The sequence below is a fragment of the Micromonospora sp. RTBAU3-60 genome, from assembly GCF_054963695.1.
Window position 1 is genome coordinate 57672 of record NZ_JBUEGB010000022.1, and the last position, 53273, is coordinate 110944.

At 70.4% G+C, this 53273-nt stretch carries 43 protein-coding genes and 1 pseudogene (1 of these 44 only partly in view); 31 read left to right on the forward strand and 13 right to left on the reverse strand.

The window, feature by feature from the left end; genetic code table 11:
• Positions 1 to 3247, reverse strand: partial view of an amino acid adenylation domain-containing protein gene (locus ACY34I_RS21825; RefSeq protein ID WP_462756930.1) — the beginning only. 8723 nt of this gene lie to the left of the window's left edge; only the first 3247 of its 11970 coding nucleotides appear in the window; its start codon is at positions 3245 to 3247; its stop codon lies beyond the left edge, outside the window.
• A gap of 591 nt (positions 3248 to 3838) precedes the next feature.
• On the opposite strand from ACY34I_RS21825, the gene ACY34I_RS21830 reads away from it, so the two are divergent.
• Together ACY34I_RS21830 and ltrA are read left to right on the forward strand one after the other, a co-directional pair.
• Positions 3839 to 4318, forward strand: a complete 480-nt coding sequence (locus ACY34I_RS21830) for a GNAT family N-acetyltransferase (RefSeq protein ID WP_462756931.1) — start codon at positions 3839 to 3841, stop codon at positions 4316 to 4318.
• A 600-nt stretch (positions 4319 to 4918) separates the two neighbouring features.
• On the forward strand, positions 4919 to 6103 hold the full coding sequence (gene ltrA / locus ACY34I_RS21835; protein WP_462756932.1) for a group II intron reverse transcriptase/maturase: 1185 nt from the start codon (positions 4919 to 4921) through the stop codon (positions 6101 to 6103).
• 102 nt (positions 6104 to 6205) lie between these two features.
• Here ltrA and ACY34I_RS21840 read toward each other — a convergent pair whose 3' ends face one another.
• Positions 6206 to 7666 (reverse strand): NF041680 family putative transposase, encoded by a 1461-nt coding sequence (locus ACY34I_RS21840; RefSeq protein WP_462756967.1) that lies wholly within the window; start codon positions 7664 to 7666, stop codon positions 6206 to 6208.
• 207 nt (positions 7667 to 7873) lie between these two features.
• Between ACY34I_RS21840 and ACY34I_RS21845 the strand changes: the two genes are divergently transcribed.
• A complete protein-coding gene (locus ACY34I_RS21845) occupies positions 7874 to 8044 on the forward strand; it encodes a hypothetical protein (RefSeq protein ID WP_462756933.1) in 171 nt (56 codons plus the stop codon).
• Positions 8045 to 8311: 267 nt separating this feature from the next.
• On the opposite strand, the pseudogene ACY34I_RS21850 reads toward ACY34I_RS21845, so the two are convergent.
• Positions 8312 to 8548 (reverse strand): annotated as a pseudogene (locus tag ACY34I_RS21850) (VOC family protein); the annotation flags it as partial.
• Between the two features lie 164 nt (positions 8549 to 8712).
• Here ACY34I_RS21850 and ACY34I_RS21855 point away from each other — a divergent pair.
• From ACY34I_RS21855 to ACY34I_RS21875, 5 genes are all read left to right on the forward strand, one after another.
• On the forward strand, positions 8713 to 10674 hold the full coding sequence (locus ACY34I_RS21855) for a zinc ribbon domain-containing protein (RefSeq protein WP_462756934.1): 1962 nt from the start codon (positions 8713 to 8715) through the stop codon (positions 10672 to 10674).
• Between the two features lie 222 nt (positions 10675 to 10896).
• Positions 10897 to 11685, forward strand: a complete 789-nt coding sequence (locus tag ACY34I_RS21860; protein WP_462756968.1) for an aminotransferase class IV — start codon at positions 10897 to 10899, stop codon at positions 11683 to 11685.
• Between the two features lie 114 nt (positions 11686 to 11799).
• Positions 11800 to 13080 carry a HEAT repeat domain-containing protein gene (locus ACY34I_RS21865; protein WP_462756935.1) on the forward strand — a complete coding sequence of 427 codons (1281 nt, stop codon included), beginning with the start codon at positions 11800 to 11802 and terminating at the stop codon, positions 13078 to 13080.
• A 52-nt stretch (positions 13081 to 13132) separates the two neighbouring features.
• Entirely contained in the window at positions 13133 to 14497 is a 1365-nt protein-coding gene (locus ACY34I_RS21870; RefSeq protein ID WP_462756936.1) for a hypothetical protein, read from the forward strand.
• Between the two features lie 68 nt (positions 14498 to 14565).
• Positions 14566 to 15207: an SIMPL domain-containing protein gene (locus ACY34I_RS21875; protein WP_462756937.1), complete on the forward strand. Its 642-nt coding sequence runs from the start codon at positions 14566 to 14568 to the stop codon at positions 15205 to 15207.
• Positions 15208 to 15409: 202 nt separating this feature from the next.
• Here ACY34I_RS21875 and ACY34I_RS21880 read toward each other — a convergent pair whose 3' ends face one another.
• From ACY34I_RS21880 to wrbA, 3 genes are all read right to left on the reverse strand, one after another.
• Positions 15410 to 16255: a hypothetical protein gene (locus ACY34I_RS21880; RefSeq protein WP_462756938.1), complete on the reverse strand. Its 846-nt coding sequence runs from the start codon at positions 16253 to 16255 to the stop codon at positions 15410 to 15412.
• On the reverse strand, positions 16252 to 16761 hold the full coding sequence (locus tag ACY34I_RS21885; RefSeq protein WP_462756939.1) for a SigE family RNA polymerase sigma factor: 510 nt from the start codon (positions 16759 to 16761) through the stop codon (positions 16252 to 16254). The genes ACY34I_RS21880 and ACY34I_RS21885 overlap by 4 nt, the downstream gene beginning before the upstream one ends.
• A gap of 254 nt (positions 16762 to 17015) precedes the next feature.
• On the reverse strand, positions 17016 to 17618 hold the full coding sequence (gene wrbA / locus ACY34I_RS21890; protein ID WP_148799024.1) for an NAD(P)H:quinone oxidoreductase: 603 nt from the start codon (positions 17616 to 17618) through the stop codon (positions 17016 to 17018).
• Between the two features lie 401 nt (positions 17619 to 18019).
• On the opposite strand from wrbA, the gene ACY34I_RS21895 reads away from it, so the two are divergent.
• Both ACY34I_RS21895 and ACY34I_RS21900 read left to right on the forward strand, forming a co-directional pair.
• The gene (locus ACY34I_RS21895; protein ID WP_462756940.1) at positions 18020 to 18427 is read left to right on the forward strand and encodes a hypothetical protein; all 408 of its coding nucleotides are present in this window, start codon (positions 18020 to 18022) and stop codon (positions 18425 to 18427) included.
• 190 nt (positions 18428 to 18617) lie between these two features.
• Positions 18618 to 19223 carry a hypothetical protein gene (locus ACY34I_RS21900; RefSeq protein WP_462756941.1) on the forward strand — a complete coding sequence of 202 codons (606 nt, stop codon included), beginning with the start codon at positions 18618 to 18620 and terminating at the stop codon, positions 19221 to 19223.
• Positions 19224 to 19338: 115 nt separating this feature from the next.
• Here ACY34I_RS21900 and ACY34I_RS21905 read toward each other — a convergent pair whose 3' ends face one another.
• The 3 genes from ACY34I_RS21905 to ACY34I_RS21915 are packed head-to-tail and all read right to left on the reverse strand — an operon-like array spanning position 19339 to position 22936.
• On the reverse strand, positions 19339 to 20304 hold the full coding sequence (locus ACY34I_RS21905) for an ROK family protein (protein ID WP_462756942.1): 966 nt from the start codon (positions 20302 to 20304) through the stop codon (positions 19339 to 19341).
• 4 nt (positions 20305 to 20308) lie between these two features.
• Positions 20309 to 21778 (reverse strand): M81 family metallopeptidase, encoded by a 1470-nt coding sequence (locus ACY34I_RS21910; protein ID WP_462756943.1) that lies wholly within the window; start codon positions 21776 to 21778, stop codon positions 20309 to 20311.
• 12 nt (positions 21779 to 21790) lie between these two features.
• The gene (locus tag ACY34I_RS21915; RefSeq protein WP_462756944.1) at positions 21791 to 22936 is read right to left on the reverse strand and encodes an ROK family transcriptional regulator; all 1146 of its coding nucleotides are present in this window, start codon (positions 22934 to 22936) and stop codon (positions 21791 to 21793) included.
• Between the two features lie 283 nt (positions 22937 to 23219).
• Here ACY34I_RS21915 and ACY34I_RS21920 point away from each other — a divergent pair, with 283 nt between their 5' ends.
• From ACY34I_RS21920 to ACY34I_RS21940, 5 genes are all read left to right on the forward strand, one after another.
• Positions 23220 to 25025, forward strand: a complete 1806-nt coding sequence (locus tag ACY34I_RS21920; RefSeq protein WP_148799034.1) for a peptide ABC transporter substrate-binding protein — start codon at positions 23220 to 23222, stop codon at positions 25023 to 25025.
• A gap of 77 nt (positions 25026 to 25102) precedes the next feature.
• Positions 25103 to 26062: an ABC transporter permease gene (locus tag ACY34I_RS21925; RefSeq protein ID WP_462756945.1), complete on the forward strand. Its 960-nt coding sequence runs from the start codon at positions 25103 to 25105 to the stop codon at positions 26060 to 26062.
• Positions 26059 to 26982 carry an ABC transporter permease gene (locus ACY34I_RS21930; RefSeq protein ID WP_462756946.1) on the forward strand — a complete coding sequence of 308 codons (924 nt, stop codon included), beginning with the start codon at positions 26059 to 26061 and terminating at the stop codon, positions 26980 to 26982. Before ACY34I_RS21925 ends, ACY34I_RS21930 begins: the two co-directional genes overlap by 4 nt.
• 13 nt (positions 26983 to 26995) lie before the next feature.
• On the forward strand, positions 26996 to 29119 hold the full coding sequence (locus ACY34I_RS21935; protein ID WP_462756947.1) for an ABC transporter ATP-binding protein: 2124 nt from the start codon (positions 26996 to 26998) through the stop codon (positions 29117 to 29119).
• Positions 29120 to 29192: 73 nt separating this feature from the next.
• On the forward strand, positions 29193 to 29891 hold the full coding sequence (locus tag ACY34I_RS21940) for a copper homeostasis protein CutC (protein ID WP_462756948.1): 699 nt from the start codon (positions 29193 to 29195) through the stop codon (positions 29889 to 29891).
• A 171-nt stretch (positions 29892 to 30062) separates the two neighbouring features.
• Here ACY34I_RS21940 and ACY34I_RS21945 read toward each other — a convergent pair whose 3' ends face one another.
• Complete coding sequence (locus ACY34I_RS21945) at positions 30063 to 31103, reverse strand: NAD(P)-dependent alcohol dehydrogenase (RefSeq protein ID WP_462756949.1); 1041 nt, start codon at positions 31101 to 31103, stop codon at positions 30063 to 30065.
• A gap of 206 nt (positions 31104 to 31309) precedes the next feature.
• Entirely contained in the window at positions 31310 to 32200 is an 891-nt protein-coding gene (locus ACY34I_RS21950) for a helix-turn-helix domain-containing protein (protein WP_462756950.1), read from the reverse strand.
• 251 nt (positions 32201 to 32451) lie between these two features.
• Between ACY34I_RS21950 and ACY34I_RS21955 the strand changes: the two genes are divergently transcribed.
• The 3 genes from ACY34I_RS21955 (at position 32452) to ACY34I_RS21965 (ending at position 34444) form a co-directional block, all read left to right on the forward strand.
• Positions 32452 to 33474 (forward strand): zinc-dependent alcohol dehydrogenase family protein, encoded by a 1023-nt coding sequence (locus tag ACY34I_RS21955; protein WP_462756951.1) that lies wholly within the window; start codon positions 32452 to 32454, stop codon positions 33472 to 33474.
• Between the two features lie 166 nt (positions 33475 to 33640).
• The gene (locus tag ACY34I_RS21960) at positions 33641 to 34051 is read left to right on the forward strand and encodes a (R)-mandelonitrile lyase (protein WP_462756952.1); all 411 of its coding nucleotides are present in this window, start codon (positions 33641 to 33643) and stop codon (positions 34049 to 34051) included.
• 69 nt (positions 34052 to 34120) lie between these two features.
• Entirely contained in the window at positions 34121 to 34444 is a 324-nt protein-coding gene (locus tag ACY34I_RS21965; RefSeq protein WP_148799051.1) for a carboxymuconolactone decarboxylase family protein, read from the forward strand.
• Between the two features lie 135 nt (positions 34445 to 34579).
• On the opposite strand, the gene ACY34I_RS21970 is transcribed toward ACY34I_RS21965, so the two are convergent.
• Complete coding sequence (locus tag ACY34I_RS21970) at positions 34580 to 35794, reverse strand: mandelate racemase/muconate lactonizing enzyme family protein (RefSeq protein ID WP_462756953.1); 1215 nt, start codon at positions 35792 to 35794, stop codon at positions 34580 to 34582.
• Positions 35795 to 35957: 163 nt separating this feature from the next.
• On the opposite strand from ACY34I_RS21970, the gene ACY34I_RS21975 reads away from it, so the two are divergent.
• The 11 genes from ACY34I_RS21975 (at position 35958) to ACY34I_RS22025 (ending at position 50111) form a co-directional block, all read left to right on the forward strand.
• The gene (locus tag ACY34I_RS21975) at positions 35958 to 37073 is read left to right on the forward strand and encodes a GntR family transcriptional regulator (RefSeq protein WP_462756954.1); all 1116 of its coding nucleotides are present in this window, start codon (positions 35958 to 35960) and stop codon (positions 37071 to 37073) included.
• A gap of 82 nt (positions 37074 to 37155) precedes the next feature.
• Positions 37156 to 38475 (forward strand): ABC transporter substrate-binding protein, encoded by a 1320-nt coding sequence (locus tag ACY34I_RS21980; protein ID WP_462756955.1) that lies wholly within the window; start codon positions 37156 to 37158, stop codon positions 38473 to 38475.
• Between the two features lie 37 nt (positions 38476 to 38512).
• Positions 38513 to 39481, forward strand: a complete 969-nt coding sequence (locus ACY34I_RS21985; RefSeq protein ID WP_222870594.1) for a carbohydrate ABC transporter permease — start codon at positions 38513 to 38515, stop codon at positions 39479 to 39481.
• Positions 39474 to 40334 carry a carbohydrate ABC transporter permease gene (locus tag ACY34I_RS21990; RefSeq protein ID WP_462756956.1) on the forward strand — a complete coding sequence of 287 codons (861 nt, stop codon included), beginning with the start codon at positions 39474 to 39476 and terminating at the stop codon, positions 40332 to 40334. The genes ACY34I_RS21985 and ACY34I_RS21990 overlap by 8 nt, the downstream gene beginning before the upstream one ends.
• Before the next feature lie 118 nt (positions 40335 to 40452).
• Positions 40453 to 41481 (forward strand): Gfo/Idh/MocA family protein, encoded by a 1029-nt coding sequence (locus tag ACY34I_RS21995; RefSeq protein WP_462756957.1) that lies wholly within the window; start codon positions 40453 to 40455, stop codon positions 41479 to 41481.
• Complete coding sequence (locus ACY34I_RS22000; protein ID WP_462756958.1) at positions 41478 to 42296, forward strand: sugar phosphate isomerase/epimerase family protein; 819 nt, start codon at positions 41478 to 41480, stop codon at positions 42294 to 42296. Before ACY34I_RS21995 ends, ACY34I_RS22000 begins: the two co-directional genes overlap by 4 nt.
• The gene (locus tag ACY34I_RS22005; RefSeq protein ID WP_462756959.1) at positions 42293 to 43837 is read left to right on the forward strand and encodes a beta-N-acetylhexosaminidase; all 1545 of its coding nucleotides are present in this window, start codon (positions 42293 to 42295) and stop codon (positions 43835 to 43837) included. The genes ACY34I_RS22000 and ACY34I_RS22005 overlap by 4 nt, the downstream gene beginning before the upstream one ends.
• The gene (locus ACY34I_RS22010) at positions 43818 to 44861 is read left to right on the forward strand and encodes an NAD-dependent epimerase/dehydratase family protein (RefSeq protein WP_462756960.1); all 1044 of its coding nucleotides are present in this window, start codon (positions 43818 to 43820) and stop codon (positions 44859 to 44861) included. Before ACY34I_RS22005 ends, ACY34I_RS22010 begins: the two co-directional genes overlap by 20 nt.
• The gene (locus tag ACY34I_RS22015; RefSeq protein WP_462756961.1) at positions 44861 to 45919 is read left to right on the forward strand and encodes a dihydrodipicolinate synthase family protein; all 1059 of its coding nucleotides are present in this window, start codon (positions 44861 to 44863) and stop codon (positions 45917 to 45919) included. Before ACY34I_RS22010 ends, ACY34I_RS22015 begins: the two co-directional genes overlap by 1 nt.
• 11 nt (positions 45920 to 45930) lie before the next feature.
• The gene (locus ACY34I_RS22020) at positions 45931 to 47328 is read left to right on the forward strand and encodes a CBM96 family carbohydrate-binding protein (RefSeq protein ID WP_462756962.1); all 1398 of its coding nucleotides are present in this window, start codon (positions 45931 to 45933) and stop codon (positions 47326 to 47328) included.
• A 23-nt stretch (positions 47329 to 47351) separates the two neighbouring features.
• Positions 47352 to 50111 carry a CBM96 family carbohydrate-binding protein gene (locus ACY34I_RS22025; RefSeq protein ID WP_462756963.1) on the forward strand — a complete coding sequence of 920 codons (2760 nt, stop codon included), beginning with the start codon at positions 47352 to 47354 and terminating at the stop codon, positions 50109 to 50111.
• Between the two features lie 123 nt (positions 50112 to 50234).
• Here ACY34I_RS22025 and ACY34I_RS22030 read toward each other — a convergent pair whose 3' ends face one another.
• Positions 50235 to 51401 carry an AAA family ATPase gene (locus ACY34I_RS22030; RefSeq protein WP_462756964.1) on the reverse strand — a complete coding sequence of 389 codons (1167 nt, stop codon included), beginning with the start codon at positions 51399 to 51401 and terminating at the stop codon, positions 50235 to 50237.
• A gap of 210 nt (positions 51402 to 51611) precedes the next feature.
• Here ACY34I_RS22030 and ACY34I_RS22035 point away from each other — a divergent pair, with 210 nt between their 5' ends.
• Entirely contained in the window at positions 51612 to 51818 is a 207-nt protein-coding gene (locus ACY34I_RS22035) for a hypothetical protein (protein WP_462756965.1), read from the forward strand.
• A 242-nt stretch (positions 51819 to 52060) separates the two neighbouring features.
• Positions 52061 to 53188 carry an SPFH domain-containing protein gene (locus ACY34I_RS22040; protein ID WP_462756966.1) on the forward strand — a complete coding sequence of 376 codons (1128 nt, stop codon included), beginning with the start codon at positions 52061 to 52063 and terminating at the stop codon, positions 53186 to 53188.
• Positions 53189 to 53273: the final 85 nt, after the last annotated feature.

Genomic DNA, 53273 nt, shown 5'->3' on the forward strand with positions numbered 1-53273 from the left:
GCATCGAGTGGCCGCCGAGGTCGAAGAAGTTGTCCCGCACCCCGACCCGCGGCACGCCGAGCACGTCCCGCCACACGTCCACGACCAGCCGCTCGAGGCGGATCCGTGCGGCGTCCCACTGGACCGGGCCAGGGCCGGCGGGCGCAGCCGGTTCGGGCGCGGGCTGACCCTGATCCGGCGCGCAGCGTTGCCGCGGCACGTCTGGGGCCCGACCGGGGGCGGGCAGCGCGGCCGCGTCCACCTTGCCGTTGCCAGTCAGCGGCAGCGCGTCGAGGAAGACGAACGCGCCGGGAACCATGTAGGACGGCAGCTCGGCGGAGAGGGACGCCCGCAGGACGGCGCTGTCGTGGTCGGTGTCCACGGCGCCCGCCACGTACGCGACGAGCTGCGGGTCGTCGGGGTCGTCCCGGCGCAGCTGGACCGTCACGTCGCTCTCCGGCAGGTGCCGCCGTACGGCCGCCTCGATCTCGCCGCACTCGATGCGGTAGCCGCGCAGCTTGACCTGGTTGTCGGTGCGACCGAGGTATTCGAGGTTCCCGTCCGGGCGCAGGCGCACGAGGTCGCCGGTCCGGTACAGCCGCGCGCCGGGGACGGACGAGAACGGGTCCGGAACGAACCGCTCGGCGGTCAACCTCGGCTGGTGCAGGTAGCCGCGCGCCACGCCGGCTCCGCCGACGTACAGCTCGCCCACCACGCCCGCCGGGACCGGGTTCCCCCACCCATCGAGCACGTACAGCTCAGTGTTGGCGATCGGCCGGCCGATGGGGACCGAGCCGTCGGCCCCCGTGGCCGCGTCGACCTCGTACGCGGCACAACCGACCACGGTCTCCGTCGGCCCGTACTCGTTGACCAGCGCGGTGGCGGGGGAGTGGGTCCGCCAAGGCGCCACCTGGTCGGCGCGCAGGTTCTCGCCGCCAATGACGAAGCACCGGGTGCGGTCGGCCAGCTCGGCGGGGCGGAGCTGGTGGTTGACCAGGTCGAGCTGCGCCGGGGTGATCTTCACCAGCCCGAACGGCGTCCGCCGCTGGCGCAGCGCCTCGCCCAGCGCCTCCGGGCCGAGGTGTTCGCCGACCATCAGGACGGTGGCCCCGCTGGTCAGCGGAACCAGCAGGCTCGTCACGGTCAGGTCGAACCCGATCGACGAGTGCAGCGGGACCGTGTCCCCGGGCTGCAGCCGGTAGGCCTGGGCCGCCCAGCGCACGTAGTTGCACACGCCGCGGTGGGTCACCATCACCCCCTTGGGGCGGCCCGTCGACCCGGAGGTGTAGATGACGTACGCCAAATCCTCCGCCGACGGCGACGGCCGTCGGCGCGGCCGTCGCCGCGGCCCGCCGCCCGAGCCTCCGTTGCCACGACCGGGGTCGGCCTGGGCGACCGGCGAGTCCAGACCCGGCATCAGCAGCGCCGTCTCGTCGGGCACCAGGTGCGCCAGCTCGGCGCAGGTGAGCACGACCGAGGCGGCCGTGTCGTCGAGCAGGTAACGCAACCGGGCGGGTGGGTTGGCCGGATCCATGGGTACGTAGGCCGCGCCGGTCTTCAGCACCGCGAGGACCGCCACGGCGAACGGAACGGCGCGCGGCAGGAGCACCCCCACCAGGCCACCGATCCCGACGCCCCGCTGGCGCAGCGTCTCCGCCAGCGCCTCGGCCCGAGTGTGCAGCTCGTGGTAGGTCAGCACGGTGTCGCCGTCAGTCACCGCCACACCGTCGGGGGTACGCCGGGCCTGCTGCTCGATCAGCACGTGGACCAGCTCGTCCGGCACCGCGGGGGTGGCGGTGCCGTTCCACTCCGCGACGAGCTGCCGGTGCTCGTCGGCGGTGAGCATCGCGGCGGAGCCGACCGGCGCGCCCGGGTCGGCCAGCAGCGACCGCAGCAGCGCCTGGAAGTGCCCGGCGAGGCGGACCATCGTGTCCTCGTCGAACAGGTCGGTGCGGTACTCCAGCACGGTCCGCACGCCGTCGGCGTTCTCCCGCACCGCGACGGTGAGGTCGAACTTGGCGGTGCTGCCGGGTACGTCGAGCGAGGTGACGTCGAGGCCGTCGAGGCGCGGCGGCGCCGCCTCCCGGCCGTACACGAACATCACCTGGAACAGCGGGGTGAAGCCGGGCTGGCGGGCCGGGCGCAGCGACTCCAGCAGCGCCTCGAAGGGAAGCTCCTCGTTGCTCAGCGCCTCGAGAGCGGCGGTGCGTACCCGATCGAGCAGCGCCTCGAACGACGGGTTGTCGTCCAGCCGGGCGCGGATGGCGACGGTGTTCAGCAGCAGCCCGACGAGCTGCTGCGCCTCGGCCCGCTGCCGGTTGGCCGTGGGCGTGCCCACCACGATGTCGCGCTGCCCCGTCCACCGCGCCAGCAGCACCTGCAGCGCGGCGAGCAGCACCATGTACGGGGACACGCCCATCCGGTGGCACAGCGCCATCAGCGCCTCGGTGGACACGTCCAGCGGGACCGACAGGGTGGCCCCCGCGCTGGACGGCACGGTGGGCCGCGGCCCCCGGGTGGGCAGCTCCAGGACGGCGGGCGCGTCCGCGAGCTGCGCGCGCCAGTAGTCGCGCTGGGCGGCCGCCTCCGTACCACCGAGCCAGTCGTGCTGCCACGCCGCGTGGTCGCGGTAGTCGACGTCGACCGGGTCGAGGTCCGCCGGCCGGCCCGTGCGGTGTGCCGTGTAGAGCCGTTCCCACTCGTCGTGCAGGATGCCGAGCGACCACTCGTCGACGGCGACGTGGTGCAGGGTCAGCAGGAGCAGGTGCTCCTCCGGCCCGCAGCGCAGCAGGCTGGCACGCAGCAGCGGCCCACGTTCCAGGTCCATCGGGGTGCGCGCCTCGGCCTGGATCCGGGCCTGCAACTCCTGGTCGCGTTGCCACGTGGGCAGCCCGCTCAGGTCGTGCACCCGCAACAGGCCGAGGCGCGGGTCGTGCACCACCTGGACCACGCGCTGCGCCGCACCGTCCGGATCGGACGGCCCAGCCGGGCCGTCCGCCGCCGGCGCGAGAGTGGTACGCAGCGCGGTGTGCCGGGCCACCAGCCCGTCGAGCGCCGCCGACAACGCCGCCACGTCCAGCGGTCCGCGCAGCCGGTAGGCCAGCGGCACCAGGTAGGTGGCCGCGTCGGGGTCGAGGCGGCTCAGATACCACATCTGGCGCTGCGCGTACGAGGCCGCGACCGGGCCAACAGCAGGAAAAGCGCCTGCGGCATCGGCCCGGAACGGCGCGACGGGCGTCGCTCGCCGGGAACTCAGGACGTCGGTCATCGCGTTTGCCTTCTATGCCAGCACCGGCCGGAGGAACGCCGTCAACGCGCCGGCCCGTTCGATCGGTTGCTCGTGGTCCAGTGGGCCGAATCTGTCGCTGGCGGCCGGTCGACCTGGGGTCGGCTCGGCCTGGTGGAGCACGGTCACGGGTACGGCACCGGGATGCGGCGACGCGACCGGCCGGCGGGATGATCCCGCAGGTCGGAGGGTGCCCGTGACAGCCCCCGCGATCAGCCCATTCATACGACAGATGTAGATCCTTGAGAGGAAAAGCCCGTCGACATCATGGCACTGATGATCTTGGTTGGGGGATCCCCGGAATGTGTCGGCTGTCGATGCTTTCGGTGCCGACGTCGTTGCACGTTCGTCTATTTTTCTGTCGCCGGCAAGATCTATGACGCGGAAGGTGTCGCAACGACGATTGACTGAAACAGCCGGGGGCACCGTAGGTGGGGAAGATGAGGGCGCCGGCCGGGACGCAGTACCCGGATCGCGCGGCCAGGTGTGCGAGGCCGCGGCGCTGCACACCCAGGACAGAGCGTGCGCGTAATCCCGTAGCGTGGAGATGAGCCCGCTCGTCAGGATCAACCCATGCTCGCTGATCTGTGGCCCCAATTCAGCCTGACCATCTCCACGCGACGACTTGAGCTCCGCCTGCCCCGCGAGGAGGAACTGGCGACACTCGCTCACCTGGCCGGCAAAGGCGTGCACCACCCAGACCAACGTCCGTTCTTGACGCCGTGGACCGACGGCAGCCCCGAGGATCGGGCGCGGTTCGTGCTGCAGCAACACTGGAGCCAGCTCGCCGGGTGGACCGTCGCAGCGTGGCGACTCGGTCTCGGGGTCTTCCGCAACGGCGAGCCATTGGGCGTGGTCACGCTTCGAGCCCGCGATTTCCTGGTGGTCCGGGAAATCACGACCTCGGCCTGGCTGGGCATCGAACACCAAGGCAAGGGCTACGGAACCGAAGCTCGCGCCGGTCTGCTCACGCTGGCGTTCGACCACCTGGACGCACGCGCCGCGCTCACCGAGGTGTTCCAGGACAACCACGCCTCTCAGCTTTTCGTTTAAGTGCGCCACGAGCGCGGAAGGTGGGGTTGTTGTGTAGGGACCTTGCTGGATGCGGTGCTGTGTAGGAGATGAAGGTCTGGCCCTTCGGCGTCGCCCTGCGGGGGGAGGCGTCAAACCACCTCAAGCTGCGTTGGCTGAAGACCGTCGTGGTGAGCGTTGAGGAAAAGGCGCACGTGATGTGTCAGGTGGGGACCGGGAAGGCGAGCGCGAGCGAACCGTTGATGACGCGTCGAAACAAGTAGATGACATCGAAACCGGGGCGGTTAAAAGGGCCCGGGATGAGCCTGGCGGGCGACCCGTTGTACTGGCCAGGCGGTGTCCGGCGTAGAGGCGGCGCGAGTCCGGTCTGCGGCTTCTGCATGGAACGTGGGAAGGCGGACGCCGATACCGCTGCCTTGGCCGTGCGTGGCCCGGGGGCGAGAGGGAGCGCGTCGAACGGCAGAAACCGTGAGGCGTTGAGTACCGTCGCGGCGTCCGCTGGCGGACCGGCCCGTAGTAGCGGTGAAGCCTCTGTAACGGGGGTGGAGCGAAGGGGCCGGCTCATCTGTCGATCTGTTCACACGAACAACCGGGCGCTGTCTCGGGAGGAAGCGGGTGGGCGTGTCGGAACCGCAGGACAAGCCGTTCAACATTCCGAAACGGCTGGTGTGGGAGGCATACGAGAGAGTCAAGGCCAACAAGGGCGCCGCCGGGGTGGACCGGCAGTCCATCGAGGACTTCGAGACGGATCTGAGGAACAACCTCTACAAGATCTGGAACCGGATGTCGTCGGGGACTTACTTCCCACCTGCGGTGATGGCGGTGGAGATACCCAAGCCGAACGGCGGCGGAACCCGGATTCTCGGGGTGCCGACCGTCGCGGACAGGGTCGCCCAGACGGTGGCGGCGATGACGCTGGAACCCCGGACGGAGTCGATTTTCCATGCGGACTCCTACGGATACCGGCCACGACGCTCCGCGCTGGACGCGGTGGCCAAGTGCCGTCAACGGTGCTGGCGCAAGGACTGGGTGATAGATCTTGATGTCGCCAAGTTCTTCGACAGCGTGCCGTGGGACCTCATGGTCAAAGCGGTCGAGGCCAACATCACCACCGACCAGCGTTGGGTACTGCTGTATGTGAAGCGGTGGCTCGCCGCCCCGATCCAGCAGCCTGACGGCACCCTGGCCGAACGTGATCGAGGAACCCCACAGGGGTCGGCGATCTCGCCCGTCCTGGCCAACCTGTTCATGCACTACGCGTTTGACACCCGGCTGGAACGCGAATTCCCGACCGTGGAGTTCGAACGCTACGCCGACGACGCCGTGGTGCACTGCGTGACCGAGCGGCAGGCGCAGAATGTGCTGGCCGCGCTCGCCGAGAGAATGGAACACGTCGGGCTGCGTCTGCACCCCGACAAGACCAAGATCGTGTACTGCCGGGACTCAAGGCGGCGAGGCTCCTACGAGCACATCTCGTTCACCTTCCTCGGCTACACCTTCCGCCCCCGCAAGGCCGTCTATCCGGACGGGAAGGCGTTCACCTCCTTCCTGCCCGCAGTCAGCCCGCAGGCACTCAAGGCGATGGGCAAACGGCTCCGCTCCTGGCGGATCCACCGACGCAGCGGGGACGACCTCGCTGAGCTTGCCGCATGGATCAACCCCATCGTGGCGGGCTGGATGACGTACTACGGCCGGTTCTACCGGTCGCAGCTACTGCCCCTCCTCCGGCACGTCAACACCTACCTGGCGCGCTGGGCCCGGAAGAAATACAAACGGCTGCGCTCCCTCAAACGGTTCAAAGCCTGATGGACCGGGATCCTCGATCGAGACCCCGGCCTGTTCCGGCACTGGGCCTGGGAGAGCCATTTCCTCTGGAAAGGATGAGAAGAGCCGTGTAACGGGCGACTGTTACGCACGGTTCCGTGGGAGCCCAGGGCTGCGATGCCCTGGGCGACCCGACCCCGTGTGTTGTTTACGTGCTGTGATGCTGAGGTCGCGTTTGGCGGTTTTGCCGACGTCGTGGCGGGGTGCTGGTCTGCGGTTTCGTGATCCGGGTGGGCGTCCGGGGCCTGGCCGCGCGGGTTTCGGAGCACTGGCCGGCAGAGGGGTCTTCGGACGCAGGTTCCGAAATCCCCGACGGACCCGGGCGGGAGTGAGCCGGTCAGGTGCTGCCGGCTTCTCCCATGGCCGACGCAGGTCCGCGACGAGGGGACGTGCGAGGCGTAGCTGAGTGTAGGCGGCGATGATCAGCCAGGTCCACCGGTCGGCCGCCTGCGGGGTGCGGATCTTCGGCCGGGTCCAGCCCAGGGTCTGTTTGAACAGCCGGAACGTGTGTTCAAGGTCGAATCTGCGCAGGAAAGACTGCCACCAGCGGTCCACATCGGCGGCGCTGGCGCCGACGGCGGAGCACCACAGCCACACCGGTTTCGGGTCACGCTCGCCGGGCAGGTGCTCGACCTGCAGCCGGATCAGGGTGCCCTCGATGACGGGTAGGTCACCGTGGTGGTCGATCCAGCAGGTGCGGCGGGTCAACCTGGGGTGCAGTCGGTTCCAACTGGCTGCTTCGGCGGTGCCGTACCGGCTGGTGGCGGTGGTGCTGTGATGCTGCGGGGCCGGCCACGTGTCCGGCGTTTCCAGGCGGAACTCGGGCCCGTGTTTGGGCGGTCGGCCGGTCGCGCCAGGGTGTCGGGGCGGCTTCGGTAGCCGTAGCACCCGGTCGGCGCGAAGCCGGCCGAGCAGCTGCACGGGCAGGTCAGCCAGGACGAACGCCAGCCGGGTGATGTCGTAGCCGGTGTCAGTGACGATCAGAACCGGCGGGTCGCCGGGACGCCATTGCCCCGCCGCGATCAGCCGGTTCACCACCTCACGCAACTGGGCCGCGGTCACCGCCGTAGCGTCGTCAGCCGGGCCGAGCCGTTGCGCGTCCAGGACCTGCGTCCACGACGTGCGCCCGGACTCCAACGCGGCGACGAACGAGTACGGCCAACCCGGGATCATCTGCGCCTGACCCTTGCCACGGCCGTAGGTATGGCAGAACAGCCGGTCAGGGCTGGTGGACGCGTCCGGGCGCAGCCAGTTACTGACATCGACCGCCAGAACGATCCGCCCGTCCGCGGTGCGCGGCAGCGGCAGCCCGCTCAGGACGACCCGTAGCCGGGCGATGTCGACCCGGCCGCTGTTCAACCCGTCGTACAAGGCACCGTGACCTCGCCGATGCTCCGGAGTCAGCGTGAGGTCGGCCAGATTGTGCACCGGCCCGTCCTTACACAGGACCGCGTCAGTGAGCTCGAACAACACGTCCGCCCGACGGATCAGGCACTGATAGACATCCCGACGAAAGCCGGCCAACACCGCTGCCGGATCCGCCACCGGCCCTCTCGACGGGGCGCCGGGTAGCACCAGCCCGCCCAGGTAGTCCAGAATCGTGGCCACGGCCACCGCCTTGATCTTCATGTTCTGCCAGGAACCGGAAGATCATCAGGCGGTGGCCGTCCCCACGTCGAACGCGACACGCCGACATCCACACAGGAGCAAACCCAGCCACCGACGGCTGAGGTTAAACGGAAAGCTCAGGGCGTGTCCCGCAAGCTCGGCTACGAGCACGACGGCATCTCCGTCGACGCCCGCGATGGCGAGGCCGTCGTATCCGACCGCCTACGGCTCACCAGCGAGAAGTGGGCTCAGGAAAAGCGGCCGACGGCGACGGTCGACGGGTTTCCGGCCTGCCGCCCGATGTTCGGCCTCTGAACCGCGTCCGATCGAAGAGCAGCAGGTGCTCCCGGAACAGCGGACCCGACAGCGGGCAGGGCACCTGGGAGTTGCAAGCGCCAGAGGCGCTCTCGCCCTATCGCTGCCCGGCCGCCCACATCGCGGCGACGATGCACAGCAGCAGCAGACAACTGAACCCGCCGCAGAGCAGCCCCACGCCGACGAACAGACCCTCCACGCGCATGATCGTACGTTCGGCGCAGCGCCGATGAAGCCCCGGAAGATCGGCATGGGCCGGCACGGGGCTTAGCCCTGGAGCTCCTGGACAGGACGTGAAAGCAGGCAGAACTCGTTACCTTCAGGATCAGCAAGCACGACCCAGCTCACATCGGAGGGCTGTCCCACGTCGACGCGTCGTGCACCGAGGGTGAGCAACCGGTCAAGCTCCTCCGCGGTGGACACGCCATCGGCACGCAGGTCGAAATGCAAGCGGTTCTTGGTCACCTTGCCCTCTGGCACAGCAACCACGTCGATCATCGGCCCGGAACGGTCGGAGGCTGACCAACTTGATTAGGAATCGTTGGTGATCATAGGTTAACCGTGTGGACCGTGGCGCTTCGTCTTTGGGCTGGTTCGGGGGAGATTCCGGTGGTGTGGGCCGGTCGTGATCGCGGGTTCTCCTGGATCGATGCTGAGGCGATGAGTCGGTGAGCGGGAAGCTGCCGCTGGCTGAGGGCGAGACTTCCCGTACCGCTTGCGCCCGCGCTTTGCTGCGATCAGGGGTGGACGAGGAGAGCGGTGAGGTCCTGTCGCATGCGGTGCTGGCGCAACGTGTCGGCTGGTGTGCCGATCTGGTGGCGGGGATGGTCTCCAGCCTGTTGGCGGAGCGGTGGAACTCTGCGGATGTGGAGGTGTTGGCCTCCGGACACGACGCGGGTGGCCGGAAGCTTCCGTCGAACGCGTGGATGGCGCTGCGGCGTCTGGGTTGGACCGTCACCACGGCCGAGGGTGTGAGGGTCAATGACCGGATCGTGCGCATGGCGCAGGAGCAGGCGGGGCGGGTTCTGCGTTCGGCGTGGTGGCGTGCTGACCTTACCGCCGGGGTGCTGGCGACGTGGCCGGACGATCCGCGTCAGCGCACCGCGCAGGAGTGGGAGCAGGTACGCAAGGCGGTTCCGGGCGGGGAGCATCTGCCGTCCAGCATTATCAAGTCCCGCACCCGGCAGGCTGCCAGGTTCCTTGCCGCCAATGGGCGGCTGCCGGTGGACGTGTTCGAACTGGAAGGCGTCCCAAGGGTCGCGCGGATGCTGCTGCTGGCCGCGTGTGACAGGCAGCAGGCCAGCATCGAACGCAGCGACACCGACCCTGCGAGGGTGTTGCTGCGGTTGCAGTTGCCCACCCGCCCGGACCCGCGATCGTATCGGGATTGGACGTGGGTGGCCTGTCCGATCAGCCTGCCGCCCACGGTCCCCGCCTCGGCGATACTGCACCTGCCCACCCTGCGGGTCACCGGCCGCCAGGTGCGCGCCGATATGGCATACAGCCACCCGGTGCCGAAGGCCCGGCGCACCGGTCACACGGTCGCGGTCGGCGTGGACTGGGGCCTGAACACCCTCCTCAGCGCGGGCGCCCTGCGACTGCACGAGGATGGGCGGATCACCGCGTTGGGGGCCGGTGGTCAGTTCCGAGCCGCCGGGGTCCTGGCCAAGCAGCACCGCCTGCGCCGGCACGGTGAGCGGCTGCACGCCAAGGCCGACCACTACCAGCGCCTCGCCGGCGTCGACGAGCGGCATCACCTCGTCGGCAAACTGGCGGTACTACGCGCTGAGATTCGCCACGTCTCCGATCGCCGCTCCAATCTGAACGCCGCGCTTGCCTGGGCTGCCGCCCGCTGGGCGGTCGACCAGGCCATCGCCGCCCGGGCGACCGTCATCTACGTCGAAGACCTGCGGTCCTTGGAGGCCAAGGGCATGGGCGCTACCCTGAACACGCGCCTGTCTCAGCAGGTGCGCGGGCAGATCGTCGACCGGATGCGGCACCTCGCCGCCGAGCACGGTATCGCGGTGGTCACCACGCCTGCGCGCAACACCTCGAAGCACTGCCCGCAATGCTTGACACCGCTGCGACACTGCAAGGCCCCCGACAAGTCGACCGTGACGGGCTGGAAATGGGCCCTGTGTCCCAACCAGTCCTGCCGTTGGCAGGGCGACCGCGACCAGGGCGCCTGGCGGCGTATCGCCGCCCGCGGCCTGGCCCATCAGGTCAAGACCGTCATCGACAAGGCCAGCGGGCACATGGTCATCCGCGGCGTGGTCGACAAACTCGAAGCGGCAGCGGTCATCACGAAAAGCCACCGGGGGGACCGGTCGAAGACCGGCCCTACCCGGCGCAAGCCATCACGCCCCGCGCCCAGGCGACGCAGGGCACCCTCCCCCACCCGGCCTCACAGCCGGGCGGGTAAGCGTCCGGAGGGACACGCACCAACGGACCGCAGGCTGCCCCGCGCAGCCCACCGGCACCAGGGCGTGAACACGATCAGCACACCCACCCCCGGTCACCGGCCGCGCGGAGCCGCACTGGGCGCAGGATTCCACTTCCACGCCCACGCGACACCACCACGGTGGGAAACGATCCCGGAAACTCAATCCGACTCAGGATCACTAAGCTGATCAGGGACGCTGCGATGGTGATCACCTCAGCATCCTTATCAACAACCTGCCAGCCGAGAACCGAGCACCAGAAGCCGGTGATCAGTTGTGGTCGGATGGCGTCGATGGCGATGACGGCTCGGCATGCCGTCATTTCACCCACCCGCGGCGATGCACCAGCCCCAGCGCGGCGCTCGTGGCCCCGGAACGGCTCGCCGACGTGGGTGCCAGGATGGGGCGGTGATGGACCTCGACGGCGTGCCCGCGACGGCCGACGACCTGGCGGCGCTGGCACTGGTCAACTACGGCCACTTCACCACCGTCCGGCTGGAGCGGGGTGGGGTGCGCGGACTCGGCCTGCACCTCGACCGGCTGGCCCGGGACTGCGACGCGCTGTTCGGCGTGCCCCTGGACATCGACCGGGTACGCGGGCTGGCGCGGCGGCTGGCCGTACGGGTGGATCCGCCGGCGATGTTGCGGATCAGCGTGTTCGACCCGGATCTCTCCGTCGCCCACCCCGCCAGGGATGCGCGGCCCCGCGTGTTGATCAACGTGCGGCCGGCCGAGCCGGCGGCGTCGTCCCCAATGCGCCTGCACGCTGTGTGCCACCGGCGGGACCTGCCCGGAGTCAAGCACGTCGGCCTGTTCGGCGCCGTGCGCGAGCGTCGCCTGGCCCAGCGCGCCGGCTTCGACGACGTACTCTTCGTCGACCCGGACGGCCGGGTCAGCGAGGGGGCCACCTGGAACATCGGCTTCGTCGTAGCCGGTGAGGTGTGGTGGCCCGTGGCGGACTGCCTGCCCGGGGTCACCGCCCGCCTGCTCGACGGGGTGCTCGCGGGGATCGGCATGCCGCTCCGTCGGGAGCCGATCCGGCTCGACAGCCTGCCCGCCGGCGGTGCGGCCTTCGTCACCAGTGCCGGCGTCGGTATCCGGCCGGTGGCCGCGATCGACGGCCACTCGCTCGCCGCCGAGCCGGCGCTGCTCGATCGGCTGCGGGCCGGGTACGAGGCCATCCCGCCCGAAGCCCTCTAACCGTACCGATGCTCGCGGAGCGGCGCGCCGGCCGAGCACATCCGGGGCCCGGCGGCGCGAGAGGCGGTCCCGACGGGACCCCGCTCCGACAGGGGTCGGCGGCAGAATGGCCGCATGGAGCAAGCGATGCGCGACGCCATCCGGAACGGTGACCTCGCCGCCATCCGCCGCTTCCTGTCCGCGTTGCCGAACGAGGCCCAGTGGCAGGACGAAGGCCGGGCGGTGGCCGCCGAGGTGATCCGCTCCGGCGGCCCAGGGCTCGCCCAACTGCTCTACCCGGCTGGCGAGGTCGTGCCCTCGGGGCCCTGGGGCGATGTCGACCCGGTGGTGTGGGCGGCCGAGCACGGGGCCAGCGAGCTGGTGGAACACCTACTGCACCGGTACCCGGCACCGGAAGCCACGCTGCGGACTGCGCTCAACGCGGCCCGGGCCTGGCTCGACGTCGATCCGGAGGCCGAGCTGCGCCGCCGGTCAAGGTTGGCCGACGACGACGACCTCACGGTGGTACGGGACCATGTCACCGTCGGCAAATATCTGCCCCGAGCGCTGCGGATCCGGTTGACCACCGCCGACGGCCGGCGAGCGGAGGTTCTCGCCGAACACCGGGCCGTCGTCACCGTCCTCGAAAAGTCGCTGGATCTCCCGGTCTCGCGCGACGAACTGCTGGCGCGTGCCCTGTGGTCGGTGGACCCGGAGTCGTGCGACTGGTGGGCGTCGCAGCACGCCGTCACGGTGCGATTCCCGGCGGAGGAGACCTTCCGGTGGGCGGTCGGGCGGCTCGCCGATCCGGAGGTGGCCGTGCGGCGATTCACCGCCGAACTGCTGCACTCGTCGACCGTGGACGGGGAGGCCGTCGACGCGCCGTACGCTGCCGAGGCCCTGGCGGTGCTGCGCGACCGTATGACGGCCGAGACCGACACCGAGACGCTGTGCAGCGTGCTCGGCGCGTACGCGGGCTTCAGCGAGATCGGCGAAATCCTCTACGAGTTCCTGCCCTTCGTCGCGGACGATCGTGCTCCGGTGCGCAGCCGCGTAGCCGCGGACGTGCTCAACGGCGTTGGCGGCCCCGCGGACGACCCGCCGCCGCACGTCATGCGGGCGATGCTGAGCCTCGCCCGCGACCCCGATCCGACGGTACGCACGGTGGCGACGGCCGCGCTCATCCACTCCGTGATCGACGCGCCCGCACTGCGGGAGCTGCTCACCACCCAGATGAACGGCGACGACAGGGAGGTGCAGGTTCGTGCGGCGGCCGGCCTGGCGATGCGCGGGGACGTGCACGCCCTGGCGGAGCTGCGCCGGATGAGCGAGGAGGACGGATACGAGTCGCTCGCCTGGTGGGAGTTCGACCACGTGGAGCGCGTGCTCGCACACGGCTGGCCATCCCTCGAATGACCATCGTGCTGCCAGAGCGGATCCTCGTTGAGTCGGCTTGGGCTTCGCGGTCATGACGAAGGCGTCTGCGATGTCGATGTTCGCCGCGCTGCTGGACCGCTCGGTGGCGCGGATCGGGGAGCTGGCGGCTGATGGTCGTTGTTTCGACCGGCAGGCCGTTGTCGAGATCGCGGACGTCTGGGACAACCACACATTCCCGCTGGTCGGCGCGGCGGTCAGTCGTCCGGCGTGGTTGCGTGAGCGGCGGGCGCGGGCTGCGCTCGGATGGATGGCAGAGCCCGGACCGCGCCGGGCGTGGATGGTCGAGCAAGCCGCAGTAGCCGGCCACCGGCTGGAGCCGCTGCTGCCTCCGCCCGTTCACCGTGTCGTGCACTACCGCGACTACCAGGGGGTGGTGCGGCCCGGCATCGCGCCGCTGACCGCGACGGCCGTCGCGAGCGTCGGCGAGGACTACGATCTGGCCCGTGCCCAGGTCCGCGGCGTGCGGGTGGAACGCGCCGGGCCGGAACTCTGCGGCTACGTAGCCCTGGCGGCGCCGCGCCGCTACCACGCGCCAGGCGATCATGAAGCCGTCGTGCAGTTGTTCCTCAGCGACGTCCAGGCAGTGGAGTTCGACAGCCGTGACAGGGCCGGCGCGACCTTGGCTGCCGATGCCGCCGGAGTCGAGGTCCGGGTGGGCGCCAAGGGACACCTTCGTGCGGCCTCGGCCACGGTCTGGTTCGACGATCGGTCGTGGCATCTGTCGCACGCTGGCCGAGCCGCGGACCCGTACACCCCACGCCGCCCGGCCGCGCTGCGCAAGCCTCCACGAACCCAGCTGCCACCGACGTGCGATGGGGCGCTGGACGCCGCCATGGTGCTCCACCAGGCGATGCTGGAGATCCGTTCGGTGCGCTACGCGAAGCTTGTCGGCCGGGTTCCGCTGCGGGAGCTATGCGAGGCCCTCGCCGGCGCCGGCGACGGCGTGCTCACCGCCGCCGGTCAGCCTCCAGCGGCGCGCAACAACGCGTTCCGACGGCTGGCCGAGAAATGGATCACTGGGAGCCCCAGCTTGGCCCATCGGATCGCCGACCGGTTCGCCGACGGCCACTGGGCCCGAGCGGTGCTCCCGACCAGCTCACCCCGGCCCACGGTGACCGACCTACCAGCGCTAGCCCAGCTCACCTTGGCCGCCTACACCGCCGCCCACACCGAGTTCGGCGCAGCGCGCGACGCCTCAGCGGTGGTCAACCTCGCCGTTCCGCAAGCTGACGGCACGTGGGGACTGCGGGCGATCGAGTTCCCGCGACCCGCGCATCTGTCGCTGCGCACAGCCGCACTCACCGCCCCGAATGCGGCCTCGTATACCGCCGGCGTCTCGCTGTCCCTTGGCGGCGACTTCACCGTCACCTGCCGCGAGCGCGACCCCGGCTGTTGAGTGCCTGGCTGGGTCGGCAGGCCGATCGGGGACAATGCTGCGCGGGTCACCTTCGTAAGATCATCGTCATGCAGCTGATCGAGCGGCCGTGGGGCGTCACCGCCTACGGTGCCGCGAGCGTGAAGTCGATGCCGGACACGGTCCGAGCGCGATTCCGGGTCGTGCGGGTGGAACAGACACCGTCGGACGCATTCGCCACCGCAGCTCAGGCAGTGCATTCGGTACGTCAGGCCCTGCGAAACCACGGCGTTGCTGACAGTGCGGTGGAGCGGTCACGGCTGGATCTCAAGAGCTCCTGGAGCGGCTACGGCCCAGATCGCGTCTTCCTCGGCTACGAGTGCCAGGCGTCGTTCGCGATGGAGTCGGACCGCCTGGACATCGTTCAGCAGTTGCTCGATGACGTCGTGGCCGCCGGTGCGAACGAGATCGAGGCGGTTGACTTCGACGTCACGACGAAGGCCGAGATGCGTGCGGAAGCTCGGCGTCAAGCGGTGGCAGCTGCTCGACGGAAGGCCGAGCTGTACGCCGACGCGGCCGGCGTTCGGCTCGGTACTGTCGTGCACATCGACGATGTCGATCCAGAGAACGTGGGGCACGGGCGATTCCGCGGCCACGGTTCGAGCGGTGAAGCCTCCGCGCAGGACCTTGCGCCCGGACACGTGGTGGTGTCGGCTGCGGTGATCCTCGGTTTCTCGATCGCCCACGACTGAAACAGCGTTCGGGGCACCTGTGCGGACCGGCCCAACCTGGAATCAGGCCGGCAACCACGGATGGCTGACCAGGCGAGCGCTCGCCTGACCAGCCATCCGTGATCGTCTCGAACCGCCTCCGTTTGTCACTCAGCGGTGTTCGCTGACCCCGCTGAAGGTCACGCCACGACCGGTGCGTTACCGGCTGACCCTCGATGCCGAGTCACTGCAGGTGGAACCGGTCGTCGACGGCGAGGGCGGCCAGCTGCGGCACGGAGAACGGCAGCGCTGCCAGCCCCGGACGGTCGCCGTCGAGCCTCGCACCTTGGGCGACGTAGGTGACGACGCCGTCCGGGTGCCGGTAGGCCGCCCACTGGTCGAGTCGATCGTCGCTGGCCGGTCGAACCACGACGCCGACCCGTGCCGCGCCGACAGTCACCACCTGGCAGTCGCCCTGCATGCCCCAGAACTCGCGGGCCAGCGCGCACGGTTCGGCCGGTAGCTGATTGCCCGCGGAGTGCACCTCGACAAGTAGGCGCCCGATCCGCTCCTTCTGGGCCACGGCGGCCCAGGACATGTAGCTCCACACGTCGACGCCGTTCACCTTGTCCTCGAATTGCGCCTGGTGGGCCCGCAGCGGCATCTGGTCAGCCGGCTGGTTCGCCGGGTTGTCCGGCGCGACGTAGCCAGCGGGCACGACGGAGACGATCTCGTCGAGGAGCCGGATTCCCTGGTCGTACCTCGAACCCGCCCGCGCGGTCCGGTCTTCCTGCGGACGGCCGTCCGGCCCGGTCGGCCACGGCTCCGCCGTGTCCTTGGCGGAGGGGTGCGGGATGGCCTGCGGCGCAGGACCCGCCGGGCGGAAGCCGCCGGCACCCGGGGTGCCGATGGCCGTGACAGCGGCGATCGCCAGCACCACGGCTGCGGATCCGCCGCAGGCCCACGTGGTACGGCGGCGGATGCGCGCCCGCCGGGCGGCGCCGAGGGCGGCGGCCGTACTCAACGGTGGCGGCGGCGTGACGGCCGTCATCTCGCTGCGCAGCGCCTCGCGCAGTTCTTCTCCGTTCATCGTTCCCCCTGTGCGATCCCACTGTGCGCGGGCTCCAGCAGGCCGCGCAGCGTATCCAGGCCACGGGCCGCTTGGCTCTTGACCGTCCCCGGCGAGCACCCCAGCAAGGCCGCCACCTCGTCGACCGACAAGTCCTCCCAGTAGCGGAGGACCAGAACGGCCCGCTGGCGCGGCGGCACGGCGGCCAGCGCCTGGAGCATCACCAGCCGGCCTTCCGGCGAGTCGGGCGGCGTCGGCCGCTCAGCCTCATCACCGCCCACCCGCTCCCGCCGCCACCAGCCGCGGCGCCGCTCGTCGAGGAAGGACCGGATCAGGATCTGGCGTACGTAGGCGTCGAGCACCTCGTGCCGAGAGACCCGGTTCCAGACCAGGTAGAGCTTCGTGAACGCCGTCTGGACCAGGTCCTCAGCCCGGTGCCAGTCGCCGCAGAGCAGGTACGCGGTGCCACGCATCGCGTCCGATCTCGCCGCGAAATACTCTGCGAACGCCGCGTCGCGATCGCCCATCCGACCCTCCGATCCGCCGATTCGAGATAGTCACGCGGGGTCCCGCTCGGAGGGTTGCCTCTCGAAGCAAATTCCTCGTGGCACACGACTCCGCGGCTCGCGAGACGGACCCGCCCGCTGTTAAACGGCGGTGGATGTCGGTGGTCATGGGTGGACTGGACGGCGATGCGGCGTGCTTCTGCGTGAGATTGCAGGAGGACCCGATCTGCCACGGCAGCCGCAGGTTGTTGTCGCCGTCTGCCGGGCCTCGGTGGCTAGCTGATCTTGCCGGCGAACTTGACGACCCGTTCGGCAAGGTGGTCGAGCGCCGCGTACTGGGCTTCGGTCAGCGGGTCGGTGTTGTTGCCGCCGGTGACGTGGGAGACGCCGTACGGGTTGCCGTCCACGAACTTCAGCGGGTCGGTGTAGCCGGGCGGCACGATGATGCCGCCGAAGTGGTAGATCGTGTTGTACAGGGCCATGAGGGTCGTCTCCTGGCCGCCGTGCGCGGTCTGTGAGGCGGTGAAGCCGGCGTAGGCCTTGTCGGCCAGCAGGCCCTGCGCCCACTGCGGTCCGAGCGTGTCCAGGAACTGTTTGAGCTGGCTGGCGATGTTGCCGTACCGGGTGGGGGAGCCGAAGATCACCGCGTCGGCCCAGACGATGTCGTCCGCTGTCGCCTTCGGCTCGTTCTTGGTGCGGTCGAAGTGCTGGCTCCAGGCCGCGTTCGACGCGATGGCCTCCGGGGGCGCGAGTTCCGGGACTTGGCGCAGGCGCACTTCCGCACCCGCCTTCTGCGCGGCCTCGACCACCCGCTCCGACATGGCGTGGATGGTGCCCGTGGCCGAGTAGTAGATGACGGACAGCTTGACCTGTGCCATCGAGGTCATCCCTTCGTCGTTCCCGGGGAGGACCCACGGGATGTTTGCGTGGTCAACAATCTCGGCACTCTGGTTACCCGGACAATCGCGGTCGAAACGGCCTCGCCCTACCCGGTGCTGCCGTGGCGTTCCGGACGGACTGCGCCGGTTCGATCCCTGGCCGGACTGCTGGCTCATGATCGAGCGCAGCGGGCGGCGCGCCCTCGCCGGCGATGGTGCTGGCCGGCGTCGCGGCGCGGCTGCGCCATGCCGCCGTTGACCGGATTTGGGCACTGTGTACTGTTGATCATCTGTTATGAATCACTGGCGCCAGACACGTGCGTGATCTTCGCGCCGGAGCTTTGGAGGACCGTGTGCGCGTACTAGCGCGACGACTGTCGATCTCGATTCTCTCGGTTTCTGTGGCGGTGGCGACCTTCGGGTCGCCGGCCCGTGCCGCGACGAACCCGTTCACCCCGGCACAAGCCTGCAACAACGACTTCGGCGGTTCCTGGGCCCAGGCCTCCGACGGCCACCGGTCGATCTACTCGGGCAGCACCAAGGTGGGCGACGTCTACCTGATGTACAACAGCGCGACCGGGTACAACTGCGTCGCCACCCTCAAGGCGGTGGCCGTCGGATCGACGACCGGGGTTGCCGCCAGCCTGCGGGTTGAGGGTGGTTCCTGGGTCACCGACTCGGGCAACTACAAGTACTACGCCGCGAAGCAGCGCTCTGCGCGGGACACCTGCGTCATGTACGAGGGTGAGGTCCTGTACGGCACGATGTGGCAGGCCGCCGGCAGGTACACCTGGGGTAACTGCGGCTGACAAGCCGTGAGCTGCGGGTACGCGGCTGCAGCCGCGTACCCGTTCTCCTCTGGGACGTGGGACGAGAGCTGGGCAAGCCCGTGTTGATCACGCCTGAGGGCGCCTCGAACTACTTTCACGCATTCATGGGCTACGACCCGGAGGGCGACGCGTCGTGGCGATGTCCGGTACCGCTGACAGGGAGGCCGCCGTGGGCGATGCCACCGCTTTCACTCTCGCCGACAACTGGCATGGCGGCTTCTACGAGCTCGCCTTGGAACTCGGTGACGCCGGCGACGACGAGCGTCTCAGGCGAGCGCTGGTCGCCGTCTGGCGGACCGCCGGCGTGGTGGGTTGCTACGCCAACCGCCAGTCGGAGCCGTCCGCGCAGGACGTGGTGCCGTGCACGGTGGAGTCCCTGGAGCGCTTCGGGCACCTACGCGGCGTCGTCGAACTGCCGTCCGGCGACCGGCTGGTCTGCGGAGCAGTGGCGGTACGCGAAGAACACGGCGCCGACTGGCTGGACCTCTACCTGCCTCTGGGCGCCCTCGGCCGGGTCGACGGGCGGGTGGGTGGGTATCCGTGTCCGCCCGACGACGACGATTCGCTGGCCTGGCGTCGGCCGGTCGACGACTGGTTGGCGAGCGTCGGCCGCCGGGTGTACGACGAGGTCGACTTCCGCCTCGGTCTCATCGGATTCGAGGTCTCCGGCGACACCTCGGCCGAGAAGCTGGGCCGCGAGCCCACGTCGCCGCGGCGTATCGCCTACCTCGTGCCCGACGGGGAGGGGCTTCGATACCTGCCCGCTGAGCGGTAGCTCGGGCGCGACCGTCTCGCCTCACCCGCGACCGAGGCACGGGCGGCGCGCTGAATGATCTTGCTGCCCGGGCGGATCTTTCGCCGACGGTTGACCCGGGACGGCCGCCCCGCGGTCACGCGACAGGCGGCACGGGTTCGGGTGCGCCCCAGCCGTCCGGAACGGGCAGGCCGGCTTCCCGCCGGGCCAGGACGGCGGCGCCGACCTGTGCGGCCTGGGCGCCGAACGCGGAGCGCAGCACCGGGGGCGGGGTCCGCCAGGCGAGGGCCGCGCGCAGGGCGTCGCGTACCGGGTCGAAGAACAGCGCGCCGGCGTCGGCGAGCCCCCCACCGAGGACGATGCGGGCCGGGTCGAGGGTCAGGGTGAGGGTGGCCAGGGCGGTCCCGAGAGCCTGGGTGGCGTCGTCCCAGACGGTGCGGGCCACCGGATCGGTGGCCACCGCGTCGGCGATGGCCCGGCTGTCCAACCCTGGGGTTCCGCCGAGTCGGCCATAGCGGCGGGCCAGCCCGCCGGCGGAGGCGTACACCTCCAGGCATCCCCGCTGCCCGCAACTGCACGGCTCCCCGCCGGGGTAGACCGGCATGTGGCCGACCTCGCCGGCCGAGCCGGTCGCGCCCGGCACGGGCGCGCCGTGCACCACCACCGCCGCGGCGATGCCGGTGCCCAGCGGTAGCAGCAGGAAGTTGTCCAGTCCACCGGCCGCGCCGGCCACCGCCTCGGCGACGCCGGCCGCCCGGGCGTCGTGCCCGACCGCCACCGGCAGCCCGAGGTCGTCCCCGATGAGGGCGCGTAGCGGCACGTTGCGGAACCTGAGGTTGGCGGCGTACCGCACCACCCCGTTGATCTCGTCGACGAGGCCCGGTGTGACCACGCCGATCGCGGCGGGTGTGGTGCCGAGGGCGAGCGCGTCCTCGCGCAACTGGAGGCACAGGGACCGGACGGCCTTGACCGGGTCGTCGTCCGCTCGCGACGGCGCGGTCAGCGAGTGCCGGAACTGGCCGTCCTCGCCGACCACGACGCCCTTGATGGTTGTTCCGCCGACGTCGACGGCGAGGACGCACTGGCCTTCGGGTTGCGTCACGCGATCACCCGGTCACCACGGTGAGGTCCGCGGTGAAGTCGCGGTCCAGGGGAAACACCGGTCGCAGCACATTCTGGTACGGCAGCCGCGCGAGGTCCTGGTCGACGCCGCCCGGGGTCAGCGCGAGCAGCCAGTCGCCGGCCGCGTCGAACAGTTCGGGTTCGAGATAGCCGATCTTCACCACGACGAGGTCCATCTCGTCGACCGCGATGCCCAGCCGCGCGTAGGAGTCCAGCAGGCGGTACTGCATCCGGCGGGATGTGACGAGGACGCTGAGCCCGCCGACTCGTACGCTGACGCACCGTCCGCCGTCGGGATCGTCGGCGACCGCCTCCAGGATCCCGTCGAGTGCCAGCGGGCCCGGGTCGCGGGGGTCGATCCGTCCGCCGACGGTCACCCGGACCGGTGAGCCGAGCGGCTGGTCGGCGATCTGCGTGACGGCCTGCGGGTCGACGAGCGAGGCGAACACGGCACGGCGGGCGCCGTCGCGGATCTCGGGGCGGGCCAGCATCCGTTCGAGGGCGAAGGTGACGTCGTCGGCGCCGCCGGCGCCGGGGTTGTCGCCCGAATCGCTGATGAAGAACGGTCGCCGGGCCGGGTCGGTGACCGCGGCCAGGGCGGTGTCGAGGCACTCGTCCATGGAGCCGGTTGGGGCGACGAAGGCGAACTCGTCGCGGGCCGCCCAGAAGTGCCCGCCGAGGTCACGGGCAGCCTCGGTGGTGGCGGTGGCGTCGGTGCCGGTGACGACGACCGCGCCCCGGCAGCGGGGCTGGTCGGCCCAGGCGAAGCCGATCCAGATCGCCGCGTCGACGATGCCGTCCCGGGCCTCGACCTCGGGGATCCGCGCGTAGAGGCCCCGGGCCGGCTCCTCGCGGGTGCTGGTCATCTCGCCGGGCAGCAGGATCGGCACGTGGACCAGAGCCTTGTGCGGGCGCTGCTGTCGGCGCAGCGCCTCGATCAGGTTCCGGGCGGCGCGCTCACGGGTCTCCCACACGTCGATGTGCGGGGCGGTGCGATAGCAGGTGAGCAGGTCGCAGGCGTCGAAGAGCACCGGCGAGACGTTGCCGTGCAGGTCCATCGCCGCGGAGATGAACGGCTCCGGCCCGATCACGGACCGGATGGCGGTGACCAGGTCGCCCTCCGCGTCGTCACTTCCGACGACGGTCATCGCGCCGTGGATGTCCAGCAGCATGCCGTCCAGCGGACCGGCCGCAGCGAGCTTCTCCACCATCTCGGTGGCCCAGGCCTCGTACGTTACCCGGTCCACCGCCCCGCCGGGCAGGGCCCGGGCGTGCACGAGCGGGATCCACTCGACGTCAGCGGCCCAGGGCTGGGCGGGGGAGAGCCAGTCGTATCGCGCCAGCAGCGCATCGCCTCGGGTGACCTCGAAGTCGTCGGCGGTGCTGAGGTGGGGCGAGAAGGTGCTGGACTCGATGTGGATGCCGCCGATGGCGACGCGGAGGGGACGGGGCACGGGTGTTGCTCCTCAGGAGGGTCGTACGTCGGCCGTCGTGCGCAGCAGGTGCCCGAGGCCGACCAGGGCCGCGTCCGGGCCCGCTACGCTGGCTTCGATGGTCAGGGACTGGGTCATGGACGGTAGGCAGCGCTCGTAGAGCATTCCCCGGGTCGCGGCCACGTAGACGTCCAGGCTGGACAGCGCGCCGCCGATGACGACGGCGTCGGGGTTGAGGAAGTTGACCAGGCCGGAGAGCGCCACTCCGAGCAGCCGGCCGGCCTGGCGCACCATGGTCACCACGGTCGGGTCGGCGTCGCTGACCGCCGCCACGATGTCCCGGATCGTGGTCGCCGGTGAACCCTGCTCGGCCAGTTGGCGGGCCAGGGCGGCACCGCTGGCAACGGTCTCCAGGCAGCCGCGGCTGCCGCAGGAACAGTGCCGCTCGCCGCTGTCCGCCACGCGTACGTGGGTGACATCGCCGCTGAGGCCGCGGCCGCCGCGGAAGATCTGTCCGCCGCTGACCAGGCAGGCGCCGATGCCGGTGCCGGCCTTGACATAGATCATGTCGTCGGACTCCCGGCCCCGGGTGGCGTACTCGCCGATCGCCGCCGACTTGGCGTCGTTCTCGACGACCACCGGCACCTGGAAGCGTTCGGCGAGGTGGCCCTTCGCGTCGACGCCGCTCCAGCCGGGCATCCGGGCGGGGCCGACCAGCCGCCCGTCGGGGGACGCGACCGGGCCCGGTAGGGCGACGCCGACCCCGAGCAGCTCCTGGCCGGGTGCGGTCGCCGCCTGGAGCCGCGCGAACGTCGCCGCGACGACGTCGAACACCTCTTCGGGCCCGGCGGCGATGTCGATCGCCACTTCCTCGGTGGCGTGCAGCTCTCCGCCGGGCGCGCACAACCCCACCCGGGCGTGCCTGCCGCCCAGCTCTGCGACGGCGAGGACGCCCTTGGTCTCCCGCAGGCGCAGGATCCGGGGGCGCCGGCCTCCGGTGGACCGACCGACCCCCTCCTCCAGGATGACCCCCTCCTCCAGCAGCCGGCGTACCACGCTGGTGACGGTCGACGGGGCGACCTGCAACGCCTCGATGAGGTCGGCGCGCGAGGTGGCCGCACCGCTGGACAGCAGGCTGAGGGTCTGGTCGCGCAGAGTGGCGGAGATCGATGGTTCCAAGATGTCTCTCCTTGTTCGGGCGGTCCTCCGGCGGGGCCTCAGTCTGTCGCAGTTCCCGAGGCAGGGCGCTCCGGAGTCCACGCGAAGAGCATCGGAAGATGCTTCGCCGACTTAGATCGTACCCTGGCCGAAGTCAGCGAATAAAGAGGGTAAGTTTCGTTGACTCCGGACTTCGGCGCGGATACATTCTCCGCGTCGAACGTCGAGGAGCAGCACCAGGCGGCTGAACGAACGCCGGTAGCGCCCGGAGACGCGGGGCAGTGCACATCAATCGAGGAGATTCATGACGAGCAGATTTCCCCGGCGAGCCCTCCGCGGCGCGGTGGCGCTGGCCAGCGCGGTCGCCCTCGGGGCGGGCCTGGTCGCCTGCGGTGGCGGCAGCGGTTCATCGAAGAACGGCGGTAGTCAGGGCAAGGACACCGTGACCGTCGCCTTCCGTACCCCCAACTGGATCCTGCCGATCTCGGCACCCGGCTTCACGCAGGGCGAGAACGCCATCTTCGGCCAGGCGCTGTACCGGTCCCTCTACCAGTACAAGCTGGACGGCACCGCGCAGTACAACATCGACCCGCAGCGCTCGATGGCCGAGCCGCCGGTGGTGAGCGACGGCGGCAAGACGCTGACCATCACGCTGAAGGACAACACCTGGTCCGACGGCAAGCCCGTCACCACCAAGGACATCCAGTTCTGGTACGACCTGGTCACCGCGAACAAGGACAAGTGGGCGTCCTACCGGGCCGGCGGCCTGCCGGACAACATCGCGCAGTGGTCGGTCAAGGACGACAAGACCTTCTCGATCACCACCACGAAGGTCTACAACACCGCCTGGTTCGTGGACAACCAGCTCAACAAGATCACCCCGATGCCGGAGCACGTCTGGGACAAGGACTCCGCCACCGCGGCCGTGAGCAACCTGGCCAGCACGCCGGAGGGCGCGAAGAAGGTCTTCGACTTCCTCACCGCGGCCGCCAAGGACCCCAAGACGTACGACTCCAACGAGCTGTGGAAGGTCAACAGCGGCCCGTGGAAGCTGGACAAGTACGTACCGAACGGTGAGGTGACCCTCGCCGCCCAGCCGAACTACTCCGGCGTGGACAAGCCGAAGCTGAAGAAGATCGTGCTCCGGCCGTTCACCGGCGACGACGCCGAGTTCAACGTGCTGCGCGCCGGCGACATCGACTACGGGTACGTGCCGGCGGCCAACCTGTCCCAGGAGAGCTACCTCAAGTCCAAGAACTACACGGTCTCCCCGTGGTACGGCTGGTCGGTCACCTACCTGCAGCTGAACTTCAACAACCCGAAGACCGGGGTGCTGTTCAAGCAGCCGTACCTGCGGCAGTCGCTGCAGATGCTCATCGACCAGCCGACCATCAGCAAGGTGATCTGGTCCGGCACGGCCGCGCCGACCTGCGGCCCGGTGCCGGCCAAGCCGGGCACCAACGGCACCGACGCCGCCGGCTGCGCGTACTCCTTCGACCCGGCCAAGGCCAAGGAACTGCTGGAGAGCCACGGCTGGAAGGTGACCCCGGACGGGCAGACCACCTGCCAGTCGCCGGGCACCGGCCCGAACCAGTGCGGCGACGGCATCGCCGCCGGCGCGGCGCTGAACTTCACCGTGACCAGCCAGACCGGTTTCGCCGCCACGACCAAGATGTTCGCCGAGATCAAGTCGCAGATGGCCAAGCTCGGTATCCAGCTGACCATCAAGGAGGTGCCCGACTCGGTCGCGGTCACCCCGGCCTGCAAGCCGACGGAAGCCACCTGCTCGTGGGACATGTCCTTCTTCGGCTCGCAGGGCAGCTGGTACTACCCGGCGTTCGCCAGCGGCGAACGGCTCTTCGCCACCGGCGCCCCGGTCAACCTGGGCAGCTACAGCAACCCCGAGGCCGACAAGCTCATCGAGGCCACGCAGTTCTCCGGCGACGAGAGCGCGCTCAAGGCGTACAACGACTTCCTCGCCAAGGACCTGCCGGTGCTCTGGATGCCGAACCCGGTGTTCCAGGTCTCGGCGTACCGGTCCGGCCTGCAGGGCGTCGAGCCGCAGGACCCGATGAACTTCATGTACTTCCAGGACTGGTCCTGGAAGTGACCGATCACTGACCGTCCCGGCCCCGGCGGCGCCCACCGCGCCGCCGGGGCCCCGACCAGGGAGGAGGAACCGCCCAGGTGGTCCGGTACCTCATCACGCGCTTGGGCCAAGCCCTCATCGTCGTCGTGCTCGTCACGGTGATCGCGTTCCTCATCCTGCACCTGCTGCCCGGGGGCGCCGCACGCGCCACCCTCGGCAAGGAGGCGACGCTGGAGCAGTTGGCGGCGTTCAACCACGACATGGGCTACGACCGGCCCTGGATCCAGCAGTACGGCATGTACGTGCAGCGCCTGCTGCACGGCGACCTCGGCTACTCGTACCAGCTCAACCAGTCGGTCGTCGAGGCGATCAGCCAGCGGCTGCCGAAAACCATGGTGCTGTCGCTGCTGTCGACCCTGCTCGCCATCGTGCTGGCGATCCCGCTCGGGGTGATCCAGGCGGTACGCCGCAACCGCTGGCCCGACTACGCCATCACCTCACTGTCGCTGCTGGCGTACGCCACGCCCATCTTCTTCATGGGCCTCATGATGATCATCCTGTTCTCGCAGGTCTGGCCGATCCTGCCGCCGGAAGCGCCGCAAGGGTTCACAGTGGCGGAGGTGCTCGCCGATCCGGCCGGGCTGATCCTGCCCACGGTCACCCTCGCCATCGTCACCATCGCGGTCTACTCGCGGTACGTACGCTCCGCCATGGTCGACAACCTCAACGAGAACTACGTCCGCACCGCCCGCAGCAAAGGCCTCTCCGAGCGGCGGGTCGTGCTGCGGCACACCCTGCGCAACGGACTGTTCCCGGTCATCACGCTGCTCGGCATGTACCTGCCCGCGCTGTTCAGCGGGGCGCTGGTCGTCGAGTCGCTGTTCAACTTCCCCGGCATGGGGCAGCTGTTCTGGCAGGCGGCACTGAAGCGCGACTTCCCGATCCTGCTCGGGGTCACCGTCATCATCTCGATCGCGACGGTCATCGGCGCCCTCGTCGCCGACCTGCTCTACGCCGCCGTCGATCCCCGGGTCCGACTCCGCGGGAGCACGTCATGACCACACTCTCCGAGGCGGTCCGCCCAGGTGCCGCCCCCGACCAGCCGGCCGACGCGGCCGAGGCCCCGGTGCGCGGCCTCTGGCGGCAGGGGCTGATCGTCTTCTGCGAGAACCGGCTCGCCCTGGTCGGCCTGGGCCTGTTCGTCCTGCTGGCCGCGGTCTGCTTCCTCGGCCCGCTCTTCTACCACACCGACCAGGTGCACACGGACCTCACCGCCGTCCACCTGGCCCCGGGTGAGCAGGGGCATCCGCTCGGCACCGACGGGGTCGGCTACGACCAGCTGGGGCGGCTCATGCTCGGCGGTCAGACCTCGATCATCGTCGGGCTCGCCGCCGGGATCCTCGCCACCGCCCTGGGCACGCTCTGGGGCGCCGTCGCCGGGTTCGTCGGCGGATGGATGGACGCGGCGATGATGCGGGTCGTCGACGCGATGATGTCGATCCCGTCGCTGTTCCTGTTCATGCTGCTCGCCGCCATCGTCACCCCGAGCGTGCCGATGCTCATCCTCATCATCGGCGCCTTCGCCTGGCTGGGGCCGGCCCGGCTGGTCCGGGGCGAGGCACTGACCCTGCGTTCCCGCGAGTACGTCCAGGCCATGCGGGGCATGGGCGGCACCGGCGGCCGGGCGGTGCGCCGGCACATCGTGCCGAACGCCATCGGGACCGTGATCGTCAACGCGACCTTCCAGGTCGCCGACGCGATCCTCTACGTCGCGTACCTGTCCTTCCTCGGCCTCGGCGTCCCCCCGCCGGCGGCGAACTGGGGCGGGATGCTCTCCGACGGCCTCGCGGACACCTACAGCGGCCACTGGTGGCTGCTGTACCCGCCCGGAATCGCCATCATCCTCATCGTCCTCGCCTTCAACTTCATCGGCGACGGGCTGAGGGACGCCTTCGAGGTCCGCCTCCGGCGACGCTGAGCAGGAGCAGAAAATGAGCGAATCGACCGTTCGGAAGTCGCCGGCCGGGCAGCCGGCAGCGGTTCAGCCCTTGCTGGAACTGCGCGATCTCGACACCGACATCGCGCTGCGCCGCGGTACGGTGCACGCCCTCGACGGGGTCAGTCTCGAGGTCATGCCGGGGGAGACCCTCGGAGTCGTCGGCGAGTCGGGCAGCGGCAAGACGATGACGGCCCTGTCGATCATGGGTCTGCTGCCGCCCGGCGGCCGGGTCTCCGGCGGGCAGATCCTCTTCGAGGGCCGGGACCTGCGATCGTTGCCGGCCGACGAGGTACGCCGGACCCGTGGTGTCCGGATGGGCATGGTCTTCCAGGACCCGCTCACCTCGCTCAACCCGACCATGCGGATCGGGGTCCAGGTCGCCGAACCGCTGCGGGTGCACGAGCGAGTCGGCAGGGCGGAGGCCCGGGACCGGGCCATCGAGATCCTGCGCCGGGTCGGCATGCCGCGCCCGGAGCGGATCGTCGACAACTACCCGCACGAACTGTCCGGCGGGATGCGGCAACGCGTCGCCATCGCGATGGCGCTGGTCTGCTCCCCACGCCTGCTCATCGCCGACGAGCCGACCACGGCACTCGACGTCACCACGCAACGGCAGATCCTCGAACTCATCGACGACCTGCGGGAAGAGTTCGGGATGGCCGTCATCCTGGTCACCCATGACCTGGGAGTGATCGCCGGCCGCGCCGACCGGGTCGCCGTCATGTACGCCGGACGGGTGGTGGAGACCGCCGCGACCGAGCAGCTGTTCCGCTCGCCCCGGCACCGCTACACGGAGGCGTTGTTGGAAGCGCTCCCCGAGTCGGCGATCCGGGAGTCCGGCGCACACGCCCGGCTCTACAGCATCCCGGGACTGCCGCCGGACCTGTCCCGGCCCCTGACCGGCTGCCGGTTCGCGCCACGCTGCCGGCACGTCACCGACGAGTGCCGGACCACCGACGTGACCCTGTCGGCCGGCGGGCACCAGCACGCCTGTCTGCACCCGGTGCCCGCGGCGCCCGCCGCACCGGTCACCCTGCCGGCCCCGGTACGGCTCGAGCCGGCGCCGGAGCCGGCAGCCACGACGGCCGGAGCGGGCCAGCCGGCGGCGACGCCGGTCCTGTCGGTGCGGGAACTGGTCAAGAACTACGCGGCGCACGGCGGTGGGCTGCTGCGCCGGACCGCCGGACAAGTGAGCGCCGTGGCGGGTGTCTCGTTCGAGGTGGGCCCGGGGGAGACCTTCGGGCTGGTCGGCGAGTCCGGCTGCGGCAAGTCCACCGTGGGACGGCTGGCCGTCGGGCTGGAGCGGCCGACCGCCGGGCAGATCATGCTGGACGGCGTGGACATCGCCAGCCTGACCGGGCGGGAACGCCGCCGGATGCACCGGCAGGTCCAACTGATGTTCCAGGACAGCTACGCCGCGATGAACCCGCGGATGCGCGTCGACGCCATCCTCGCCGAACCGCTGGAGATCCAGAAGGTGGGCGACGGGACGGCCCGGCGGGCGCGGATCGCCACCCTCCTCGACCAGGTGGGACTGTCGCGGCGGGTCCTCGAGCGCTACCCCCACGAGTTCTCCGGCGGCCAGCTGCAGCGCATCGGGCTGGCCCGGTCGCTGGCCCTGCAACCCCGGCTGATCGTCGGGGACGAGCCGGTGAGCGCGTTGGACGTGTCGATCCAGGCGCAGGTCCTCAACCTCATGCGGGATCTGCAGCGTGAGCTTGGCCTGGCGTACGTCTTCATCAGCCACGACCTGTCCGTCGTCGACTACATGGCGGACCGGATCGGCGTCATGTACCTCGGCAAGCTCGTCGAGGTCGGTCCCGCCCGGGACGTGGTCCGGGCCGCTCGGCACCCGTACACGCAGGCGCTCATCGACGCCGTCCCCTCCGTCACGCCGAACGCCACGGCCGCGCGCGACGGCGTCACCATCCGGGGTGAGCTGCCCAGCGCGGTGAACCCGCCCACCGGGTGCCGGTTCCGGACCCGCTGCCCCCTGGCGCAGGAGATCTGCGAGACGGAGCCGCCGCTGGCCGGCGACGCGCACCAGGTGGCCTGCCACTTCCCGCTGCGCCCGGAGTCGAGCGAGCCGTCGGCGCGGGCCGGGGCGGCCGCATGACCGAGCGAAGCGAGGTCATCAACAGACTCAGCCCCACCGGTCAGGCCGACGACGAGCGAAGCGAGGAGGCGGCATGACCACGGTGGAGATCTGCGTGAGTGACGTGCCGACCGCGCTGGTGGCCGAGACGGCCGGGGCCGACCGGGTGGAACTCTGCGCCGATCTCGGGCAGGGCGGCACCACCCCCAGCCTGGGGACCGTCGAGGTCGCCCTGCGGACGTTGCGCAGGGTGGGGGTACGGGTCATGGTCCGTCCCCGGGGCGGCGACTTCCGGGTGAGCGAGGTCGAGGAGCAGGTCATGCTCGCCGACATCGAGGCCATCCGCGGCCTGCCCAATCCGCACGGTCTCGCGGTCGGGGTGGTGGTCGGTGCGGTCACCGCCGACGGTGGCCTCGACCTGACGGTGCTGCGGCGCCTGCTCGAGGCGGCGGGGCCGCTGCCGGTGACCGTGCACAAGGCCTTCGACGAGGTCGGCGACCAGCTGAAGGCGATCGAGGAGATCATCGACCTCGGGGCCGACGCGGTGCTCACCTCGGGCGGGGCGCCCACCGCGCTGGCCGGCGCCGCGCGGATCGCCGCACTGCGGCAGCGGGCCGGCGACCGGTTGCGGGTGATCGCCGGCGGCGGCATCCGATCGCACAACGTCCGGCAGGTGCTCGCGGAGACCGGGGCGCGGGAGGTGCACCTGCGGGCACCGGTGCGGCGCGACGGACGCGAGGCCACGGACGGCGACGAGGTACGCCGGGTCGTCGCCGCCACGCGTGCCCGTTGACGGGTCTGCCCAGCGGAGTGGCCGACCCCGGGCCAGCGGCCCATGGCGGCGCGGCGACCACGAGTTGACCGGCCAGGGGTGCGGTCATCGGTCCTTCGTGCCGGGCGGCGGGTGCCGTGCGCTCCGCCCGGCCGCCGGGGCGGCCGAGCGGAGCCGGTGCGGGGACCTCGGTCAGCCGAGGGTGGCGGTGTCGATGACGAACCGGTAGCGGACGTCGGAGGCGAGCACCCGCTCGTAGGCGTCGTTGATCTTGTCGGCGGAGATGAGTTCGATGTCGGCGCCGATGTGGTGTTCGGCGCAGAAGTCGAGCATCTCCTGAGTCTCGCGGATGCCCCCGATCATCGAGCCGGCGTAGGAGCGTCGAGCGCCGATCAGGGAGAAGACGTTGAGGGTCAGCGGCTCGGCCGGGGCGCCGACGTTGACGAGCGTGCCGTCGACCGCGAGCAGGCCGAGGTAGGCGTCGACGTCGATGTGCGCGCTGACCGTGTTGATGATCAGGTCGAACCGGCCGGCGAGCTGCTCGAAGGTGTCCGGGTCGCTGGTGGCGTGGTAGTGGTCGGCGCCCAGGCGGAGTCCGTCCTCCTGCTTCTTCAGCGACTGGGACAGCACGGTCACCTCGGCGCCCAGGGCGTGGGCGATCTTGACCGCCAGGTGCCCCAGCCCGCCGAGGCCGACGACGGCGACCTTCTTGCCGGGGCCGGCGCCCCAGCGGCGCAGCGGTGAGTAGGTGGTGATGCCCGCACACAGCAGCGGCGCGGCGGCCGCGAGGTCGATCCCCTCCGGCACCGACAGGACGAAGTCGGCATCGACCACGACGTGGGTGGCGTAGCCGCCCTGGGTGACGGTGCCGTCCCGGTCGACGCCTCCGTAGGTGGGCACCATGCCGTTGAGGCAGTACTGCTCGTCGCCGTTGCGGCAGTTCACGCAGTCCCGGCAGGCGTTCACCATGCAGCCGACCCCGACCCGGTCGCCGACCTGGTGCCGGGTGACCTCGGAGCCGACCTCGGTGACGATGCCGACGATCTCGTGGCCGGGCACCAGCGGGTAGGGCTGGGGTCCCCAGTCACCGCGGACGGTGTGGATGTCGGAGTGGCAGATGCCCGCGTACTTGATGTCGATGAGCACGTCGTTGGGGCCGACCTCGCGCCGCTCGATGAGCGTGGGGGCCAGCGGCTCGGACGGGCCGGGTGCTGCGTAGGCGTGAACACGCACGAGGTGTTGCTCCTGTTCTTCGTGGTCGAGCAGGTGGGTGTGTGAGCCGTCGGAACGGCGGTACCGCCATCCAGGGAACCTCGTCGGCGAACGGCCGGGGAGTCTCTGACGAAAGGTGTACTGGCAGAGCACCCCACAGCGAGCCGTGAGAGGTATGGGACAGGGGATCCGACCGAGCTGCCAGGGCAGCTCGGCCGGTGGGTGGATCACTCCGTGAAGGCGTTTTGTGCGTCGGCGTCCGTTTCCTGGGAGGCGGCCCAGGAGGCGAGCAGGCGTAGTGCGTCCTCGGAGGGGGAGTTGGGTTCGGCGGTGTAGATGGTGAGGGTGAGGCCGGGTTCGGCGACCATTTCCAGCGCTTCGTAGGCGAGGGTCAGGTCGCCGACGATGTGGTGGCGGAAGTTCTTGGCGCCGGTGCCGTGGTGTCGGACGTTGTGGGCTCCCCAGCGTTTCCGGAACTCGTCGCTGCAGGTGGAGAGTTCACCCACGAGGTCGTGGAGGTCCTTGTCGTGGGGGTCGCGGCCGGCTTCCGTGCGGAGAATGGCGACGCAGATGTCGGCGGCGACGTCCCATTCCGGGTAGAAGCGGTGCGCTTTCTCGTCGAGGAAGGTGTGCCGTGCGATGTTGGCGGGGCGCTGTGGCTGGGCGTACACCTCGGCGTAGAACGCTCGGGCGAGCCGGTTCGCGGCGAGCAGGTCCATGCGGCCGTTGCGCACGAACGCGAGGCCTTGGGTGACGGCGTCGAGGGCCCATTGCAGGCTGGGGCGCACCGACCATTGCCGCGCGGTGCGCCGGCGAGGCCGCATGAGGGCGCTGCTGCCTTCCGCGGCGCGGGCGAGGTCGAACAGGTGGGCCCGTTCTGCGTCGTCGAGTTGGAGCGCTCGTGCGATGGCGTTCAGCACACTCGGCGACACTCCGGCGAGGGAGCCTCGTTCGAGTTTCGAGTAGTACTCGATGCTCACGCCGGCCAGTAACGCGACTTCGCTGCGGCGCAGGCCCGGTACCCGCCGGTTCGTGCCGGCGGGCAGGCCCGCCTGCTCCGGGCTGATCTTGGCGCGCCGCGAGACGAGGAACTCGCGGACCTCCGTGCGGTTGTCCACGTCTCCGACGGTACGTGTCACGGCTGGCCGATGGGGTGCCCTGTCAGTACACCTTCCAGGAGAAACTCCCTGAACGGGCGCTGTCGCGGTTTGCTGGACGGCGAGGAACGCGCCGCCGCGTCCGGTGCGAATGACTCTCGTCGTCGAAGACGGGAAGCGGGCCCGGATGGCGGCATCATCCCGGCTTGCCCGGGTAGGCCGGAGAGGATAACAGGCCGGATCGCGGCCGGGCTTTCGGAAAGGAAGAACCTATGCGTGGTGTCGTCATGCACGCCCCCGGCGACGTCCGGGTGGAAACGCGGGAGGATCCCCGGATCCTGCTCCCGACCGACGCGATCATTCGCCTGTCCGCGACCTGTGTCTGCGGTTCGGACCTGTGGCCGTACCGGGGCATCGAAGCGGTCAAGGGGCCGTCCCCGATGGGCCACGAGTACGTCGGCGTCGTCCAGGAGGTCGGCAGCGAGGTCAGGAACATCAAGCCGGGCCAGTTCGTCATCGGCTCGTTCTTCGCCTCCGACAACACCTGCGTCATCTGCCAGGCCGGCTACCAGTCCTCGTGCATCCACCGGGAACTCGTCGGTGGGCTCGGCGCCCAGGCCGAGTACCTACGCGTACCCCTGGCCGACGGCACCCTGGTCGCCACGCCCGACACTCCCTCGGACGACCTGATCCCGAGCTTCCTCGCCGCCTCCGACGTGCTCGGCACCGGCTGGTTCGGCGCGGTGGCCGCCGAGGTCGGCCCGGGCAAGACCGTCGCGGTGGTCGGTGACGGGGCGGTCGGGTTGCTCGCCGTGCTGGCGGCCAAGCAGCTCGGCGCGGAACGCATCATCGCGATGAGCCGGCACGAGCCGCGCCAGAAGCTCGCGGCGCAGTACGGCGCGACCCATATCGTCACCGAGCGCGGCGATGACGGCGTGGCGCGGATCAAGGACCTCACCGACGGCCTCGGGGCGCACTCGGTCATCGAGGCGGTCGGCACCCAGGAGTCGATGATGCAGTCCATCCGCGCCACCCGTCCCGGCGGCCACGTCGGCTACGTCGGCGTCGCCCACGGAGTCGAACTGCCCGGCGAGGAGTTGTTCTTCTCCCACGTGCACCTGCACGGCGGCCCCGCACCGGTACGCCGGTTCCTGCCCGAGCTGATCGATCTGATCTGGAGCCGGCAGATCGACCCCGGCAAGGTCTTCGACCTCACCCTCCCCCTTGAGCAGGCCGCCGAGGGGTACCAGGCCATGGATGAGCGTCGCGCCATCAAGGTCCTCCTCAATCCCTGACGACGTGCGCCGCGCGGAGCGGGTGGCCGCCCTGGCGGCGCACACGCGGCTGAACGACCTGGAACCCGGAAGGAACCAGTAATGGGCACGACGGCTGACGGCAGCTTCGGTCACGCCCTGGTTGTCGACGGCGGCCAGACCGCCTGATTCCACACAGGAGGAAATCTTGGAGATTCTGACCAGGCAGCCGTCGGTCAAGGGGCCGGCCGAGTGGTTCACCGGGGACGTCTGGTTCGACCAGATCGTTCCGATGACCGGGCCGTCCATCGGCCGGTGCAACGCCGTGCACTTCGCCCCCGGCGCGCGCACCGCATGGCATCGGCACGCCAACGGGCAGGTGCTGCACGTCACCGAGGGCGTTGGGCTGACCCAGTCGCGCGGCGGCGAGGTCGTCGTCATCCGCCCGGGCGACACCGTCTGGTGTCCGCCCGGCGAGTGGCACTGGCACGGTGCCGCCCCTGAACAATTCATGACCCACCTGGCCATCTGGGACGGCCTCATCCCAGGGCAGGACGGGCCGGAAACGCAGTGGGGCGAGCACGTGACCGACGACGAGTACCGCCGGCAGCCCGCGTGACCACCTGCCGCCGGCCGCGTCGTCCCGCGGCCGGCGGCCCGTCTATCGACCATCAGGAGGAAGACGGACATGTCCGAGACCACTCAGCAGAGCTCCGCCCGGAAGATGCTCGGCACCTTCGCGCCGAAGCTCGTCTCCCTCACCGACGACGTGCTCTTCGCCGACGTCTGGGAACGCGCCGACCTCGCGCCTCGCGACCGCAGCCTGATCACCATCGCGGCCCTGGTCGCCGGGGGCAACACCGAGCAGTTGCCGTTCCACCTCAACCTCGGCAAGCAGAACGGCCTCACGCAGGCCGAGATCGTCGAGGCCATCACCCACCTGGCGTTCTACACCGGGTGGCCCCGGGCCATGTCCGCCATCGCAGTGGCCAAGCAGACCTTCGAGGGCTGACCGTAGCGCCAGCCAGCGGTGTGCCGTCCAGCGTGGTCGACGTCCCCGAAGGTGCGCCGGGTGCCGTCTCCGCCACCCTCCTGTCATCGTGCGCGGGACAAGGAAGCGACGGTGCCCCGGTGACACGTGCCTGGTTCACCTGGCCGACTGTGCCGGGATTCTGACCTCCGGATCGGCGCGGAGCACGTCGACGGCCAGGGCTCGCACCGCGGCTTCGTCCACGTCGACGCCCAGGCCGGGTCCGGTGGGCACCGCGGCGACCCCGTCGCATACCTCGACCGTGTGCCCTCCCGTATAGGTGGACTCGATGAACTGTCGGCCGTTGAGGTCGACCGGCGTGTCGATGCCGAATGCCGAGAACAGATGCAGCGACGCGGCGAAGCCGAGGTCGGAGTCGGTGAGGCCGGAGCCCATCAGCCGCACCCCGCTGTCCTCGGCGAGGGCGCACATCCGCCGGGAGAGCGCGAGGCCACCGCTGCGCTGGACCTTGGCGATCGCGACATCGACCGCATCCAGGCGTACGAAGGTGGCGAGGTCGCTGGGGTGCCGCAGGCTCTCGTCGAGCGCGACCGGCACGGGGGAGTGCTCCCGCAGCCGCCGTAGGCCGGTGATCTGGTTGGCCGGCAACGGCTGCTCGAAGGCGGTGACGTCGAGTTCGGCGAGCCGGCGGGCCACCTGTAGTGCCTGGTCGACCTGGTACGCCTGGTTGGCGTCCACCCAGATCGCCGCGTTCGGCGCCGCTCGGCGTACCGCCTCGACGAACGCGATGTCCTGCTCGATCCCGGCCAGCCCGATCTTGACCTTGAAAGCGGTGTATCCGAGGGCGTGGCCCTCCGTGACGCTGTCGGCGACCGCCTCAGGGGTCTTGGCGGAAATGATCCAGCCCAGTGGGATCCGTTCGGCGCGACGTTGCCCCCAGAGCGCTCCGAGCGGGACGCCGACCGCCCGTCCGATGAGGTCGTGCAGGGCGATGTCGAGGGCCGACTTCGCGATCGGCGCACCGATCGTGAAGCCGCGGTTGATGACCCGGTCGAACGTGGCCGTTATCGCGTCGAGGTTCCACGCCGGGACGCCGAGGACCGCGGGCGCCAGGTAGCGGTCGAGCGTGGTGACGATGCTCTCGGTGGTTTCGTAGGTCCAGGACGGTGTCGGAGTGGCTTCGCCCCAGCCGACGACGCCGCCCGCGGTCACCTTCACCAGCACCCGCCGGCTGGGCTGCCCGACCGTCGCGACGGTCCCCCCGGCGATCTCGAACGAACGGATCGTCGGGAGTTCGACCACAAAGGTCTCCACCCGCTCCACGACGAGACCGTCCAGTGCCCCGGCGTGCTCGGGCCCATGAGTTGGCATGCCGTACCCCACCTCTTCCGTGGCATCTATTTAGGAATGAATTCATTCCTTGCAATCGCTGGTATCCGGAAGCTTACCGCCCGAACGAGCGGCGTAAAGCAGGGAAAATTCTTGTCGGGAGAGGATTGACGCAGGGACATCTACTGCTCAAGAATCGTCAGCCATGACCGGCAACGATGGTTTGGATTCATTCCCTCAAGGGACGAAATTCCGAACCCTGGCAGCCCACCTCCGGCAGCAGATCGCCGAAGGTCGGTGGTCGGTCGACGCGCGCCTGCCCACCGAGCAGGAGCTCGCGCAGACCCACGAGGTAGGGATCAACACGGTCCGCCGCGCCATCAACCTGCTGGTGGACGAGGGGTTGGTCCGCCGTCGCCAGGGCTCCGGCACCTACGTGGTGGCGATACCGGCGCAGGCCGGGCGCAGCGCCCGCTTCGTCGGCGTGCTCGTACCGTCCACCTCGTACTTCTACCCGCGCGTGATCGAGGGGATCGAGCGGGTGATGACCGCTGCCGGCGTCCGGATCGTCCTCTCCAGCTCCGAGTACGACCCGGACCTGGAGGCGCAGCAGATCAACCAACTGCTCGGCGCGGACGTCGACGGCCTGCTGCTCGTGCCCAACCTGCACCTGATCGAGAACCCGCAACGGTACGTCGACCGGCTGCACCGGCTGCCGGTCCCCTACGTGCTGGTCGAACGGCGACCCCCGGAGCCAGCACCGGACGACGCGACACCGTACGTGTGCACTAACCACCTCGGCGGGGGCTACGCGGCGGTACGGCACTTCGTCGAGTTGGGGCACCAGCGGATCGGGCACCTCGGCCGGATCCGGACCGCGACCGCCGACATGGTGGCCGGGGGCTTCGACCGTGCGGTCAGGGACCTCAACCTGCCGCGGATCCCGGCCGCGGTGGTGCGGCGCGAGGAGTGGTCCCCTGACGAACTCGCGGCCTACGCACAGATCTGCCAGGACAACGAGATCACCGCGGTGTTCTGCCTCGGCGACCGGGACGCCGCGGGACTACTGCCACACGCGCGCCGGCTCGGACTGACCGTGCCCGACCGGCTGGCGGTGATCGCCTACGACGACGAGGTCGCGGACCTCGGCGAGGTGCCACTCACGGCCATCTCCCCGCCGAAGACCGAGGTGGGCAAGCTCGCCGCCGAGGTCCTGCTGCGACGCATCGAGCAGGGCGTCTCGGCGCCCGTCCACCAGATCCAACTGCAACCACGCCTGGCGGTCCGGGCCTCGTGCGGCGCCGCCGCCCGCGACCGGTAGTCCGTGACCGGCCGAAGGCCGGGCGGAGACGCCGTTCAGCCGAGACCGCTGCCCGCTGGGCGACCAACAAAGGAGATCCACGATGAGGATGCAACGCTTCTCGCCGGGCCGGCGTCTCGTCGCCCTGGCAGGTGTAGCGGCGCTCGCGGCGACGATGTTCGGTTGTGGCGCGGGCTCCGAGGAGAGCGACGGCCGGGTGACCATCAGGCTGGGCTACTACGCCGAGGCGGGCGGCCCCGCCGACAAGACGATGCGCTCGCTCGCCGACGAGTTCATGAAAGCGAACTCCGGCATCAAGCTGGAACTGGAGTCGGCACCGTACACGGACTTCTTCAAGCGGCTGCGCACCCAGCTCGCGGGCGGTCGGGGGCCCGACGTGTGGCTCTCCGACGGCGTGCTGGTGCAGGAGTACGCCGGCCGCAACAGCCTGCGCGACCTCAGCGACTTCGTGAAGACGATCAACACCGACGACTACTACGGCGTGGACCTCAACCGTGACTCCGACAGCCACGTCTACGGCTTCCCCCAGGGCGCGCAGACCCCGGTGCTCTTCTACAACAAGAAGATGTTCGCGGACGCGGGTGTCGCGGAGCCGACCGGCGACTGGACGTACGACGATCTCACCGCCGCCGCGAAGAAGCTGACCCGGGACACCAACGGTGACGGCAAGCCCGACGTGTGGGGGATGCGCGTCTACTCGCCCGGCTTCACCGAGAGCTGGTGGCCGATGATCAAGGCCTTCGGCGGCGACATCGTCGCCGACGGGGGGCGCAAGGTCGTCATCGACAGCCCGCAGAGCCGCGCGGGGCTGGACTGGATGCTGAACGCGATGTACACCGAGAAGGCCGGCCCGGACGTGGTCACGACCAAGGCGCTGGGCAGCCCGCACACGATGTTCGCCAGCAGCCGCGTGGCCATGCAGTTCGGCATCTACGCCCGTACCATCCCGGCGAACGCGGCGAAGATCGACTTGGGCGTGGCGCCGATGCCGAAGGGTCCGGCGGGTCGGGGCAACGTGGCGATCGCGAACTCCTGGGTGGTCAACAAGGCCGCGAACCAGCGGAAGGCCGAGGCCGCCTGGAAGTGGATCACGTACTTCGCCTCCGAGAAGCCGCAGACCACCTGGGCCGGGATCGGCGAGGCGATCCCGATCAACAAGAAGGTGGCCGCGTCCGACGTGTTCCTGAAGCCGGGTACCCCGCCGGCCAACCGGCAGGCGTTCCTCGACGCTCTCGCCGAAGCCGACGACCTCGGGCTCAACCCGGTGTGGACCGAGTACACCACGGCCGTGGCGAACCAGATCGACCGAGCGCTGGCCAAGGAGAAGCCCGTCGGTGACGCGCTGACCGACGCCCAACGGGATGCCCAGCAGATCATCGACCGGTTCTACGCGAACAAATGAGTCAGCCCCGCCAGGCCGAGGGAGGAGGTGGCGCGCTGTGACGACCATCGAGGACCGAGTGGAACAGGGGCGTCGCCCCTCCCTCGGTGACGGAAGGAGAGACGGGGGCGAGCGGCCGGGCTTCGGTCAGCGGGCTTGGGCGACCGTGTTCGCCTTCCCGTACCTGGCACACCTGGTGGTGCTGACCGCGTGGCCCGTGCTGGCGCTGGCCTACTTCAGCCTCACCGACTACGACACGCTCTCCTCCCCGAGATGGGTGGGGCTGGACAACTTCCGCCGCCTGTTCGGCGACGAGGCGTTCTGGCGATCACTGCTCAACACCGCCTACTTCGCGGTGCTGTTCGTGCCCACCCAGACGATCCTCGCGCTGCTGCTCGCGGTGGCGCTGAATCAGCGCCTGCGTTGGATCTCGTGGCTCCGCAGCGCGTACTTCGTGCCGGTCGTCTCGTCCTGGGTCGTCGTGGGGTACGTCGCCGACGCGGTCTTCAACCCGCAGTTCGGGATGGCCAACACCGTGCTGGGGTGGCTCGGCCTGCCCCCGGCGACCTGGCTGCAGAGCCCGGTGCTCGTCATCCCCACGCTCGCTCTGGTCGCGGTGTGGAAGGGCGTCGGCTACATGATGGTGCTCTTCCTCGCCGGACTGCAGAACATCCCGGAGGAGCTGTACGAGGCCGCCAAGATCGACGGCGCGTCGGCCTGGCAGCGGTTCCGCCGGGTCACCCTGCCCGGCATTTCCGGAACGACGTTCCTCGTCCTGGTCCTCTCGACGATCACCACCCTGCAGGCATTCGAGCAGGTCTACGTGATGACCGGACCGATGCGGGGCCAGCCCGCCGGCCAGCCGAACGGGGCGAGCGAGATGACGGTGCTCTTCATGTACCAGCAGGGTTTCGAGTTCTTCAACATGGGCTACGCGTCCGCGGTGGCGTGGGTGCTGTTCGCGCTGATCTTCATCCTGACGATGGTCCAGCTCCGGCTGCAGAAGAAGTGGGTGCACTATGCCTGACACCGGTCAGCGCGGCCGGGCCCGGCAGCGCCGCAACCGGCCGGGCCGTTGGATCGCCTACGTGTTCCTCGGCCTCGGCGCGGCGGTGATGGTCGTCCCGTTCGTCGCCTCCGTCGCGAACTCGTTGAAGAACTTCGCGCAGTACGTCGCGGTGCCGCCGATCTGGGTCCCCGATCCGCCAGCCTGGTCCAACTACAGCCAGGTGTGGGAACGCGCACCCTTCGGCCTGTACGCCTGGAACAGCTTCCTCATCGCGGCCCTCGCCGTGGTCGGCAACGTGGTCACCAGCGCGATGGTGGGTCACGCGCTGGCCCGGATGAAACTGCCGGGCAAGGAGGTGCTGCTCGCCGCGGCGCTCGGCACCCTGATGCTGCCCACCGTCGTGACGATCATCCCCAACTTCATCCTGTACAAGCACCTCGGTTGGCTCGACACCATGCTGCCGCTGGTGGTGCCGTACTGGCTGGCGACGCCGTTCGGGATCTTCCTGATGCGCCAGACATTCCTCGCGATCCCGCGCGACTTCGAGGAGGCGGCGGCGCTCGACGGGGCCAACCCGTGGCAGGTGTTCTGGCGGGTCCACATGCCACTCGCCAAGCCGGCGCTCGCGACCCTCGGCGTCTTCACCTTCATGGCGTCCTGGGGTGCCGTGCTCGAGCCCACGATCTACCTCACCTCGCCGGAGAAGTACACCCTGCCCATCGGGGTGATGAGCCTGCAGGGCCAGTTCATGGGCAACGACCAGCTCGTCACCGCCGCCGCGCTGATGTCGCTCGTGCCCATGCTGCTGCTGTTCCTGCTCGCCCAGCGCTACTTCGTCCGCGGCGCGATGGCCAGCGGCCTCAAGGGCTGATCAGCGGTCGCCTGCCGCCCCGCTGCCAGCGACGGCGCACGGGCAGGAGACCGTCCCGAGCGGCCCGGTCCGCCCTCGTCCTACCGACAACACCCGTCCTGATCGAAAGGAACGTGCAGTGACCGAAACATGGGGGAACCGACCATTCCGCGTTGGGGTGGTCGGCGCGGGCAGCGTCGCCGCGCTGCACCTCGACGCGGCCGCCGGCCTGCCCGAGGTCGAGGTCGCCGCGGTCTGCGACGTGCGGCTGCCGGCCGCCGAGCAACTCGCGGCCGGGTTCGGGGCCCGCGCGTACGCCGACCACACCGCGATGTTCGCCGCCGGCGGCCTCGACGGGGTGCTGGTCACCGCGCCGCACTCGCTGCACGCACCGATCACCGTGGACGCCGCCGCAGCCGGGCTGCACGTCCTGGTGGAGAAGCCGATGGCCACCACCCTCGAAGACGGCCAGCGGATGATCGACGCCTGCGCCACCCACGGCGTACGGCTCGCCGTGGGGCACGTGCTGCACTTCCTGCCGACCGTACGCGAGGCGTGGCGGATCCTGCGGTCGGGAAGCCTCGGCCAGCCAGTGGTGATCACCGAGCGGCGTACCGCGCGGTACGAACGCGGATCCCGGCCGGACTGGTTCTTCGACCCGGTGCTCGCCGGCGGCGGCATCCTGATGAACGTCGGCACCCACAGCATCGACAAAGCCCAGTGGCTCGGCGACGCACCCGCCACCAGCGTGCACGGGTACGTCTGGAACCGGCCGGGCGCCGAGGTCGAAACCGAGTCGGTCGGCCTGCTGGAGCTGGCCAACGGGGTACGGGTCGTGCTCTCGGTCACCGGCACCGGCCTGCCGTTCCGGGACGAGACCGAGGTCGTGTGCGAGCACGGCGCGCTGCGGCTGTCTCGGAGCGACGGCCTGTGGACGTACCGGGGGGAGGACGCGGTGCAGGTGGTCGCGCCCGAGCAGGACGACATCGTGGTGGCGTTCCGGGAGCAGTTGGCGGACTTCGTCGCGAGCTGCCGCGACGGCCGGGCGCCGGCGGTCGACGCGGCATACGGGCAGTCGGTCGTGGCCACCGCGCTCGCGCTGTACGAGTCGGCCCAACGCGTCGACCCCGTACGGATCCCGCGGTTCACCGTGGAGGCGGCGGCATGAGCGGCGTCGACACCGTACCGGCATGGGCGGCGGGCCGGCTCGCGTTCAGCACCCTCGGCTGTGCCGCAGAGCCGGTGGAATCGGTGCTGGAGCTGGCCCGGCGTACCGGCTGCCACGGGGTGGAGCTTCGCTGCGCCGAGGGTGAGCCGGTCGCGCCCGACACCCCGGCCGCGACGCTGCGGGAGATCGGGAAGCGGTTCGCGGACGCGGGCGTCGAGCCGATCTGCGTCGCCTCCTACGTGCGCATCGCGGCACCGGACGGAGATCCGGTCACCGACCTGCTCCACCACGTCGAGATCGCCGAGCAACTCGGCGCCCGCTACGTGCGGGTCTTCGGCGGCCGGGACGGCCAGGCCGACCCGCATCCGGCGGCGGTGCGGCGGCTCGGCGAAGTGGCCCGGAGGATCGAGGGTGGGCCGGTGACCGTCCTGCTGGAGACCCACGACGTGTTCTGCTCGGCGCGCGCCGTCGCGGCGGTGCTGGCCGAGGTCGGTTCGCCCGCGGTGGCCGCCCTGTGGGACGCGGTGAACCCGTGGCGGGTGGGGGAGAGCGCCCGAGAGGCGGCCGACGCGCTGGCGCCGTGGCTGCGGCACGTACAGCTCAAGGACGTCCGCGCGACCGACGACCTGGCCCCGGTGCTGCCGGGGCACGGCACGGTCCCGCTGGGCCAGATCCTCACCGAGCTCGACCGGCTCGACTACCGGGCCTGGCTGTCCCTGGAGTGGGAACGGGCCTGGTTCCCGGAGGCGCCGCCGCTGGACGAGGCGCTCGGCGCGTTCCGGGCGGTGCTCGCGGCGCACCAGGCGGCGCAATGACCTCGTTGATCCCGTATCCCGCGGCGATCCGCAAGCACCCCGGTACGCTGCGCGTCGCCGGACCGGTGCCGGTCGCCGCCGGGCCGGAGGCCGAGGGGGTCGCCGACTGGCTCGCGGAACTGCCCGGGTTCACCCGCGCCGTGGTGTCCGACGCCCCGGTACGCCTGGCCGTCGACGACCGCCTGCCCCCGGAGGGCTACCGGCTCACCATCGACGAACGTGGGGTGGAGATCACCGGAGGGGCACCTGCCGGGGTGTTCTACGGCGCCCAGACGCTGCGCCAGCTGGTGCCGGACGGCGCGTCCGGCCGGACCGTCAGCCTCCCGTACCTCGAGGTCACCGACGCCCCCCGGTTCGGCTGGCGCGGCGCGATGCTCGACGTGGCGCGGCACTTCATGCCCAAGGAGTTCGTGCTGCGCTTCATCGACATGCTGGCGCTGCACAAGCTCAACGTGCTGCACCTGCACCTCACCGACGACCAGGGCTGGCGGCTGGAGATCCCGCGCTACCCGCGGCTGACCGAGATCGGGGCGTGGCGAGCCGCGACCCTGGTCGGACACGCCCGGCAGACCCCCCGCCGCTACGACGGGGTACGGCACGGCGGCTACTACACGCAGCAGGACATCCGGGAAATCGTGACGTACGCCGCGACGCGGTTCGTCACCGTCGTCCCCGAGATCGAGGGCCCCGGCCACTCGCAGGCGGCGATAGCGGCATACCCGCAGCTCGGCAACACCCGCCGCCAGCTCGACGTCTGGACCGACTGGGGGATCAGCGAGCACGTGCTCGACATCTCCGAGACGACGCTCGGGTTCTACCGCGACGTGCTCGACGACGTGATGGCCCTGTTCCCCGGGAACTACCTGCACCTCGGCGGCGACGAGTGCCCCACCGGGCAGTGGCGGGCCAACCCGGCCGCCATGGCCCGTCTGGCGGAGCTGGGACTGCCCGACGAGCGGGCCCTGCTCGGCTGGTACGTGGGGCAGCTCGCCAGCTTCGTCACCGCCCGCGGCCGCCGCCCCGTCTTCTGGTACGACACCGACACCGCGCTGCGGGTGCCGAACGCGATCGCGATGCCGTGGCGGGGCGACGGCGCGGCAACGGCGGCACACCAGGACGGCCACGACGTGGTGCTCGCCTCCCACGAGCACCTCTACCTCGACTACTACCAGAGCCCGGACCAGGACACCGAACCGCTCGCGATCGGCGGGCACACGCCGCTGGAGCGGGTGTACGAGTTCGACGCCGACCGACCCGCCGGTGCGCTCGGCGCCCAGTGCCAACTGTGGACCGAGTACATGCCGCGGCCGGAGGACGTGGAGCGCATGGCGTTTCCCCGGCTCTGCGCGTTCAGCGAGACCGTGTGGTCGACCGCGCCCCGGCACTCCTTCGCCAGCTTCCGCGACCGGCTCACGGCGCACCTGCCCCGCCTCGCCGCGGCGGGCGTGAGGTACCGGCCACTCGGCGCCATCCCATCGCCCCGCACCGAGCAACCGCCATCCCTCAAGGAGGCACCGACCGATGCCCACTTACGCGGGTGACGCCCCGCCGCGCAGCCTGGCCGCCCTCGGGGAGGCCCTCGCGACGCCCAGCCAGGAGGTGGTGGAGAGCCTGGCGCGGGTGGACGGCGACCTGATGCTCCTCGGCGTCGCCGGAAAGCTGGGACCCGAGCTGGCCCTGATGGCGCGGCGCGCCCTGGACCGGGCAGGCCGGCCGGCCCGGGTCATCGGGGTGGCCCGCAATCCCGGGCCCGAGCTGGTCGAGCGGTTGCGCGGCGGGGGCGTGGAGCTGCTGCGCGCCGACCTGCTCGACGACGCGGCGCTCGCCGGCCTGCCCGACGTGGCGAACATCGTCTACCTGGCCGGCCGGAAGTTCGGCACCGACGGCGCCGAGCACCAGACCTGGGCACTCAACACCTACCTTCCCGGGCGGGTCGCCGAGCGGTTCCGTGACTCGCGGATCGTCGCCTTCTCCACCGGCAACGTCTATCCCCTGATGCCGGTGGTGAGCGGCGGCGCCGACGAGGCGACGCCACCGGGCCCCGTCGGCGAGTACGCACAGTCGTGTCTGGGCCGGGAGCGGGTGTTCGAGCACTTCTCACACCGGTATGGCACCCGGATGGCGATCGTACGGCTGAACTACGCGGTCGAACTCCGGTACGGAGTGCTGTTGGAGATCGCGCGTGCCGTGTATCGGGGCGAGCCCGTCGACCTGCGGATGGGCAACGTCAACGTGATCTGGCAGGGCGACGTCAACGCCGCCACTCTCCGGCTCTTCGAGCACTGCACGGCGCCGCCGTTGGTGCTCAACCTGGCCGGCCCCGAGACCGCGTCCGTGCGCTGGATCGCGCAGCGTTTCGGCGAGCTGTTCGGGGTGCCCCCGGCATTCACCGGGGCAGCGGAACCCACCGCGTTGCTCTCCAACGCCGCGCGGGCGAACGAGCTGTTCGGCTACCCCAGCGTTCCGCTGCGCACGCTGATCGAGTGGACCGCCGAATGGGTGCTCGGCGGCGGCGAAACCCACGGCAAGGACACCCACTTCCAGGAGCGAGAGGGGCGTTTCTAATGTCGGCAGCACTACCGGTGGACGTCGGCTCGGCGCTGCGCGAGGGCGTCGTGATCCCGGCCCACCCGCTCGCGCTCGACGCCACCGGGCGGCTCGACGAGCGCCGACAGCGCGCGCTGAGCCGGTACTACCTGGAGGCCGGGGCGGGCGGCCTGGCGGTCGGGGTGCACACCACCCAGTTCGCGATCCGGGAGGCCGGCCTTCTCGAACCGGTGCTACGGATCGCCGCGGACACCGTGCGGGAGGCGCCGCGCGACCGGCCGGTGGTGCTGGTCGCCGGAGTCTCCGGCACCACCGACCAGGCGGTCGCCGAGGCGAAGCTCGCCGCCGACCTCGGCTACCACCTCGCCATGGTGATCCTGCGCGGGTTGGTGGAGCTGACGGACGACGAACTCATCGCACACATCGCGGCAGTCGGCGAGGTGCTCCCGGTCTTCGGCTTCTACCTCCAGCCCGCGGTCGGCGGCCGGACGCTCGGATACGACTTCTGGGCTCGACTCGCCGAACTGCCCTGCCTGGCGGCGATCAAGATCGCGCCATTCGACCGGTACCGCACCCTCGACGTGGTCCGGGCGGTCTGCGAGTCCTCACGAGCGGCGGAGATCGCGCTCTACACCGGCAACGACGACAACATCATCGTCGACCTGCTCACCACGTACCGCTTCCCGGTGAACGGCGGCCAGGTCAGCAAGCGGATCGTGGGTGGGTTGCTCGGCCAGTACGCCGTGTGGACCCGCCGCGCGGTGGAGCTGTTCGAGCGGGCCCGCGAGGCGGCGCGGACCGGACAGCTCGACGAGGAACTGCTCACGACGGCCGCGAGGTTGACCGACGCCAACGCCGCCGTCTTCGACGTCGCCAACGGCTTCGCCGGCTGCGTCGCCGGCATCCATGAGGTGCTGCGGCGCCAGGGCCTGCTGGACAACGTCCGGCTGCTCGACGAGCAGGAGCGGCTCTCCCCGGGGCAGGCGGCGGAACTCGACCGAGTGATCGGGGCGTACCCCGACCTGCAGGACGACGCGTTCGTCGCCGCGCACCTGGACCGCTGGCTCGACACATAGCAGGAGCAGCCATGATCCTCCCCCACGCCCTCCTGGCCGCCGTACTGGCGGTGGCCTCGGTCCCGCCGGCGGTGCCACCGTCCGGGGCGCACCCGGCGCAGACGCGCACCGCCGCGGTGCCGCAGGAGTTCTTCGACGACTTCAGCTACACCGGTCCCGCGGATCCGGCGTTCGCCGGGTTCGGGTGGACCGCGCGCACCGGCGGTGGCGGGCCCGGGGTGTCGGGTGCCACGTGGAGCGCCGACAACGTCTCCATGGTGGGCTCCGGCGCCGACCGGGTGATGCGGCTCGCCGCCACCAGCCAGGGCACCGGCCAGACGACCACCCAGGCGTCGGTTGCCCAGGGGCAGCGGTTCTTCGAGGGCACGTACGCGACCCGGATCCGGTTTACCGACGCACCGGAGAGCGGGCCGGACGGCGATCAGGTGGTCCAGACCTTCTACACCATCTCGCAGCTCAACCACCCACTGGATCCGAACTACAGCGAACTCGACTACGAATACGTCCCCAACGGGGGCCTCGGGTCGGCCGGCACCGCGTTGCAGATGGTGACCTGGGAGACGTATCAGGACAGCCCGTGGGATCCCCGGGCGCTCGAAACCGTCCTGTCCCGAAGCCACGACGGATGGCACCTGCTCAAACTCGACGTGACCGGCGGCGAGGTGCGGTACTACATCGACGGCGTGCTGGTCGCCAGTCACGGCGGTGACTACGCCCCCGAGGCGTTCATGTTCCTGAAGTACGCCGTGTGGTTCGCCAACGGTGGCCTGGTCTCCTCGTCGACGTCCCGCAGGTACGTCCTCGACGTCGACTGGGTCTACCACGCCCGGGATTCCTCGCTCACCACCACCGAGGTGCAGTCCGCGGTCGCCGGGTTCCGGGCGGGGGGCATCCCGCGCAGGGACACCCTGGTGCCGCGGACCGTGGTCGCCGCGGATGCACACGTGCGCAGCGGCACGTACGCCGACACGAACTTCGGGCCGGCCACCGCGCTGGAGGTCAAGGACGCCCCCAACGCCGCCGACCCCAACGTGGATCGGTTGACCTACCTGAAGGCCGGCCTACCCGGCGTGCCGGCCAGTTCCGCCTGGCTCCATCTGCACGTCAGTTCGGTCGCTCCGGGGGCCGGTCCGGTCCCGATCGGCGTCCGCGTGCTCACCGACGACAGTTGGTCGGAGTCGACGATCACGTGGAACAACCGGCCCACCGCGGGAGCCACCCTGCTGGGCACGCTGCAGGTGACGGCACCCGGGTGGTACGCGATCGACGTCACCAGTGCCGTGAACAGCAATCTCAACGACGGTCAGATCAGCTTCCGACTCGGTGACGACTCGGTCGCCGACCGGCTGCTGGTCATCGATTCCCGCGAGTACGGCGCGGGCACCGAGCCGTACCTCCTCATCTCCTGAACCCCCCTGAGAGGAGCACCCCCGTGTCCCTGATCCGACGCAGGTCGTGGCCATCCGCGCTGGCGCTGTCCGCCGCCGTGCTGGCCGCTCTGCTGCTGCCGCCCGGGCAGCCCGCCTCCGCCGCCGCGCCCTCGGTCACCATCGACTCGCACACCAGCGGCGACGCGGTGCCGGCCGGGACCGTCCGCCTGTCCGGCAGCTACACCGACGCGTACGAACTGAGCATCGTGCTCGACGGACGCACCACCCCGCCGGTGCACACCGTCGACCCGGACGGCGACGACACCGGCACCTGGTACTACGACCTGAACACCACCGGCGTGGACGGTGAGATCGAGGTCGCGGTGCGCGCCAAGCGAACCGACACCCGCTACGGTGTCTGGTCCCCGTTCGTCACGCTGCGGGTGGACAACCCCGCCGCCAACGTCCCGGTCGTGGCGGTGACCAGCCCCGACGACGGCGGCACGGTGCGGCAGCCGACGCCGATCCGCGTCTCGGTCGCCGCGCGTAACGACGTACGCGAGGTGTCGGTGCGCGTCAACGGCGGCGCCTGGCTGCGGGCGCTCGGGGCGAAGGACACCTACACCTATCTGTGGGATCCCCGCGAACTCGGCGACGCCATGGCGAGCATCGAGGCCAGAGCGGTCGACGCAAACGGCAACACCGGATACAGCCCGACCATCTACGTCACGGCCGGCGCGGGCGCTGCCGAGCCGGTACGGGTCGGCCCGCAGGACCGGGCGATGTGGATCTGGGAGCGGGCGTCATACGGCCTGATCCTGAACCCCGGATCCCGCCGGCTGCTCGCGACCACGGCGCGCGACACCGACACCTTCGGCTCGCGGCCGATCACCACGCTCTACGTCGGCGTGGACCGCTACGGCGACCTGGACATGCTCTACGACAAGCGCGCCGAGGTGCGGGACTTCCTGAGCTGGGCCCACGCGCAGGGCTTCACGGTCTACGCCACAATCGCCGGCGGCACCCAACCACCGTTCCTCGGCGGGCTGAAGCGCTACCACCCCCGCGCGGTCCGGGAAATGGAGAAGATCCTCAACTACAACCTCGCCTCCCGGCCGGGGGAACGGTTCGACGGGGTCAACGTGGACATCGAACCCTACATCTATCCCGGGTTCGCAGCCGAAAAGCCGGCCCTGCAACTGCAGTGGCTCGAGGTCCTGGAGCAGATGATCCAGCGCAGGAACGCGGCGGGTTCGTCGCTGGCGTTCGGCCCGGCGATCCCGCGCTGGCTGGACGTCAACACGTGCTGCACCGACATCACCTGGAAGGGCGCCACCAAACCGCTCAGCGAACACATCCAGGACCTGACCGACTACATCTCGATCATGGACTACCGGGACACCGCGGAGGGCTCGGTCGGCATCATCGCCCAGGCGCAGTCCGAGATCGCGTACGCCGAGGCGATCGGCAAGCCGAACTCGGTGGTGATCGGGGTGGAGACGCTCGACATCGCCTGGAGCGGCGACCCGGAGACCATCACCTTCCGCGAGGAGGGACGCGCCGTCGCCGAGCGCGAGCTGCGCAAGGTGTACGACGCCTTCGCCGGCAGCCCGGCATTCGGCGGCATCGCGATGCACCACTACGACTCCATCCGCTGGCTGCCGTCGGTGTGGGGACCCAACGCCGAGTACGCGCCGATGCCGGCCGACACCGGCCCGCCCACGGCGGTCGGCTCGCCGCCGACGGCGAACACCTTCGACCACCAGAGCATCGACCTCGCCTACGGCCGGGCCTTCGACGACACCGAGGTGGAGCAGTACAACATCTACCGCTCCACCGACCCGGGCTTCACACCCGGCCCGGAGAACCTCGCCGGGCAGTCGCGCGGCCTCAGCTTCACCGACTCCGGACTGCTGCCGGACACCACCTACCACTACCGGGTCGCCGCCGTGGACGTACGCGGCAACGTCGGGCCGGCCTCGCCGGCTGTCTCCGCCACCACCGCCGGCACCGACCTGCGGCCGCTGATCGTCTCCGAGCTGACGGTGACCGCCGCGGGTGGTCCGGCGACCGTGCGGATCCGGGTGACCGACCTGGTCACCGGGAAGCCGGTCGCGGCAGCGGTACATGGCCGGTTCACCAGGATGGCGGGCCGGTACCTGACGATGAACGCGAACTCGGACGGCCAGGCGTCCGGCGTTTCGGAGGCGATCGGCTCCCAGGCCGGCGAGGTGGGCTTCCAGCCGCTGCGGATCACCGCCCCGGGTTACTACTGGGCATCCGCTCACGACCGGGCCCGGAACGTGGAGACCAGGTGGCAGACCACGACGCCGGTGACCGGCGACACCTTCGTACGCGCCGGCGCGTACGCGGACACCACCAACGGATCCGCGAGCGAACTGGAGGTCGCTGACCTCCCCGACGCGCAGAGCCCGGACGGCGACCGGATGGCGTATCTGAAGGCCGGACTCGGCGGCTATCCGGGCACCGCGACTGTCTCCGCCCGGCTGTACTTCCACGTCAGCTCGGTGGCGCCGGGCAGTGGCGCCGTACCGGTGACGGTGCGGGCACTGGCCGACGACTCATGGTCGGAGGGCGGTGTGAGCTGGAACAGCCGACCGTCCAGCGCGGGCGCAAGCGTGCTCGGGACCGTCCGGGTGGAGCGCCCCGGCTGGTATTCGGTCGACGTCACCGGCGCGGTCAACGCCAACCTGGCCGACGGAGCCCTGACGCTGCGACTCTCCGACGACACGACTGCCGGGCGACCACTCGCCGTGGACAGCCGGGAAAGCGACCAACAGCCGTACCTGATCATCTACTGACACCGGCGGTTCTGGCGCCCGTCCCTCCCATCGACGGGCGCCAGAACCTTGCCGCGAGCTGAGCACCGTCAGCGCGGCGGAGGCATCCGCAGCGCCCGGGCGGCCCAGCAGCGATGGCATCGGCTACGGCAGCTGGCCCAGCCACCCGGTTCGGGCAACCACCATGTCGGTGAGTTCCGCGATCGTGCGCCCGTCGGTGTCGATTCGATGGCCGATCGCGGCTCGTTCCAGCGCCTCCGCCTCGTGCGCCGCCTGGTCGGCGACGCTCAGCAGGTGCGCGGCCGGCTTGCCGACCAGTGGGTCGCCCGGCTGCGGCCAGCTGCCACGACCTTGGCCGCGAAGCATGATCCGGCTGGTCAGCGTGTCACGTCCGGCGTGCAGGCGACACACGGTCACCGCCGATGCGGGCAGCGCGTCGCCGTACCCACCCAGGGTGGCTTCGTCCTCTGCCGGGCCGACCATGACCAACGCCTGAGCCCCGGCGTCCCGGTAGGTACCCCACAGCGCCGCCAGGTTGCGGGCCTTGAGGCGATGACCGGCGGGCACAGGACCGCAGAAGCCGATCTGGTCCAGATCGATGTAGGCCGCCGTCAGCCCGGCGCCGAGAACCTTCAGGTAGACCTGGAAACCGATGGTGGACTTGCCGACACCGGTGGCGCCACACAGCCACAGCACGCGCCCACCACGGTCCACGCCGGCTCTCGCGCCGTCCCCGACCGCGTGGCCGTCGACGGGGTCGGCGGCGGACAACGACCGTTGCGGGTCGCTCAGCACGGGCCAACCGTTGAGGCGGCCACGCACCTGCCGCGCCACGTCGGCCACCGTGAGCCCACTGGTGTCCACGCAGACCTCGGCGACAGCGCCGGCATCCAGCTCTATCGCCTCCCGCAACACCTGCGCCAGACCGCCGTCGTGCCCTTGCCGACCGACGAACCGCTGCGCCAGTTGCTCCTCGTCGGCGCGCAACCGGCAGACCGTCAACGCCACCTGCGTCAGCTCATCGCGGTGTACGCCTCCGCGGGCGTCGACAACGCCCGAGACCACCACGCACCGGGCTCCGGCCGCCCGGTACCCGGCGATGACAGCATTCAGATTGCGCGCCTTCATCCGGTGCCGGCCGGGATCGCCGGCTGGCTCCGGATAGCACATCCCGAGTTGATCCACATCGACGTAGCCGGTCCGGACACCAGACCGGATCAACTCCGTGTAGATCTCCCAGCCGACCGCGGTCTTGCCGACACCGGGAGGGCCACACAGCCACAGGACAGGAACCACCTCGCCGGTCGCCACCTTCGGGTGGACCGTGTCCCACACCATGGCCAAAGATCCTTGCGTCCACGGTCCGGCCCGTCGAGTCGTTTCCTGAAACTGAAGCCAAGGCGGGAAGTCAGCCGTCGAAGCCGCGAACCCAGACGCCCAACAGGCATACCGTGGTACGAGGCCGGAGTTGATACCGAGGAGTGACGCGAATCCCGGGACCCTCCTCCTACCGTTCGGCGCGTGAAGAAAATTCTCGTGGGTTTCGGGATCCTGCTCGGGCTCTATCTGATCGCTCGTGCGGCCGCCGAGCCGTTCGTGATCGACATGACCGATCCTGCCAGCTACCGGCTCGACTGGGGTGGCCCGAGTCTGGCCGGTGTCCTGCTGGTGCACTGCGGGCCGGGCCTGGTGTCCGCGGCGCTGATCGGGCGGGGGTTGCGTTCGTAGTGGCGACGCCGGGCGGCAGCGAGGCTCAGCCGGGCGGCCGGTGAGGCAGCTGTGCGGCGAGACCGGCCCTGACTCCGGTTGGGTCAGCTCGGTCAGAAAGCCGACTCCCGGGGCGCCCGGCAGACAAAAAGAACAGCTCACCCTGGTGCAGCGCCGGCATTGGCGCGGAGACTGCGGGTGGCGAGCAGTTGTTACCGTCGCCGCGACGCCGATGACCTCGGCACTGAGGGGGAGGGGACGCGGTGGGGCTGATGGACAAGCTCCGGGGCGAGTTCGTCGACATCGTGGAGTGGCTGGACGACAGCCGGGACACGATCGTCTGGCGCTTCCCCCGATACCAGAACGAGATCAAGATGGGCGCCAAGCTGGTCGTCCGCGAGTCCCAGACGGCGGTGTTCGTCAACGAGGGGCAGATCGCCGACGCGTTCGGCCCCGGCACGTACACGCTGGAAACCCGAAATCTGCCCATCCTGTCCACCCTCAAGGGCTGGAAGTACGGGTTCAACTCGCCGTTCAAGGCCGAGGTGTACTTCGTCAACACCCGGCAGTTCACCGACCTGAAGTGGGGCACCCAGAACCCGGTGATCGTGCGGGACGCCGAGTTCGGCGTGGTCCGGCTGCGGGCGTTCGGCGCCTACGCGGCCCGCGTGGTGGACGCGCAGCAGCTCCTGCGGGAGCTGGTCGGCACGGATCCCCAGTTCCGCACCGAGGAGGTGCAGGAATACCTGCGCCAGCTCATCGTGGGGCGGCTCGGCGGCGCGCTGGCCACGGCGGGAGTGCCGCTGCTGGACCTCGCGGCGCACCAGGACGCGATCGGCCGGCGGCTGGCCGCCGTGCTGACCGAGGAGCTGGCCGAGGTCGGCATCGCGATCCCCAAGTTCGTCATCGAGAACGTCTCCGTGCCACCGGAGGTGGAGCGGGCGCTGGACAAGCGGACCGGCATGGGCGCGGTCGGGGACCTGGACCGCTTCACCCGCTACCAGGCGGCCACCGCGCTGGAGGACGCGGCGAAGAACCCGGGCGGCGGCGCAGGCGCCGGCATCGGGCTGGGCATGGGCATGGCCGCGGGCCAGCAGGTGGCCAGGTCCATGTCGGGTGGCGCCGGGACGCCGCCAGCGCCGGCTGCCGCGCAGCCGGGCGGCACCGAGCCGCCGCCGCTGCCGAACCAGACCCAGTGGTACGTCGGCGTCGCCGGGCAGCGGCAGGGCCCGTACGACGTCGGTGGCCTGGCCGAGCAGGTGGGTGCGGGCACGCTGGGCCCGGACACGCTGGTCTGGCGCGCCGGCATGACGCAGTGGCAGCCGGCCGGGCAGGTGCCGGAGCTCGCGTCGGTGCTGGCCAGCGTCCCACCGCCGCTCCCGCCCCATTGACATCCTCCCGGCCCTGAAGGACTCCGTTGGGGAATGGCCAAACTACTCAGATCCATCTGTTGGCATGATTGTCGGATTTGTCGGT

Coding starts and splice junctions, on each gene's coding strand:
- ACY34I_RS21830 (WP_462756931.1), top strand. CDS start 3,839: ATGCTCGCTGATCTGTGGCCCCAATTCAGCCTGACCATCTCCACGCGA.
- ACY34I_RS21860 (WP_462756968.1), top strand. CDS start 10,897: ATGGACCTCGACGGCGTGCCCGCGACGGCCGACGACCTGGCGGCGCTG.
- ACY34I_RS21865 (WP_462756935.1), top strand. CDS start 11,800: ATGGAGCAAGCGATGCGCGACGCCATCCGGAACGGTGACCTCGCCGCC.
- ACY34I_RS21870 (WP_462756936.1), top strand. CDS start 13,133: ATGACGAAGGCGTCTGCGATGTCGATGTTCGCCGCGCTGCTGGACCGC.
- ACY34I_RS21875 (WP_462756937.1), top strand. CDS start 14,566: ATGCAGCTGATCGAGCGGCCGTGGGGCGTCACCGCCTACGGTGCCGCG.
- ACY34I_RS21880 (WP_462756938.1), bottom strand. CDS start 16,255: ATGAACGGAGAAGAACTGCGCGAGGCGCTGCGCAGCGAGATGACGGCC.
- ACY34I_RS21885 (WP_462756939.1), bottom strand. CDS start 16,761: ATGGGCGATCGCGACGCGGCGTTCGCAGAGTATTTCGCGGCGAGATCG.
- wrbA (WP_148799024.1), bottom strand. CDS start 17,618: ATGGCACAGGTCAAGCTGTCCGTCATCTACTACTCGGCCACGGGCACC.
- ACY34I_RS21920 (WP_148799034.1), top strand. CDS start 23,220: ATGACGAGCAGATTTCCCCGGCGAGCCCTCCGCGGCGCGGTGGCGCTG.
- ACY34I_RS21930 (WP_462756946.1), top strand. CDS start 26,059: ATGACCACACTCTCCGAGGCGGTCCGCCCAGGTGCCGCCCCCGACCAG.
- ACY34I_RS21935 (WP_462756947.1), top strand. CDS start 26,996: ATGAGCGAATCGACCGTTCGGAAGTCGCCGGCCGGGCAGCCGGCAGCG.
- ACY34I_RS21940 (WP_462756948.1), top strand. CDS start 29,193: ATGACCACGGTGGAGATCTGCGTGAGTGACGTGCCGACCGCGCTGGTG.
- ACY34I_RS21955 (WP_462756951.1), top strand. CDS start 32,452: ATGCGTGGTGTCGTCATGCACGCCCCCGGCGACGTCCGGGTGGAAACG.
- ACY34I_RS21965 (WP_148799051.1), top strand. CDS start 34,121: ATGTCCGAGACCACTCAGCAGAGCTCCGCCCGGAAGATGCTCGGCACC.
- ACY34I_RS21970 (WP_462756953.1), bottom strand. CDS start 35,794: ATGCCAACTCATGGGCCCGAGCACGCCGGGGCACTGGACGGTCTCGTC.
- ACY34I_RS21975 (WP_462756954.1), top strand. CDS start 35,958: ATGACCGGCAACGATGGTTTGGATTCATTCCCTCAAGGGACGAAATTC.
- ACY34I_RS21980 (WP_462756955.1), top strand. CDS start 37,156: ATGAGGATGCAACGCTTCTCGCCGGGCCGGCGTCTCGTCGCCCTGGCA.
- ACY34I_RS21990 (WP_462756956.1), top strand. CDS start 39,474: ATGCCTGACACCGGTCAGCGCGGCCGGGCCCGGCAGCGCCGCAACCGG.
- ACY34I_RS22000 (WP_462756958.1), top strand. CDS start 41,478: ATGAGCGGCGTCGACACCGTACCGGCATGGGCGGCGGGCCGGCTCGCG.
- ACY34I_RS22005 (WP_462756959.1), top strand. CDS start 42,293: ATGACCTCGTTGATCCCGTATCCCGCGGCGATCCGCAAGCACCCCGGT.
- ACY34I_RS22010 (WP_462756960.1), top strand. CDS start 43,818: ATGCCCACTTACGCGGGTGACGCCCCGCCGCGCAGCCTGGCCGCCCTC.
- ACY34I_RS22015 (WP_462756961.1), top strand. CDS start 44,861: ATGTCGGCAGCACTACCGGTGGACGTCGGCTCGGCGCTGCGCGAGGGC.
- ACY34I_RS22020 (WP_462756962.1), top strand. CDS start 45,931: ATGATCCTCCCCCACGCCCTCCTGGCCGCCGTACTGGCGGTGGCCTCG.